At 71.5% G+C, this 56,689-nt stretch carries 51 protein-coding genes (1 of these 51 cut by a window edge); 26 read left to right on the forward strand and 25 right to left on the reverse strand.

Annotated features, from left to right (window positions below; translation table 11 throughout):
- Nucleotides 1-2,607 (forward strand): ATP-binding protein (locus tag FVS66_RS35260; RefSeq protein WP_187645725.1); only part of this gene is annotated, 2,607 nt, incomplete at its 5' end.
- A 78-nt stretch (nt 2,608-2,685) separates the two neighbouring features.
- On the opposite strand, the gene nucS is transcribed toward FVS66_RS35260, so the two are convergent.
- Nucleotides 2,686-3,357: an endonuclease NucS gene (gene nucS / locus FVS66_RS28015; protein ID WP_187645726.1), complete on the reverse strand. Its 672-nt coding sequence runs from the start codon at nt 3,355-3,357 to the stop codon at nt 2,686-2,688.
- Between the two features lie 219 nt (nt 3,358-3,576).
- Here nucS and FVS66_RS28020 point away from each other — a divergent pair, with 219 nt between their 5' ends.
- Complete coding sequence (locus tag FVS66_RS28020) at nt 3,577-3,969, forward strand: SCO5389 family protein (protein ID WP_149184025.1); 393 nt, start codon at nt 3,577-3,579, stop codon at nt 3,967-3,969.
- Nucleotides 3,970-4,056: 87 nt separating this feature from the next.
- Here FVS66_RS28020 and FVS66_RS28025 read toward each other — a convergent pair whose 3' ends face one another.
- Nucleotides 4,057-5,091 carry an LLM class flavin-dependent oxidoreductase gene (locus FVS66_RS28025; RefSeq protein WP_149184026.1) on the reverse strand — a complete coding sequence of 345 codons (1,035 nt, stop codon included), beginning with the start codon at nt 5,089-5,091 and terminating at the stop codon, nt 4,057-4,059.
- A 261-nt stretch (nt 5,092-5,352) separates the two neighbouring features.
- Between FVS66_RS28025 and FVS66_RS28030 the strand changes: the two genes are divergently transcribed.
- Nucleotides 5,353-5,691: an ATP/GTP-binding protein gene (locus FVS66_RS28030; RefSeq protein WP_149184027.1), complete on the forward strand. Its 339-nt coding sequence runs from the start codon at nt 5,353-5,355 to the stop codon at nt 5,689-5,691.
- Between the two features lie 10 nt (nt 5,692-5,701).
- On the opposite strand, the gene FVS66_RS28035 is transcribed toward FVS66_RS28030, so the two are convergent.
- The 7 genes from FVS66_RS28035 to mce form a co-directional block, all read right to left on the reverse strand.
- Entirely contained in the window at nt 5,702-6,514 is an 813-nt protein-coding gene (locus tag FVS66_RS28035) for an ABC transporter permease (protein ID WP_149184028.1), read from the reverse strand.
- Nucleotides 6,511-7,575, reverse strand: a complete 1,065-nt coding sequence (locus FVS66_RS28040; RefSeq protein WP_149184029.1) for an ABC transporter ATP-binding protein — start codon at nt 7,573-7,575, stop codon at nt 6,511-6,513. The genes FVS66_RS28035 and FVS66_RS28040 overlap by 4 nt, the downstream gene beginning before the upstream one ends.
- Before the next feature lie 212 nt (nt 7,576-7,787).
- Complete coding sequence (locus tag FVS66_RS28045; RefSeq protein WP_149184030.1) at nt 7,788-8,567, reverse strand: ABC transporter permease; 780 nt, start codon at nt 8,565-8,567, stop codon at nt 7,788-7,790.
- A gap of 3 nt (nt 8,568-8,570) precedes the next feature.
- Complete coding sequence (locus tag FVS66_RS28050; protein WP_149184031.1) at nt 8,571-9,515, reverse strand: ABC transporter ATP-binding protein; 945 nt, start codon at nt 9,513-9,515, stop codon at nt 8,571-8,573.
- A gap of 118 nt (nt 9,516-9,633) precedes the next feature.
- Complete coding sequence (locus tag FVS66_RS28055; protein ID WP_149184032.1) at nt 9,634-10,572, reverse strand: cellulose-binding protein; 939 nt, start codon at nt 10,570-10,572, stop codon at nt 9,634-9,636.
- A gap of 116 nt (nt 10,573-10,688) precedes the next feature.
- A complete protein-coding gene (gene scy / locus FVS66_RS28060) occupies nt 10,689-14,675 on the reverse strand; it encodes a polarized growth protein Scy (RefSeq protein ID WP_149184033.1) in 3,987 nt (1,328 codons plus the stop codon).
- Between the two features lie 175 nt (nt 14,676-14,850).
- Entirely contained in the window at nt 14,851-15,291 is a 441-nt protein-coding gene (gene mce, locus FVS66_RS28065; RefSeq protein ID WP_149184034.1) for a methylmalonyl-CoA epimerase, read from the reverse strand.
- Nucleotides 15,292-15,439: 148 nt separating this feature from the next.
- Between mce and FVS66_RS28070 the strand changes: the two genes are divergently transcribed.
- Both FVS66_RS28070 and meaB read left to right on the forward strand, forming a co-directional pair.
- On the forward strand, nt 15,440-16,651 hold the full coding sequence (locus FVS66_RS28070) for an acetyl-CoA C-acetyltransferase (RefSeq protein WP_149184035.1): 1,212 nt from the start codon (nt 15,440-15,442) through the stop codon (nt 16,649-16,651).
- A gap of 15 nt (nt 16,652-16,666) precedes the next feature.
- Nucleotides 16,667-17,623 carry a methylmalonyl Co-A mutase-associated GTPase MeaB gene (meaB, locus tag FVS66_RS28075; RefSeq protein WP_149184164.1) on the forward strand — a complete coding sequence of 319 codons (957 nt, stop codon included), beginning with the start codon at nt 16,667-16,669 and terminating at the stop codon, nt 17,621-17,623.
- A gap of 294 nt (nt 17,624-17,917) precedes the next feature.
- Here meaB and FVS66_RS28080 read toward each other — a convergent pair whose 3' ends face one another.
- Nucleotides 17,918-18,532: a 2'-5' RNA ligase family protein gene (locus FVS66_RS28080; RefSeq protein WP_262387258.1), complete on the reverse strand. Its 615-nt coding sequence runs from the start codon at nt 18,530-18,532 to the stop codon at nt 17,918-17,920.
- Nucleotides 18,533-18,551: 19 nt separating this feature from the next.
- Entirely contained in the window at nt 18,552-19,901 is a 1,350-nt protein-coding gene (locus FVS66_RS28085; RefSeq protein ID WP_262387259.1) for a helix-turn-helix transcriptional regulator, read from the reverse strand.
- A 387-nt stretch (nt 19,902-20,288) separates the two neighbouring features.
- On the opposite strand from FVS66_RS28085, the gene FVS66_RS28090 reads away from it, so the two are divergent.
- From FVS66_RS28090 to FVS66_RS28105, 3 genes are all read left to right on the forward strand, one after another.
- Nucleotides 20,289-20,639, forward strand: coding sequence for a hypothetical protein (locus FVS66_RS28090; protein ID WP_149184036.1), 351 nt, complete (start codon nt 20,289-20,291; stop codon nt 20,637-20,639).
- 410 nt (nt 20,640-21,049) lie between these two features.
- Nucleotides 21,050-23,089: a lactate/malate family dehydrogenase gene (locus tag FVS66_RS36290; RefSeq protein ID WP_262387260.1), complete on the forward strand. Its 2,040-nt coding sequence runs from the start codon at nt 21,050-21,052 to the stop codon at nt 23,087-23,089.
- Complete coding sequence (locus FVS66_RS28105; protein ID WP_149184037.1) at nt 23,086-24,204, forward strand: hypothetical protein; 1,119 nt, start codon at nt 23,086-23,088, stop codon at nt 24,202-24,204. Before FVS66_RS36290 ends, FVS66_RS28105 begins: the two co-directional genes overlap by 4 nt.
- 152 nt (nt 24,205-24,356) lie before the next feature.
- On the opposite strand, the gene FVS66_RS28110 is transcribed toward FVS66_RS28105, so the two are convergent.
- The 4 genes from FVS66_RS28110 to FVS66_RS28125 form a co-directional block, all read right to left on the reverse strand.
- Complete coding sequence (locus FVS66_RS28110) at nt 24,357-24,833, reverse strand: MarR family transcriptional regulator (RefSeq protein WP_149184038.1); 477 nt, start codon at nt 24,831-24,833, stop codon at nt 24,357-24,359.
- Nucleotides 24,834-24,965: 132 nt separating this feature from the next.
- Nucleotides 24,966-25,760, reverse strand: coding sequence for an AIM24 family protein (locus FVS66_RS28115; protein WP_149184039.1), 795 nt, complete (start codon nt 25,758-25,760; stop codon nt 24,966-24,968).
- Nucleotides 25,757-26,407 carry an AIM24 family protein gene (locus FVS66_RS28120; RefSeq protein WP_149184040.1) on the reverse strand — a complete coding sequence of 217 codons (651 nt, stop codon included), beginning with the start codon at nt 26,405-26,407 and terminating at the stop codon, nt 25,757-25,759. Before FVS66_RS28120 ends, FVS66_RS28115 begins: the two co-directional genes overlap by 4 nt.
- The gene (locus FVS66_RS28125; RefSeq protein WP_149184041.1) at nt 26,407-27,045 is read right to left on the reverse strand and encodes an AIM24 family protein; all 639 of its coding nucleotides are present in this window, start codon (nt 27,043-27,045) and stop codon (nt 26,407-26,409) included. Before FVS66_RS28125 ends, FVS66_RS28120 begins: the two co-directional genes overlap by 1 nt.
- A gap of 184 nt (nt 27,046-27,229) precedes the next feature.
- Between FVS66_RS28125 and FVS66_RS28130 the strand changes: the two genes are divergently transcribed.
- Nucleotides 27,230-27,574: a DUF3817 domain-containing protein gene (locus FVS66_RS28130; RefSeq protein ID WP_149184042.1), complete on the forward strand. Its 345-nt coding sequence runs from the start codon at nt 27,230-27,232 to the stop codon at nt 27,572-27,574.
- Entirely contained in the window at nt 27,571-27,861 is a 291-nt protein-coding gene (locus tag FVS66_RS28135; protein ID WP_149184043.1) for an MTH1187 family thiamine-binding protein, read from the forward strand. The genes FVS66_RS28130 and FVS66_RS28135 overlap by 4 nt, the downstream gene beginning before the upstream one ends.
- Before the next feature lie 75 nt (nt 27,862-27,936).
- Here the strand turns inward: FVS66_RS28135 and FVS66_RS28140 are convergent, their stop codons facing one another.
- Nucleotides 27,937-28,200 (reverse strand): hypothetical protein, encoded by a 264-nt coding sequence (locus tag FVS66_RS28140; RefSeq protein ID WP_149184044.1) that lies wholly within the window; start codon nt 28,198-28,200, stop codon nt 27,937-27,939.
- A complete protein-coding gene (locus FVS66_RS28145) occupies nt 28,197-28,940 on the reverse strand; it encodes an HNH endonuclease family protein (RefSeq protein ID WP_262387261.1) in 744 nt (247 codons plus the stop codon). The genes FVS66_RS28140 and FVS66_RS28145 overlap by 4 nt, the downstream gene beginning before the upstream one ends.
- Before the next feature lie 205 nt (nt 28,941-29,145).
- Here FVS66_RS28145 and FVS66_RS28150 point away from each other — a divergent pair, with 205 nt between their 5' ends.
- Both FVS66_RS28150 and FVS66_RS28155 read left to right on the forward strand, forming a co-directional pair.
- Nucleotides 29,146-30,903, forward strand: a complete 1,758-nt coding sequence (locus tag FVS66_RS28150) for a glycosyltransferase family 2 protein (RefSeq protein WP_149184170.1) — start codon at nt 29,146-29,148, stop codon at nt 30,901-30,903.
- Nucleotides 30,904-30,906: 3 nt separating this feature from the next.
- On the forward strand, nt 30,907-32,877 hold the full coding sequence (locus tag FVS66_RS28155) for a kelch motif-containing protein (protein WP_149184045.1): 1,971 nt from the start codon (nt 30,907-30,909) through the stop codon (nt 32,875-32,877).
- Between the two features lie 3 nt (nt 32,878-32,880).
- Here FVS66_RS28155 and FVS66_RS28160 read toward each other — a convergent pair whose 3' ends face one another.
- Complete coding sequence (locus FVS66_RS28160; protein WP_149184046.1) at nt 32,881-33,933, reverse strand: glycoside hydrolase family 6 protein; 1,053 nt, start codon at nt 33,931-33,933, stop codon at nt 32,881-32,883.
- A gap of 206 nt (nt 33,934-34,139) precedes the next feature.
- Between FVS66_RS28160 and FVS66_RS28165 the strand changes: the two genes are divergently transcribed.
- From FVS66_RS28165 to FVS66_RS28180, 4 genes are all read left to right on the forward strand, one after another.
- Nucleotides 34,140-34,649: a MarR family transcriptional regulator gene (locus tag FVS66_RS28165; protein ID WP_149184047.1), complete on the forward strand. Its 510-nt coding sequence runs from the start codon at nt 34,140-34,142 to the stop codon at nt 34,647-34,649.
- 66 nt (nt 34,650-34,715) lie between these two features.
- A complete protein-coding gene (locus FVS66_RS28170) occupies nt 34,716-35,048 on the forward strand; it encodes a DUF3817 domain-containing protein (RefSeq protein WP_149184048.1) in 333 nt (110 codons plus the stop codon).
- An 83-nt stretch (nt 35,049-35,131) separates the two neighbouring features.
- Nucleotides 35,132-36,832: a methylmalonyl-CoA mutase family protein gene (locus tag FVS66_RS28175; RefSeq protein ID WP_149184049.1), complete on the forward strand. Its 1,701-nt coding sequence runs from the start codon at nt 35,132-35,134 to the stop codon at nt 36,830-36,832.
- Nucleotides 36,833-36,964: 132 nt separating this feature from the next.
- On the forward strand, nt 36,965-37,453 hold the full coding sequence (locus FVS66_RS28180) for a GNAT family N-acetyltransferase (RefSeq protein WP_149184171.1): 489 nt from the start codon (nt 36,965-36,967) through the stop codon (nt 37,451-37,453).
- A 30-nt stretch (nt 37,454-37,483) separates the two neighbouring features.
- On the opposite strand, the gene FVS66_RS28185 is transcribed toward FVS66_RS28180, so the two are convergent.
- Entirely contained in the window at nt 37,484-38,173 is a 690-nt protein-coding gene (locus FVS66_RS28185; protein ID WP_149184050.1) for a TetR/AcrR family transcriptional regulator, read from the reverse strand.
- Nucleotides 38,174-38,401: 228 nt separating this feature from the next.
- Here FVS66_RS28185 and FVS66_RS28190 point away from each other — a divergent pair, with 228 nt between their 5' ends.
- The 7 genes from FVS66_RS28190 to FVS66_RS28225 all read left to right on the forward strand — a co-directional run bounded on the left by FVS66_RS28190 (nt 38,402) and on the right by FVS66_RS28225 (nt 44,863).
- Entirely contained in the window at nt 38,402-39,388 is a 987-nt protein-coding gene (locus FVS66_RS28190) for a tetratricopeptide repeat protein (RefSeq protein ID WP_149184051.1), read from the forward strand.
- Between the two features lie 605 nt (nt 39,389-39,993).
- Nucleotides 39,994-40,659 carry a DUF6230 family protein gene (locus FVS66_RS28200; RefSeq protein WP_149184052.1) on the forward strand — a complete coding sequence of 222 codons (666 nt, stop codon included), beginning with the start codon at nt 39,994-39,996 and terminating at the stop codon, nt 40,657-40,659.
- A 94-nt stretch (nt 40,660-40,753) separates the two neighbouring features.
- Complete coding sequence (locus tag FVS66_RS28205; protein WP_149184053.1) at nt 40,754-41,302, forward strand: DUF6114 domain-containing protein; 549 nt, start codon at nt 40,754-40,756, stop codon at nt 41,300-41,302.
- Nucleotides 41,292-42,602, forward strand: coding sequence for a hypothetical protein (locus tag FVS66_RS28210; protein ID WP_149184054.1), 1,311 nt, complete (start codon nt 41,292-41,294; stop codon nt 42,600-42,602). Before FVS66_RS28205 ends, FVS66_RS28210 begins: the two co-directional genes overlap by 11 nt.
- 161 nt (nt 42,603-42,763) lie before the next feature.
- Nucleotides 42,764-43,624, forward strand: a complete 861-nt coding sequence (locus FVS66_RS28215; RefSeq protein WP_149184055.1) for a helix-turn-helix transcriptional regulator — start codon at nt 42,764-42,766, stop codon at nt 43,622-43,624.
- The gene (locus FVS66_RS28220; RefSeq protein ID WP_149184056.1) at nt 43,605-43,919 is read left to right on the forward strand and encodes a DUF397 domain-containing protein; all 315 of its coding nucleotides are present in this window, start codon (nt 43,605-43,607) and stop codon (nt 43,917-43,919) included. The genes FVS66_RS28215 and FVS66_RS28220 overlap by 20 nt, the downstream gene beginning before the upstream one ends.
- 299 nt (nt 43,920-44,218) lie before the next feature.
- Nucleotides 44,219-44,863, forward strand: coding sequence for a hypothetical protein (locus FVS66_RS28225; RefSeq protein ID WP_262387262.1), 645 nt, complete (start codon nt 44,219-44,221; stop codon nt 44,861-44,863).
- Nucleotides 44,864-44,948: 85 nt separating this feature from the next.
- On the opposite strand, the gene pyk is transcribed toward FVS66_RS28225, so the two are convergent.
- The 3 genes from pyk to pta form a co-directional block, all read right to left on the reverse strand.
- Nucleotides 44,949-46,379 (reverse strand): pyruvate kinase, encoded by a 1,431-nt coding sequence (pyk, locus tag FVS66_RS28230; protein ID WP_149184058.1) that lies wholly within the window; start codon nt 46,377-46,379, stop codon nt 44,949-44,951.
- A gap of 113 nt (nt 46,380-46,492) precedes the next feature.
- Nucleotides 46,493-47,701 carry an acetate kinase gene (locus FVS66_RS28235; protein ID WP_149184059.1) on the reverse strand — a complete coding sequence of 403 codons (1,209 nt, stop codon included), beginning with the start codon at nt 47,699-47,701 and terminating at the stop codon, nt 46,493-46,495.
- A gap of 67 nt (nt 47,702-47,768) precedes the next feature.
- Nucleotides 47,769-49,853 (reverse strand): phosphate acetyltransferase, encoded by a 2,085-nt coding sequence (pta, locus tag FVS66_RS28240; protein ID WP_149184060.1) that lies wholly within the window; start codon nt 49,851-49,853, stop codon nt 47,769-47,771.
- A gap of 251 nt (nt 49,854-50,104) precedes the next feature.
- On the opposite strand from pta, the gene FVS66_RS28245 reads away from it, so the two are divergent.
- Both FVS66_RS28245 and FVS66_RS28250 read left to right on the forward strand, forming a co-directional pair.
- Nucleotides 50,105-51,130 carry an ATP-dependent 6-phosphofructokinase gene (locus tag FVS66_RS28245; protein WP_149184061.1) on the forward strand — a complete coding sequence of 342 codons (1,026 nt, stop codon included), beginning with the start codon at nt 50,105-50,107 and terminating at the stop codon, nt 51,128-51,130.
- Between the two features lie 198 nt (nt 51,131-51,328).
- Nucleotides 51,329-52,696 carry a helix-turn-helix domain-containing protein gene (locus FVS66_RS28250; RefSeq protein WP_149184062.1) on the forward strand — a complete coding sequence of 456 codons (1,368 nt, stop codon included), beginning with the start codon at nt 51,329-51,331 and terminating at the stop codon, nt 52,694-52,696.
- A gap of 14 nt (nt 52,697-52,710) precedes the next feature.
- Here FVS66_RS28250 and FVS66_RS28255 read toward each other — a convergent pair whose 3' ends face one another.
- The 3 genes from FVS66_RS28255 to FVS66_RS28265 form a co-directional block, all read right to left on the reverse strand.
- The gene (locus FVS66_RS28255) at nt 52,711-53,322 is read right to left on the reverse strand and encodes a helix-turn-helix transcriptional regulator (protein WP_149184172.1); all 612 of its coding nucleotides are present in this window, start codon (nt 53,320-53,322) and stop codon (nt 52,711-52,713) included.
- Between the two features lie 198 nt (nt 53,323-53,520).
- Nucleotides 53,521-54,219 (reverse strand): response regulator, encoded by a 699-nt coding sequence (locus FVS66_RS28260; protein WP_149184063.1) that lies wholly within the window; start codon nt 54,217-54,219, stop codon nt 53,521-53,523.
- The gene (locus FVS66_RS28265) at nt 54,216-55,949 is read right to left on the reverse strand and encodes a sensor histidine kinase (RefSeq protein ID WP_149184064.1); all 1,734 of its coding nucleotides are present in this window, start codon (nt 55,947-55,949) and stop codon (nt 54,216-54,218) included. The genes FVS66_RS28260 and FVS66_RS28265 overlap by 4 nt, the downstream gene beginning before the upstream one ends.
- 125 nt (nt 55,950-56,074) lie before the next feature.
- On the opposite strand from FVS66_RS28265, the gene FVS66_RS28270 reads away from it, so the two are divergent.
- Nucleotides 56,075-56,689, forward strand: the 5' portion of a protein-coding gene (locus tag FVS66_RS28270; RefSeq protein ID WP_149184065.1) for a cation:dicarboxylate symporter family transporter. 774 nt of this gene lie beyond the right edge of the window; the window shows 615 of its 1,389 coding nt (coding positions 1-615); the start codon lies at nt 56,075-56,077; its stop codon lies beyond the right edge, outside the window.

Consider the following 56,689-nt stretch of genomic DNA (forward strand, 5'->3'; position numbering starts at 1 on the left):
GGCCCCGCCGCCGCGCCCCTGCCCCTCCTGGAGCGCGGCGAACAGCGCGAACGGCTCGTACAGCTCCTCTCCCGCGGCCGCTCCGTACGCCTCACCGGGCCGGCGGGCTCCGGCCGCACCCGCCTCCTCGACGCCGTCGCCGCCGACTGCGCCGAGCTCGCGCCCGACGGCGTGATACGACTCTCCGGCCACCGCCGCACCCCCACCGAGGTCCTGTACGCCCTCGTCGGCGCCGTCCACAACGCCCCCGACCGCCGCCCCGACCGGGCGGGGCTGCTCGCCCTCGTCCGCGAGATCGGTGCCGTCGTCCTCCTCGACGACCTGGAGTTCGGCGGCGCGGCCCTCGACGAGGTCCTCGACGCCGCACCCGAGTGCGCCTTCCTCCTCGCGGCCACCCCGGACACGCCCGCGCCCTCGTCCGACGCGGCCGTCGACGAGGTCTCCCTCACCGGACTCGACCGCAGCACCACCCTCGAACTCCTCGAACACGCCGTCGACCGGCCCCTCACCGACGACGAGGCCAACTGGGCCGGCGACCTCTGGTTCGAGTCCGAGGGCCTGCCCCTCCGCTTCGTCCAGGCCGCCGCCCTGCTCCGCCAGCGCGACGCACTGCGCTCCCCGGCCGCCGACGCCGCCGACGACAACGCCGACGCCGACGCCGCCGACGACGACGAGGAAGCCGGCGACAATGTCTTCACCGAGATCCGCGAACAGCCCCTGCCGAGCCTCGGCGAGGCCGCCGCGCCGGCCGCGCTGCTCGCCTCCCGGCTCTCCGGGGCAGCCCGTGACACCCTCCGCTTCGCCATCGCCCTCGCCGGGGAGGTCCCGCACCAGGCGCACCTGCCCGCACTCGTCGGCGACACCCACGCCGACGCCGCGCTCGGCGAACTCGTCGGCTGCGGGCTGCTCACCCCCGTCGGGTCACGCCACCGGCTGGCCACCGGTATCACCGAACAGCTCATCGAACACGGCTACGACGAGGACGCCCTGACGCGTGCTCACACCGCCGCCCAGCACTACACCTGGTGGGCAGGCCACCCCTCGGTCGCGCCCGAGCGGGTCGCCGCCGAGGCCGACGCCGTGCTGGCCGCGCTCACCGCGCTCGCGTCCAGCCAGGAGGCCGGACACGCCAGTGCGGCCGTGCTCCTCGCCCGCAGCGCGACGCCCGCCTTCGCGGCCGGGCTGCACTGGGGCGCCTGGGAGCGGGCCCTGCGCTCCGGCCAGGCGGCCGCCCGCCTCGCCGGCGAGGTCGCCGAGGAGGCGTACTTCCACCACGAGCTGGGCGTCCTCGCCCTCTGCAACGGCAACCTCGACCGGGCCCGCGCCGAGCTCGAGGCGTCCATCGCCATGCGCGGCGTCCTCGCCGACAAGCGCGGCACGGTCGCCGGCCGCCGCGCCCTCGCCCTCGTGGCCGACCGCGAACGCGGCCCCCTCAGCGACGGTCGCACAGCGGCGGGCGAGGATTTCCCCGCGGCCCGCTATGAGGAGTCCACCTCGCCGCTGTTTGGCGGCTCCGGGTACGCCAAGGGCGGCGCGGCCTCCGGGCCGGGCGCGGGCGCCGCCCACGGTGAGGGCCCGGGCGCCGGTTCGGGTCCGGTCGGCTCCGGTGGCGCGGGTGGCTCCGCGTACGGTTCCGGCGGCGCGGGCCCGGGCCTCGGCGCGGTGGGCGGCCACGGCGCGGGGGCCGGTCCCGGCCGGGCGGCCGGGTCGGGTGCGGGCGGGTACGGCTCCGGGTCGGGCTTCGACTCGGGCGCGGGCTACGGCAAGGGCTCGGGCGGCTCCGCGTACGACGACGCGGGGGCCGACGCCGACACCGCCGTCGGATCCGGCACGTACATGTACCCCCATGAGGTCCGTTCGGGCCGGAAGGGGCTGAGGGCCACGCTGCTGAGCGGGGCCCGGAAGAACTTCGTCGCGGCCGGTGCGGGCGCGCTCCTCGCGGCGGTCCTGGGCACCGTCGTCACGCTCGGCGCGACCTCGGGCGACGGGGCCGACGACGGCCGGTCCAACGACAGGGTCACCACCGACCACTCGGCCGGCGTGGACGGCACCGACGACGGCGGCTTCGACGCGGAAGCGCCCGGCGACGGCGGCGACGGCGGCTCCTCCGGCGGTTCCGGCGGCGGCTCCACCGGGGGCTCCACCACCGACCCGACCGGCGATCTGCCGAGTTCCTCCGCCCAGCCCGGCACCGGCGGCTCCACCGGCGACACCGCCTCCCCGGGCACCACCCCGTCGACGCCCGGCGGCGGGACCACCTCCAGCGGCAGCGGCAAGCCCACGGCCACGGGCGGCACCACCACCTCGCCCGGCACGACCACCAGCCCCGGCCCCACGGGCTCGACCACCACCGGCCCCGGCCCCACGGGCTCCACGACCACCAGCCCCACCCCGACGGGCACGGCCACCGAGCCCACCCCGACGGAGAGCACCACCGAGCCCACCACCTCGGGCGGCGCCGCGGGCGGCACGACCGGCGGCGACAGCGGCGGCGAGAGCGGCGGCGGCGACAGCGGCGGCGACACGGCGCCCACGGCCGGGAGCCAGGTCACGCCCTCCGGCGACTCGGCCGGCGGCGGCACGGGCAGCGGCGGTACGACGGCCTGACCCGTACTCGTACCGGTACAACACCTACGGCCCCGGACGGCAGTCGCCGTCCGGGGCCGTACGTCTCCCGACGATTCGTCAGAAAAGCCGCAGCTTGTCGTCCTCGATGCCGCGCAGCGCGTCGTAGTCCAGCACCACGCAGCCGATGCCCCGGTCAGTCGCCAGGACACGCGCCTGCGGCTTGATCTCCTGCGCCGCGAACACGCCCTTCACCGGCGCCAGGTGCGGGTCCCGGTTCAGCAGCTCCAGGTAGCGGGTCAGCTGCTCCACGCCGTCGATCTCACCGCGCCGCTTGATCTCCACGGCCACCGTCCCGCCGTCCGCGTCCCGGCAGAGGATGTCCACCGGGCCGATGGCCGTCGGGTACTCGCGGCGGATGAGCGTGTACCCGTCGCCAAGTGTCTCGATACGGTCGGCGAGAAGCTCTTGGAGGTGTGCTTCCACGCCGTCCTTGATCAGGCCGGGATCGACCCCCAGTTCGTGGGACGAGTCATGGAGGACCTCCTCCATGGTGATGATCAATTTCTCGCCCGCCTTGTTCACGACCGTCCAGACGCCGTTCGACTCCCCGTCGCCCTGCTTGAGGGTGCACGGCGGCGACATCCAGTTGAGGGGCTTGTAGGCCCGGTCGTCGGCGTGGATCGAGACGCTGCCGTCCGCCTTGACCAGGATCAGACGGGGGGCGGAGGGCAGGTGGGCGGTGAGCCGGCCCGCGTAGTCCACGGAGCAGCGGGCGATGACGAGACGCATGGTCGGCAACGCTACTCGACGCATGCGCTTCCGCGCGATTCGGCGCCAAACGGCCCTGATTCCGTGGCCTGTTGTGTCCCAATCTCCTGGTGCGGTCCGGACAGCACGCATACCGTGGAAGCGGGAGGTCGTCGCTCGTGCACGCTGCGTGTTGTGCGGGGGCTCCTCCTTCCCTGCCCGTAAGACCCCGCTCCCCGCGGGGTCGCGAGAGGAGAACCCATGTCGCTCGACGTCTCACCGGCGCTGTTGGAACAGGCCGAGCGAGGCGAGGTCGACGAAGCCGCTTTCGTCGACTGCGTCCGGACCTCCCTGCCCTTCGCATGGGAGATGATCAGTTCTCTGGTGGCACAGCTGAAGGTGGACGGGGGTGCGTTCGCCGACAACCAGACGCCTCCGCCGGACGAGCAGGCACGTGGGCAGCTGCTGCGTGCGCTTGCGAGTGACGCGATCCGGGGGGCACTGGAGCGCCACTTCGGTGTCCGTCTGGCCTTCCAGAACTGCCACCGTGTCGCGGTGTTCCCGCTTGACCCCTCGGTCGACGAGCGGCTGGTCCGCTTCACATCGGTCCGGGCCCAGCTGCTGAACCAGTCCCCCGAGCTGCGCGACTGCTGACGCCGCGTGCGTGTTGCCGCTCCGCATCGCGGGAGGTGCGACCGGGTGCAGGGCGGCAGCAAGCCGGTCGTGGTGTCTCCCCACCGCTCAGACCAGCAGCGGCAACACCTCCGAGCCGAGCCGGCGTACGTTCTCCTCCACGCCCGCGACCTGTCCCGAGCCCTCCACCATCAGCGCGAACCGCCGGATCCCGGTCCTCTCCGCCGTAGCGGCCAGCCGGTCGGCCGCCACCCGGGGCGTCCCCACCGGATGGATCCGGCACAGCAGTTCCGTGTACGCGAACGGGTCGCGCATCGCCCGTTGCCGGCCGTCCACCGTCACATGGGCGTCGAGCCCATGCTTCAGCCAGCCCGGCACCGACTTCAGGAGCGTCTCGGACGCGTCCGCCGTGTGATCGGCGATCTGGGCCACGCCCGCCGACACATGGCCCGCCGCGATCCGCGCGACCTCGTCCGGTGTGTGCCCGGCCGCGAGGGCCTCCCTGCGCCACAGGGAGACCATCTCCGCCTTGTCCTCGTCCCCGCAGTGCATCCCCAGCAGCATCGGCAGACCGCGCGCCGCGGCGAGCCGCACACTCTTCGGCGAGGTGCACGCGAGGACGGTCTCGGGTGCCGCCGTGCCGTCGATCAGCTCGTCGGGCCGGGGTACGACCGGGACCTCCCGGAACCGGTGCCGCTCGCCGTGCGCCGCCACGCTCGCGCCGCGCAGCCAGCGCAGCAGTACGTCCAGCGACTCGGGGAAGTCCCGCTCGTACGCCTCCAGGCCCGTGCCGAAGACCTCGAGGTCGACCCACGGGCCGCCGCGGCCCACCCCTAGGGTGAATCTGCCGCCGGAGGTGATGTGCAGCAGTGCGGTCTGCTCGCCCAGCGCCACCGGATGGGCCGTGGACAGCACGCTGACCGCCGTACCGACCCTGATACGGCTGGTCCGGCCGAGCAGCAGCGCGGCCAGGGTGATGGCCGAGGGACACACGCCGTACGGTACGAAGTGGTGCTCGGCCAGCCACACGGAGTCCAGCCCGGACTCCTCGGCGACCTCGGCCGACCGCACCGCGCGGTGCAGTGCCTCGCTGTGTCCTTGGCCGGGAAACTGGGCCGCCAGTAAAAAAGTTCCCACGCGCATCGCCTTATGCCTCCTTGACGGCCGACGCGGCTCCCCTCACGGGCAACAACGCCTGACACGTGCCAAAGGCAACGGCCGGTCGAAGAGTTCTTGCGATTTTCCGCTAACCACCCCTGAGTGGGGGGCTGATCGCACACACGTCGGATGCCCGGCCGCGTGTCGCGGCCTGCACGCCGCCGCTCGGTCCCGCCCGTGCGGACGGGTCTCGCGCGGCCCTTACGCTGGATGGGAACTGTCCACGCCCGCTCTGTGAGGTGTCCTGTGTCCCCGCGCCGCAACCGGCCCCGGAAGAGGGGCGGAGACGAGTCCACCGAGGCCGGCGGCGGGGGCACCGGCGACCGGTACGGCGGCTTCCAGCGCACCGAGAGCTGGCAGGGCGAGGACTGGTCCGTCCGGCACGTGGCCGGCGCGAGTGCGGCCGGGAAACGGTACCGCTGCCCGGGGTGCGACCAGGAGATCCCCTCCGGCGTCGCCCATGTGGTGGCCTGGCCCGAGTACGGCGGCGTGGACGACCGGCGGCACTGGCACAAGGCGTGCTGGAACGCGAAGGACCGCCGCACCACGCGGGTGCAGCGGTCCCGTAACGCCCCTCGTTACTAGTGGGCGGCGTCTAGACGTCCCGGCGGTCCAGCGAGATGTACGCCCCGCCGAGGGCCGCGGCGGTCACGCCCAGCATGATCCACAGCGGTGTCCAGCCGGCCGGCGCCGCCCCCTCGAATTCGCCGCTGGTGTAGATGGCGGCCAGCAGGCTGGGGATGGAGTACTCGACGAGCTTGTCGCGCAGCCCGTTCAGCGACTCGGAGTAGAGGCCGATCGCCAGCACGAACGGGAGCAGCACCACGCCGATCATCGTGGTGATGGCCCCGGCCGAGTGCCGCAGCAGGGTGCCCACGGCGAGCGACAGCAGCCCGAGGGACGCCATGAACAGGCCCACGCCCACGGTCGCGCGCATCCACTGGTCCGCGGTCGCGCCGCCGATCGTGCCGAGGATGACGGACTGCGCGGCCGCGGTGAACGCGGAGACCAGCGTGGTGATCACGAAGACCAGCGCGAAGAAGACGATGGACTTGGCGATGAGGACCCGGCCCCGGCTGGGGCACGCCGTCAGCGTCGTACGGATCATGCCCGTGCCGAACTCGGAGGTGATCGTCAACACGCCCAGCGTGATCACGCAGACGGTGCCGAGGAGCATGCCGACGAGGCCGAGTTCGAGCACGGAGGCGTCGTCACCGAGCTCCTCCTCCGCGATCGGGCCGATCGCGAGCGCCAGGAGCAGCCCGAGACCGGCGACCACCGCGATCATCGCCCCCAGCGTCCAGACCGTGGACCGCAGCGACCGTATCTTGGTCCACTCGGAGGCGATCGCGTCCCCGAGGTGGGCGCGCCGGACGGGGATCGGCGAGGTGTACGGGGTGGTGGTCATCGGGCATCCTCGGTGCTGCTGTCGTGCGTACGGCTCTTGTCGGGCGTCCGGGCGGGCGGCGGAGGCGCGTACCAGCCCTCCGTCGGCACGTCGGGCATCACGACGGGCTGCTCCGGTACGGGGCCGAGCTCGGCCAGCCGGTCGTCGGTGGAGCGGTAGTCCACGGCCGGCTGCGTCAGCCGCATGTACGCCTCCTCCAGCGACGCCTGGTGCGGGGACAGCTCCCACAGCCGGACGTCGGCGTCGTGCGCCAGGTCGCTGATGCGGGGGAGGGGCAGCCCGGTCACGCGCAGGGCGCCGTCGGGCTCGGACAGGACGAAGCCGCCCGCCTCGGTCAGCACGGTCGTCAGCTTCTCCCGCTGCTCCGGCTCCGCGTGCGGGGTCCGCACGCGCGCGAAGCCGGCGGAGTTGGCGGCGATGAACTCCCTGACGCTCATATCGGCGAGCAGCCGGCCGCGGCCGATGACGATGAGGTGCTCGGCGGTGAGGGCCATCTCGCTCATGAGGTGCGAGGAGACGAAGACCGTACGGCCCTCGGCGGCCAGCGCCTTCATCAGATTCCGCACCCAGAGGATGCCCTCCGGGTCCAGGCCGTTGACCGGCTCGTCGAAGAGCAGCACCTCCGGGTCGCCGAGGAGCGCGGCGGCGATGCCGAGTCGCTGGCCCATGCCGAGCGAGAAGCCGTTGGACCGCTTGCGTGCCACGTCCTGGAGGCCGACGACCCCGAGGACCTCGTCCACCCGGCGCGCGGGTATCCCGGCGAGCTGGGCGAGGGCGAGGAGGTGGTTCCGGGCGGTGCGGCCGCCGTGCACCGCCCGCGCGTCCAGAAGGGCACCGACCTGTCGGGGGGCGTTCGGCAGTTCCCGGAAGGGGTGGCCGCCGATCGTGACATGCCCGGAGGTGGGCTGGTCCAGCCCGAGGATCATGCGCATGGTGGTCGACTTCCCGGAGCCGTTGGGCCCCAGGAACCCGGTGACGACACCGGGCCGCACCTGGAAGGACAGGTCGTCCACGGCGGTCTTCGCGCCGTAGCGCTTGGTCAGGCGGACTGCCTCGATCATTCTCCAGTCCCTACGACAGGTCGGTTCGACAGCGGGCGGCGCCGACGACGAAGAACGACGAAGAACGGCGAAGAACCACCCGTAGGAGGTAAGAGGGAGATAAGAGTGTGACGGTTCCATCCCCCGCCGAAAACCTACGCGTACCGCCGCCGTGCCCCCGACCCGGGGCCGCCTTCATCGCCCCGGGGCCGCCGTCGCCACCGCCCCGGAGGCTACGCGTCGCGGCGCTTCATCACCATGTACCCGCCGGTCAGCGCCGCCGCCACCCACAGCAGCATGATGCCCAGACCGCCCCACGGCCCGTACGGGGTGGCCTCGGAGGCCATGGAGCCGGGGACCACCTGCATGATCTTGGCGCCCGCCTGGTCGGGGAAGTACACCGCCACCTCCTTGGCCTTCGGTACCGCCGCCAGGATCTGCGAGACCAGGAAGAAGAAGGGCACCAGGATGCCGAGCGACAGCATCGACGAGCGCAGCATCGCCGCCACGCCCATCGAGAACATCGCGATAAGCCCCATGTAGAGGCCGCCGCCGATCACCGCGCGCAGCACGTTCTCCGCGCCGATCGTCGTGCTGTGCTCGCCCAGCAGGGACTGGCCCACGAAGAAGGAGACGAAGCTCGTCGCCAGGCCCACGGCCAGCGCCAGCAGGCCCGCCACCGCGATCTTGCTGTACAGGAACGTCGCCCGTTGCGGCACCGCCGCCAGCGACGTACGGATCATCCCCGAGCTGTACTCCGTGCCCACCACGAGCACGCCGAACACCACCATCGCCAGCTGCCCCAGCACCATCCCGGAGAAGCTGATCACGGTCGGATCGAAGGTGATCCGCTCGGCGGCGGGCAGATCGTCGAACGCCGACCTCATCAGGGCGCTGATCCCGGCGCCCATCGCCACCGTCACGACGAGGGCGCTCGTGAGCGTCCAGACCGTCGAGGAGACCGTACGGATCTTCGTCCACTCCGACTGGAGGACCGCCGGTACCGAAGTCATCGTTCAGGCCCCCTTCACGCCCGCGCCCCACCGGGGCCGGGTGTCGGCGTGCGCGTGGTACTCGACCGCCCCGGCCGTCATCCGCATGAACGCCTCCTCCAGGGAGGCGCGCTGGGCGCTCAGCTCGTGCAGCACGATCCCGTGCTCCGCGGCCAGCTCACCGACCCGCTCGGTCGACGCCCCGTCGATCTCCAGTGCCCCGTCGTCGGTCTGTACGGGGGGCAGGCCGGCACCGGCCAGGACATCCCGGACGAGCTCCTGCTGCGGGGTGCGGAGCCGCACATAGCTGCGCGAGTTCCGCTGGATGAAATCCGCCATAGAGGTGTCCGCCAGCAGCTTGCCCTGCCCGATGACGATCAAGTGATCCGCCGTCAGGGCCATTTCACTCATCAGATGGCTGGAAACGAACACCGTACGGCCCTCCGCCGCGAGCTGCTTCATCACATTGCGGATCCAGTGAATTCCCTCGGGGTCCAGACCATTGACCGGCTCATCGAACATGAGAATCCGTGGATCACCCAGCAGCGCTGCGGCGATTCCAAGCCGCTGACCCATACCCATCGAAAAGTTCTTCGACTTCTTCCGTGCGACCGCCGTCAGTCCGACCGTGTCCAGGACCTCCCCGACCCGCTGCTCCGGGATCCGGTTCGACTGCGCCAGACACAGCAGGTTGTTGTACGCGCTGCGGCCGCTGTGCATCGCCTTCGCGTCCAGCAGGGCGCCGATGTACTTCAGCGGCTCGTCGAGGTCGCGGTAGTGCCTGCCGTCGATCCGGACCGTGCCGCTCGTGGGGGCGTCCAGATCGAGCATCATGCGCATGGTCGTCGACTTGCCGGCGCCGTTCGGGCCGAGGAAACCGGTCACCATCCCGGGGCGCACGGTGAACGAGAGACCGTCGACGGCCGTCTTCGCGCCGAAACGTTTTGTGAGGCCCTCCAACTCGATCATGGGCCCACGCTACGGGCGCAGATGGCCCCCCGCCACCGGAATGACAGGGGGGCCATATGGAGCACGCCGTTCCGGTCCTCACGGGGGAACAGGACCGAACATGAGCGACTCGGTGTGATCAGCGGGTCTGCTGCGCCGGGACGCCGCGGGTCACCGGCTCGTCGTCGCCCGGCACGTTGGCCGCGGCGACCGCCGCACCGGTCAGCGTCGCCAGCATCTCGCGGACGTTGGTCAGCTGCGCGTTGATGGAGTCGCGACGGTTCGTCAGCGCTGCCAGCTCGCGCTCCGATTCGCTGCGGATCCGGTCCGCCTTGGCGTTCGCGTCGGCCACGATGTCCTCGGCCTGGCGCTGCGCGGTCTCCACCGTCTGGCGGGCCCGGCGCTCCGCGTCCGTACGCAGCTTCTCCGCCTCCAGGCGCAGCTGCTCCGCGCGGTGCTCGATCTCCGCGAGCCGCTTCTCCGCCTTCGCCTGACGCGAGGCCAGGTCACGCTCGGACTGCTCACGCCGCTTGGCGAGGTTCGTCTCGAAGTCGGCGGCCGCCTGGGCGGCCTTCGCGCGCGTCTCCTCGAAGAGCGCGTCCGCCTCCTCGCGCTTGGACTGCGCGTCCTTCTGCGCCTCGGTGCGCAGCTGGTTCGCCTCGCCCTGGGCCTTCTCGACGATGCGGACGCCCTCGTCCTCGGCCTTCGCCTTGCGCTCGGCGGCGAACGCCTCGGCGTCGTTGCGCACCTGCTGGGCCGCCGACTCGGCCAGCTCGCGGTGCTGCTCGGCGCCGCGGCGGGCCTCCTCACGCAGGTCCTTGGCCTCCTCCTCGGCGAGGCGGAGGATCTTCTCGACGCGTGCGCCGAGGCCGGCGTACGACGGCTCGGCGTCGGTCACCTGGGCCTGGGCGTTCTGCGTCTCGAGGTGGAGTTCCTCGATGCGCTTTTCCAGAGCAGTGATTCGGGCCAGAGCACTGTCACGGTCGGCGACGAGCTTGGTAATGCGGTCATCCACCTGACCGCGGTCGTAACCACGCCGCACGAGCTCGAAGCCGAAGGGGGAGGAAGTGTCGCTCATGGGGTTCCTGTCGAATGAGACCGGCTGAGGTGTTAGGGGGAATCCTAGGGGCCAAAGCGGCGTGTCATCGAGCGGATGACCGTTTGATTGGGAGAATGTCCAGCCTTTTGAGTGGCCTAGTCGGCGTTTGACTTGCCACTCGAACGGGTACCGCCGACTGCCGCCCCCGCCTTGACACCGTCCTTGCCGCCCCCGGAAGGCGCTTCGAAAGATTCCAACGCTTCGAGCACGGCCTGGACGCGGGAGATCTCGGCCTGGATGTCCTCCTGCCGACGCACCAGCACGTCCAGCTCCCGGCGGCCGTCCGCGACCAGCCGGTCGGCCTCGGCCTCCGCGTCCTCCTTGATCTGCTGCGCCTCGCGGTCGGCGTCGGCCTTCTTCTGGTTGGCCTCCTTGAGCAGGCCCTCCGCCTTCTTCACCGCGGCGATCCGGACCTTGCTCGCCTCCGAGTTCGCGTCCGACAGCAGCTCCTTGGCCTTCGCCTCCGCCTCGGACACCTGCTGCTCGGCCGTCTTCACCAGCTTGTCGGCACGCTCCCCGGCGACCTTCACCTGCTCCGCGCTCTCCCGGCGGGCCCGCTCGTGCAGCTCCTCGATCTCCGCCTCGGTCCGGGTGCGCAGCTCCTCCATCCGCTCCCTTATGGCGTTGGCGTCGCTCCGCGCACCCACCAGCAGTTCGTCCGCGTCCGTGCGGGCCTTCTCCACCAGGGCGTTGCCCTCGATGGTCGCCTCGGACTCGATCCGCTCGGCCTCCTTGCGGGCCGCGCCGACCATCGTGTCCGCCTGCGACTCGGCGTCGGTCGTGGCGCGCAGCGCCTCCTCCTGCGCCTTCGCCATCAGCTGGTCGGCCTGCTCGGCGGCGTCCGCACGGCGCTTCGCCGCGGCCTCCCGCGCCTCGTCGAGCAGCCTGTCCGCCTCCGTGCGGGCCTCCGTGCGGAGCTGCTCGGCCACCTCCTCGGTCTCCTTGAGGTGCTGCTCGGACTCCTTGCGGATCCGCTCCGCGGCCTGCTGCGCCGAACTCACCGTCTCGGCCGCCTCGGCCCGCAGCCGCTCCGCCTCGCCGGTGGCCTCCTCGATGAGCTGGTCGGCCTGCTCGGCGGCGTCGGCGCGCCGCTTGTCGGCGGCCTTCCGCGCCTCGTCCCGTACCTGCTCGCCGTCGGCCCGGGCGTCCGCGCGCATCCGCTCCGCCTCGGCCTCGCCGTCGGCCCTGACCCGTTCGGCCTCCGTACGGAGCCGGACGGCTTCTTCGCGGGCCTCGTCCAGCACCTCGGACGCCTCGGTCGCGAGCCGGTCCGCCTCGGCCGTCGCCTCGGACGTGATGCGCTCGGCCTCGGCCGACGCCTCCGTGACGAGCCGGTCCGCCTGGGTGGCCGCCTCCGAGCGGATGCGGTTGGCGTCGCCCCGTGCCTCGGCCCGCGTACGCGACGCGTCCTGCTCGGCCGCGGCGAGCGAGTCCGACGCCTCCGTCCGTACCCGCTGGGCGTACTCGGCGCTGTCCGTCCTGAGCCGCTCCGCCTCCGTGATCGCGTCCTTGACGGTCCGCTCGGCGAGGGCCTTCGCCGCCTCCGTCTCCTCCTGTGCGCGCTCCCGGACCCGCGTGGCGTCCTCGGCGGCCCGCTCCCGCTCCTGGTAGGCGTCGGCGCGGACGCGGTCCGCCTCCTCCTGCGCCTCCGACCTCGTGCGCTCCGCGGCGTGTTCCGCGGCCGACCGCAGCCCGGCGATCTCCTCCTCGGCCGCCTCCTGGAGGCCGGTGACCGAGTCGCGTACCTGCTGCGCGGTCTGCTCGGCGGCCGTGACCAGCTCCGTGGCCCGCTGGTCCGCCTCCTCGACCAGGCGCTGTGCCTCCGCCTGCGCCTCCTCGACCCGCTTACGGGCCGACGCCAGCAGCTCCTCGCTCTGCTCCCGGGCGCGGTCGCGCTCCTGGTCCGCCTCGGTACGGGCGGCGTCCAGTGTCTCCTCGGCCTCCCGGTGGCGCCGGTTGGCCTCTTCCTGCGCGGCCGCGAGCTCCTCGGCGGCCTCCGTCTCGAGCCGCTCCGCCGCGGCCTGCGCCTCGGCCCGGACCCGGTCGGCCGTCTCCTGCGCGTCCGTCTTGAGCCGTTCGGCCTCCGAGGCCGCCTCTGCCCGGAGCCGTACGGCGGCGTTCTCCGCCTCGGCGCGGGCCGCCGACGCGTCCGCTGCCGCCTCCGTGCGGAGCCGCTCGGCCTCCTGCTCGGCCTGCTCCTGGAGGGAGCGCCGCCGCTCGGCGGCCTCGGTACGCAGCCGCTCCGTCTCCTCGGCGGCCTCCCGGCGCAGCCGCTCGCCCTCCGCGCGGGCGTCGGCGAGCGTCTGCTCGGCCGCCACCAGCCGCGCCTCGGCGTCCGACTGGAGCCGCGTCAGCTCCTCGGCGGCCTCCGCCTCCCGGGCCGCGATGCCACGCTCGGCCTCCTCACGCAGCGCCGCCGCGGCCGCCTCGGCCGCCGCCTTCACCGACTCGGCCTGCTCCTCGGCCTCCGCGCGCAGCTCGTCGGCCTCGCCGCGGGTGCGGTCCAGGGTCTGCTGGGCCTGCGTGCGCAGCGCCGTCGCGCGCTCGATGGCCTCCGTGCGGACCCGCTCGCTCTCGGCGGTCGCCGCCGCGCGCAGCTCGTCCGCGTCCGTCTTCGCCTTGGTCAGCAGCTCCTCGGCGGTCTTGGCCGCCTCCTCGATCTGCTGGACGGCCTCGCGCCGTGCCTCGGTGCGGATCCGCTCGCCCTCGGCGATGGCCTCGGCCCGCAGCTGCTCGGCCTCGCCGCGCAGCCGGCGCGCCTCCTCCTGCAGCTCGACCGTCTTGGCCCGGTACTCCTTGGTGTCGTCCTTCGCCGCGCCGCGCAGCTGCTCGGCGGAGTCGGCGGCCTCCCCGACGAGCCGGTCGGCCTCGGCCTCGGCCTCGCGGCGGATGCGCTCGGCCTCCTCGCTCGCCTTACGGGTGGTGGCCTGGGCGTCCTCGGACGCCTTGCCGAGCATCTCCTCGGCGGTGCGGGCGGCCTTGGCCAGCTGGGCCGCGGAGTCCTCGGCCGCCTTCGTACGGGCCTTCTCGCTGGCCTCGGCCCGCAGCTTCTCGGCCTCGCCGCGGGCGTCCGCGAGCGCCTGCTCCGCCTCCGCCTTGAGGGCCTCGGCCTCCTTGGTGGCCTCACCGACCAGCCGGGCGATCTCCGTCCTGGCCGTACGGGTGCGCTGCTCGTTCGCGGATTCGGCGGCCGCGAGCCGCTTGGCCGCGTCCTCGGTGGCCGCGGCGACGACCTTGTCGGCCTCCGCGCGGGCCTCGCGGAGCCGCTCCTCGGCCTCCTGCATGCGCTGCTCGGCGCCCCGGCTGAGCTCCGTGGCCCGCTGACGGGCCTGCTCGGTCTCGGTGGCGGTGGTGGTACGCAGCTGCTCGGCGTGGCTGGTGGCCTCGTGGGCCTGCGTCGACGCGGCGTTGAGCAGCCGCTCGGCGTCCTTGCGGGCGCGCAGCAGGATGCCCTCGGCCTCGGTGCGGGCCGCCTCCGACTCGGCCGCGAGCCGCTGCCGGGCCTCCTCGGCGACCCGGGCGGCCTCGGCACGGGCGGCGGCCAGGGACTTCTCCGCCTCGGCGCGGGACTCCTCCATCAGGCGGCGGGCCTGCGCCTCGGTGCGCGCCCGCAGCTGCTCGGTCCACGCCACGTTCTCGTTGACGTGCGCCTCGACGGTCCGGCGGCGCTCGGCCAGCTCCTGGTCGAGCTGCTGCCGCCGCTGCACCGCCTCGTTGTGCAACTCGGCCTGGAGGCGGGCCTGGTGCTCGGCGTGCTCCTGGAGGATCCGCTGGGTCTGCGCGCGGGCGTCCCGCAGCTCCCGCTCGGCGTCCGACCGCATCTGGTCGGCCTGTATCTGGGCGTTACGCAGCAGCTGCTCGGCCTGGTACCCGGCCTCGGCGCCGTCGTAGGCAGGACGGGACGCGATGGCGCGCCGCGCCTCGTGGAGCTTGGCGCGCAACACCTCGACCTGGTAACCGAGGTCCTCGGCGTGCTGGACGGCCTTCTCCCGCTCGGTCTTCAGCCGGTCCATCTCGGCTTCGAACCGCGAAAGGTGGTCGTCGTCAGCCCGGTGGCTCTCCTGGCGTTCGTAGCCCCGCACTGCGCGGTCCCATCCGTCCCCTGGTCGCGAACTCTCTCTGTACGGGTACCGTTCGCCGGCGAACGGCCCCCCGGGAATGGTGTCAGATCGACGCTTCCGACGACGACGCCGCGGCGCGGCCCCGATCCGGCCCCGGCCCGGAGCCGCCCACTCTACCGGGCCGGGAACGCTCGGGTCAGTGCTCCGCTGAGGAGGGCTCAGCCGACGTGACGAGTTCGGTCAGGACGCCATGGCAGTCCTTGGGGTGCAGAAACGTGATCCGCGACCCCATGGAGCCGCGCCGGGGCTCGTCGTACAGCACCCGGACGCCCTTGCCGCGGATGGCGTCGGAGTCGCCGTCCACGTCCGCCGTCCCGAAGGCGATGTGGTGGACACCCTCGCCGTTCTTGGCCAGCCACTTGCCCACGGCGGAGTCCTCCCGGGTGGGCTCCAGGAGCTGGAGGTACGAGGCGCCGCCGTCGGACGTCTCGTTGATCTTGAGCATGGCCTCGCGGACGCCCTGCTCCTCGTTGACCTCGGAGTGGAACACCTCGAAGCCGTAGGTCGCGCGGTAGAACTCCACCGTCTTGTCGAGGTCGAAGCAGGCGATCCCGATGTGGTCGATTCTTGTGAGCATGCGACCAGTGCAGCGCTCCGCGGGTGGTTACGCAACGTGCGCGCCGTCACACCGATCGCCCGGTGACCGGGGCCCGTACCGCTCAGTACATTGGCGGTAAACCCTCGTTCACTCCGCAGCCCTCCCAGGCTGGAAGGGGATCGTCCTCATGTCTGGAACGACAGGTACCACCTCCGTCATCGTCGCCGGTGCGCGTACACCCATGGGCCGCCTGCTCGGCTCTCTCAAGTCCTTCTCCGGCGCCGACCTCGGCGGCTTCGCGATCAAGGCCGCGCTCGACCGGGCCGGCATCGGCGGCGACCAGGTGCAGTACGTGATCATGGGCCAGGTGCTTCAGGCGGGCGCCGGCCAGATCCCCGCCCGGCAGGCCGCCGTCAAGGCCGGCATCCCGATGAACGTCCCGGCGCTCACCGTCAACAAGGTGTGTCTCTCCGGCCTCGACGCCATCGCCCTCGCCGACCAGCTGATCCGCGCCGGCGAGTTCGACGTGGTCGTCGCGGGCGGCCAGGAGTCCATGACCAACGCCCCGCACCTGCTCCCGAAGTCCCGCGAGGGTTACAAGTACGGCGCGATCGAGATGCTCGACGCGATGGCGCACGACGGCCTCACGGACCCGTTCGAGAGCATCGCCATGGGCGCCTCCACCGAGAAGCACAACACCCGCCTGGGCCTCGGCCGCGCCGAGCAGGACGAGATCTCCGCCCTGTCCCACCAGCGCGCCGCCGCCGCCCAGAAGAACGGCCTGTTCGAGGCCGAGATCACCCCGGTGGAGATCCCGCAGCGCAAGGGCGAGCCGGTGATCTTCTCGAAGGACGAGGGCATCCGCCCCGAGACGACCGCCGAGTCGCTCGGCAAGCTGCGCCCCGCCTTCGCGAAGGACGGCACGATCACGGCCGGCTCCGCCTCGCAGATCTCCGACGGCGCCGCGGCGGTCGTCGTGATGAGCAAGGCGAAGGCCGAGGAGCTCGGCCTGGAGTGGATCGCCGAGATCGGCGCGCACGGCAATGTCGCGGGCCCGGACAACTCGCTGCAGTCCCAGCCGTCCAACGCGATCCGGCACGCCCTGAAGAAGGAGGGCCTGGGCGTCGAGGACCTCGACCTCGTCGAGATCAACGAGGCGTTCGCCGCCGTGTCCGTGCAGTCGATGAAGGATCTTGGGGTATCCCCTGAAAAGGTGAACGTCAACGGTGGCGCGATCGCCCTGGGCCACCCGATCGGCATGTCCGGCGCCCGTATCGCGCTGCACCTGGCGCTGGAGCTCAGGCGGCGCGGCGGCGGGGTCGGCGCGGCGGCGCTGTGCGGTGGCGGTGGCCAGGGCGACGCGCTGATCCTCCGTGTCCCGAGCGCTTCGGCGAAGTAAGGAGCTCTGTACGTGATGGTGGACGTCCCCGCACTGGTGGCCCAGGCACGGGAGGGCAGGCCGCGTGCCGTGGCCCGGCTGATCTCGCTCGTGGAGGGGGCGTCCCCGCAGCTCCGTGAGGTGATGGCGGCGCTGGCTCCGCTGACGGGCGGCGCCTATGTGGTGGGCCTGACGGGCTCGCCCGGCGTCGGCAAGTCCACTTCGACGTCGGCACTGGTGACCGCGTACCGCAAGGCGGGCAAGCGGGTCGGCGTCCTGGCCGTGGACCCCTCGTCGCCGTTCTCCGGCGGTGCGCTGCTGGGCGACCGGGTGCGGATGTCGGAGCACGCCTCGGACCCGGGCGTCTACATCCGCTCCATGGCCACCCGGGGCCACCTGGGCGGTCTGGCGTGGGCGGCGCCGCAGGCCATTCGCGTCCTGGACGCGGCGGGCTGCGACGTGATCCTCGTCGAGACGGTCGGCGTGGGCCAGTCCGAGGTGGAGATCGCCTCGGAGGCGGACACCTCCGTCGTACTGCTGGCGCCCGGCATGGGCGACGGCATTCAGGCCGCGAAGGCGGGCATCCTGGAGATCGGCGACGTGTACGTGGTGAACAAGGCCGACCGGGACGGCGCGGACGCCACTGCCCGCGAGCTCAACCACATGCTGGGCCTCGGCGAATCGAGGGCGCCGGGCGACTGGCGGCCGCCGATCGTGAAGACGGTCGCCGCGCGCGGCGAGGGCGTCGACGAGGTCGTGGAGGCCCTGGAGAAGCACCGCGCGTGGATGGAGGAGCACGGCGTCCTCACGGAGCGCCGCCGGGCCCGCGCCGCCCACGAGGTGGAGACCATCGCGGTCACCGCCCTCCGCGAGCGGATCGGCGACCTGCACGGCGACCGGCGCCTCGGCGCGCTGGCCGAGCGGATCGTGGCGGGCGAGCTCGACCCGTACGCGGCGGCCGACGAACTGGTGGCGGGCCTGACGGGCGGCTGACGCCGCCGTACACGGCCCCGCTCCCCACGAGGGGCGGGGCCGTACCCGCCGCGCCCCCACCGGCCTGGTGGCCGCCGTGGTGGGCGCCCCCCGGCTGACTGCGGCACCCCTGTCGGCCTCCATGCCGCTCGGACGCGCCCCTGGTGGGCCCCGCCCGACCCATCCGCCCGCACCCGGCAGGTGCCCGCCGTCGCGGACGCTCGGCGTAGCGGTCCGGACCGATGTGCGTAACACCCTCGACAGGCCCGCCCGGCCGGGGGCGCTGTTCGGCGGGGACACAGAGGCGGCTGAGGTTCAGTCGAGTGGGACGCGGGCGAGGGTTTCCCACTGGTACATCCGCTTGTCGCGATTGAGAACGATGAGCTCGACGGCACGGACACGCGCGAGAACGGGCGCGGCGTCAACCGAGTCCAGAGCCTTCCGAGCGGGTCCGTCGGGCCCGTCGCTGTTGCTGTAGGCGATGGTCACATGCGGAGCGAACCCGTCGGGCTTCTCGGGCACCTGGCTCCACACGTCACCGATCGCGGCACGTACCGCGTCCCGTACGGCGGAGACGGGTTCGGCGGGCTGGGCTTCCCAACGGATGGCCTCAGGAGTGATCTCGGGCCGGTGGAGCGCGAGCTCGAAGGCGCCGCTGCTGCGGAGCCGGGCAGTGGCGGCGTCGACAACGGCGTCCCGATCCTTGTCAGCGACCTCGTCGGTGAAGCCGAGGCCCTGCAAGGTGAGGTGAAGCCACTGGTCAGGGACGAGGTCGAGCCCGGGTACGTCGCCAAGGGCGTGGCGGTAGCTGTCGGCGAGGTGGTGGACGGCGGGGGCGTCGCGGAAGGTGAGGTGCCAGGTGTAGAAGCTGCGGCCCTCACGCCACCCCGGCCGCCACCACCAGTGGTTCGCCATCGAATTCGTCGTCATGGTGACGATCCAAGCACCGTCAGCAGTCGCCTGGGGAGAGCGCGTGAGTACGCGGCAGGGACTCCAGACACCACTGCTCGATGTGCTCCTGGAGTTCGGCGGCGGCTCGGGTGCCGGCGGCAGGGGAGTGGGCGAGGGCGGCCGCCAGCTCCCGCAGGCGGTTGGTCACGGGTGCCAGCCGCTGGTCCGGCGGCAAAGCGAGTACAGGCCGCAGCGCCTCGGCGGCACCGTCCACGCTGTGCAGGGCGAGGCGGGCGGACGCCTGTGCGATGTTCATCTGTGCCGCCGTGCCGTAGGAGTAGGAGGGCTGGGCGGTGAGCGCCTCGTCGACCTCACGCAGCGCTGTGACAGCGTCCCCGAGGCGGAGATGCACTGCTGCGGTGTAGTTGACCTGTCGGACCCTGGGGCAGGAGAACAGACCGGCGACGTCGTCCGCGTCGGTGATGGCGGCGCGGGCTTCGGCAGCGCGGCCAAGGGCGGCTTCGGCTTCGCGGCGGCTGCCGAGCTGGGACCAGGCATCCGCTTCCTGGCAGGCGAGCAGTACGGCTGCGGTGCCTCCTGGTTGGTATTCGGCCCCGCGCCGGGCATGTGTGATGGCGTCGCGCAGCCGGCCGTCCCAAAACGCGACCTTTGAACGGGTGGAGAGCACCCATGCCCGCAGGTCTGACTGTCCGGACAGCTCCGCGCACAGCCATGCGGTGCGGCCCTGGGTCTCGGCGTGGGCGAGCCGGCCGAGGTCAGAGGACATCCAAGCCAGGAGCCCGCACAGGTAACCGGCGGTGGTGTACAGCTCGGCGGACTGCCGCGGGTACTGGCGGCCTTCCAGGAGATGGAAGACGCGGTCGCGGTGGCGCACGGTCCGCCGGAACACCGTCTGGGGGTCGTCGGTGAGATAGTCGCGGGACAGCTCCCGCACGTCGGCCATCATCTGCTCCAGGGCCAGATCACCCACGTTCGACGTCTCTGCCCACTGTGCCCAAGCTGCGGATTCCTCGGCCACTTGGCGCACCAGCTCGGGCCCCTGGGGCTCCGGCGCCGGGAGCGGCGAGGGGTGAGGGGCCTGCGGCGTTTCGGGCTCGGGCTGGTGCACGGCAGTGAGCATCCGGAGATCGCCGGACCGTAAGACGCGTCGGTCCTCCACGTCAATCAGCTCCGCCGTGGTACAGCCGTAGACCTTGGCCAGCAGCGCGAACGCGGCGACCGAGGGTCGGCGGCCGGACCGGCTCGGCCACTTCTCCCATTTGCCGACCAGGGACGCGTCTGCGGCCACGGACTCCTCGGGTCGGGTGGCCTCGACGTCGTTGACGCGGTCGGCGACCTGCTGGAGCGACCAACCATGCGCCTGACGCCACGCCTCCCGTGGTCGCATCCGATACCGCGCACGCAACTCGGTGCGGCGGTCATCTCAGACCTCAGTCGTTCCAGCTCGTGTTTGAACCCCATCGGCGTGCTCCTTGCGCGCGGACCTTTCGCCGCCACCGTATCCACGTACGGTTCCCGGCCAAGCGGTCCTGGAAGCGGCGTAGGCCGGGTCAGTGTCCAGGAACGGCGGGCTGATCCTCTGGCACCGCAGCTCGGCGGCTGCGAGAGGTGTCCATGGAAGTTGGGCTGAGCTGCCCGTGACGCTCCATGCCGGTCACTGGAACCGTGGGTGCACACAGAACAGCGCCTACTTCGTCGTCCTCCGACGGCTGCTGCGTCAGACGTCTCGCCCGGCAGCTAGTTCCGCGTCCCCCTTCTTGGTCCAGGAGTCCTGATGCATCTGGCCTTACCGGCACTGGCCGACGTCTTCGGCCATCTCTCCCGGCACATCGAACAAGCCGGGCTCACCCCGTGGCCTGGCGCCTGCACCAGCACGTCGGCAGGGCTGCTGGAGCGGGAGAGCATCGAGTGCGGCATGAGGCACATTGCTCGGCTTGCGCACAGTCGACTCACCCACACACCGGTTCCGGCCTTTGAACCTGAGCGCGTTGAGCGGTGCGGCACCAGTCCGGTGTTGCGTCACTCGCGAGAAATCGCACGGGAAGCGGGCGACGCGGTGGTCACGGAGAAGTGCGACCGGCAGATCGAACGCCACACCGGGCATGGCCGGGGTGGCGCAGCGTGACCGGTGGAAGCCGTTCCGGGAAGGGACGCGAGCCGATCACCTATCAGGAGAACCCCGTAGAGCTCCCGCTGGATCTCGTCCGGGAGCGGAGCCCGGTGCAGGGGTGCAAGATCTGCGCTGGTCTGGAGTACGACCGGAGGAACGCCAGGAGCCGGGGGGATTGGTCCGCCGTATCGGACTGCAATGTTCGGATACGGAACCACGAGCACCGAGAGATGTTCCAGTGAGCGCCCGAACGGTCGCCGCCTGTAGCCAGGCGGAGTCCGGCATCCCTGAGCGGGCGGCGGCACTGGCCCCGCCCCTGACTGACTTCAGAGGCGCATCCTCCCCCCGGGTCACTGGCCCGGCCTACCACTTGGCCCAGGTCGGCGAGCAAACGCCCTGTCCACCTTCTGAGACCAGGAGTATTGATGTATCGGGCCTTACCGTCAACGGGCGACGTCTTCGACTACCTTGCCGGGCACATTGAGCAGGCCGCTCTCAGCCTGTGGCCCGATGCTGGGATCAACCTCGGGTCGCACATCCCCTCTGTGACGGCGTACGTACGCCGTATCGAGGTCGATGGCCGGCCGCTCGTCGCGAAGGTGTCCTTCCTCGGCATGTCGCTGGCCTCGGTGCTGCGGGGAGCGGGCGGCGACTGGGCGCAGGCCAGGGCCTGCCAAGCCGCCTACACCAGCACCCCGGGAGGACTGCTGGAGCGGGAGACCATCCAGTACGGCATCCTGCACACCGCCCGGCTACGGGCGCCGAGGATCGCCGGGTACACGAGCGGAACCTTGTTCACTGAACCGGTGGCCGGTCCCAACTTGGGCGACCTACTCCTCAACGAGCCGTTCCGTACGGCCGAGCTGCTGGATCAGGTCGTCGGTGAGCTGGTCCTCCTGGAACACGCGCAAGCGACCGTGCTGGTGGTGGCGGCGGCTATTCCGGAGCGGTCGGTGCCGGCGACGTTCTCGCGCAAGTTCAACAGCATTGGTGCCCCGTCCTTTGCGGCCCTCACCGGTCCGTCCGAGCCGGTGCTCTCGATCGTGGTGTCCCGGCTGCTGCGCGCGCGGTCGAGCCTGAAGCCGGGCAGCAACGTCATCTTCGGGGATCTGAAGCCCGAGCACGTCATCTTCCCTGATGGCGGTGACGGCCGCCCGGTGTTCCTGGACCCGGGTATGTCGCTGGGCCACCCGTGTGCCGACTACGGCAAGCTCCTCTCTCGCCTGGTGCTTGGCCTGCTCGCCAAGCCGTGCGAGATCATGGTGCTTCGCACGGTTCTCAAGGGTGTGGATCGGTTCGTCGACATGCTCACCGACGTCATGCCACACGTCGAGCGGGACCGCTGGCTGCGGCAGCAGCATCCTGACCACCTACCTGACTGCACCGCCCGGCCTGCCCCTCCCGGATATGGCCCACGGCGTCACCGAGCGGGCCGAGGCAGCGTGCACGCTGCTGGACTGCCTCACCTTCGTGCTCCATTCGGGCGCGGACGGCGCCACGGTGTGGCGGCTCGCCCTGGACCACGCTGCGACGGCGGTCCTGCGATGACCGGGCCCAGGAAGTCGGTGGGCATCATCGGTGCGGGCGCTGTCGGGCATACCGTCGCCACCCTCCTCACAGCCGCCGCCCCGTGGTGCGAGCGGCTCCTGGTCGCCTCCGGCACCACCGCCTCCGCCGAGGCGCTGGTCGCCGATGTGGAGGACATGGCCGAGGTCATCGGTTCCCCCGTCCGGGCGGAGACTGCCGATGTCACGGCCATGGCCGGGTGCGAGGCCGTCGTGATCTGCCCTCGTGCGAGGTTTACCAACACCCGCTCGCAAGAAGTGCGCATGGCGGGCTTGGCCGCGAGCGCACCGCTCATCGCTGCCCTCGGCCGTCAGCTCGCCGGATACACCGGCACGGCGATCATGGTTACCAACCCGGTGGACGTGCTCACCCGTGTGTTCACCGAGACCTCTGGCGCAGACCGCGTCTACGGCGTCGGTTCGGCCACCGACTCCGCCCGCTACCGGCTGGTCCTCGCCCGGCTACTCGACGTCCCCGCAGGCGTCGTCAGAGGGCGGGTCATCGGCGAGCACGGTGACGGCGCGGTCGTCTGCGTCTCCAGCACCCGCGTCGCCGGACTCGCAGCTCCCGTCCCGCTCGCCGCCGTACACGCCGAACTCAAGGCACGACCCCAACAGATCAGCAAGGGGCTGGGTCGGGCCCGATCCGGCCCGGCCGCCGCGGTCCTGGCCGCGCTGACCGCCGCCCTCGGCATGACAGACACGGTGGTGGAGCTGGCCGTCGTCAATCCCGACGGTTCCTGTCTCGGAATCCCGTTGCGGTTCACCGGTGGCGTCCCCACCGTGGCCATGCCCCACCTCACCCGGGCCGAGCAACATCTGCTCCAGGCTGCCGACCGCAAGATCCGCGCCGCGTATGAACGCATCACTCACCACGATGAGGGAGCCCACCAGCCATGACTCTCCATGCCAGCCGCGTCGCCACCGCGGACCGACACGTCACCGTCATCAGCCATACTCCTGCCATCACCGTCTGGTCCCAGCGCTACTTCGGAGCCTGGTGGAACGCGACTCGCGTCACGGCCCCGTACACCGGGCCGGTCGTGTACGCAGACGTCGCCCCTGGCGAGGCCCGCCACGCCGTCCGGTGCGTCCGGGACAGCCCCCACGACACCTGCACCTACGCGGGCTCCGAGATGCTCTACCGTCGCGATCACCAGGGCGTCATCGCTGTTCAGCCCGACCACGGCCTGGCCTACCGGTACGACCCGGACACGAGGCGCCTGCGCATCACCGGCTCCGACGACACCCGCGTCGCCATGGCCGCCGCCCGCCTGGCCCGCGAACTGGTCCGTGCGAGCCTCCTCGCCGACGGTTGGGTCATCCTGCATGCCTCGGCTGCCGTGAAGACGGGCGGCGCTGTGCTCACACTCGGCGATAAGGGCGCAGGCAAGACCACCACGGCGCTGCTGCTGGCCCGCGCTGGTTACCGACTGCTGGCCAACGACCGCGTCTTCGCTCGCGTCGAGGACGGTGAGGTCCGCGTCCTGCCCTGGCCCGCAGCTGCGGCCATCGGCCTGGGTCTTCTGGACGCGCTCGGTCTCTATGACGACGTTCGGGCCCGCGTCCTGGCCGGGGAGGGACTGCACCCAACGCAGCACCCACGCGTCACTCAGGCCCTCCTCGGAGGGCACCGTCGGCCACTGCGGCAGGACAACGGCAAAGAGTTGAAGCCGCAGTTCTTCCCCGATCAGCTCACCGCGTGGCTGGGCATGCGCCTGGCAACCGAGGCGCATGCCGCGATGGTGCTCTTCCCCCGCATCGACCCGGACGGCACCCCCAGCAGCGACGGCCCCGGCCGCGGCCTGGCCGGCTCTGACCTCTTCACCGCCGCCACCGAGGACCGGTACCCCGACGTCTTCGGCCTGACCACGGCAGCCTCTCGTACGAGCCGTCAGGGCCTCGCCGCGGCGCTGGCCGCCCTGCCCAGCCGCAGCATCACGCTCGGCCACGACACCAAGGCCGGCACCGAGTTCCTCGCCGAGGCCGCCGACCCCCACGTAGAGGATGCGTAGGCGCAGGGCCGGGGGGCGGACACCGGGACGGCCCCGCCCCCTGGTTGTGGGGTGGGGCCGTCCGTTCGGCGTGTGGTCCCTGTGGGGGCGTGTCGGCGTGGCCCTCACCGGGGAGGCGCCCCGCGGGGCAGCGCGGGGTGTGGGGGCCGTGGTTACGGCTTGCCGCGCAGGCCGCGCAGGTGTTCGGCGATCGGCCGCATGGAGGTGTGGAGGCCGGTCAGGGCCTCGGGGGACAGCTGGTCGATGAAGTGCCTGCGTACCGAGTCGACGTGGTGCGGCGCCACCTTCTGCATGGTCTCCATGCCGTGGTCCGTGAGCACCGCGTACAGCCCGCGCCGGTCCGACTCACAGTTCTCGCGGCGGACCAGTCCGGCGTTCTCCATCCGCGTGATCTGGTGGGAGAGCCGGCTCTTGGACTGCAGGGTCGCCGCGGCGAGGTCGCTCATCCGCATCCGCCGCTCGGCGGACTCCGAGAGGTTCACCAGGATCTCGTAGTCGTTGTTGGTCAGGCCGAACGGCTGGAGGTCCTTCTCCAACTGGTACGTCAGCAGCCGCTGGACGTCCAGATAGGTGCGCCAGGCGCACTGTTCGGCATCGCTCAGCCACGGGATGGCCGTCTCGGTCTCCATATATGGATTCTACCTAAGATGTTGAAAATTGGACGAAGTAGGAGTGACGCCGCTTCGCTCCCCGTCCCCCGTCCTCGTACGTCCACGCAAGGGTGCAGACGTTCGAGCGCGTCACACTCCGCAGACTACCGCTCACAGCCCGAAGCGACGCTGGAGGTCCCCGAGCTGGCCGGGAAGGCGTGGTGTCGACCCGTGCGACCCATGGCCGGAACCATGCCCCGCATGCGGCGCCCCGCCCCCGGGGACGCCCGGCTCGTGCGGAACGGTTCCCGTGACCTGCTCCGGCATCAGCGCCTCCGACGACTGCAGCAGCACCGTGCCCGCCCCGACGAACTCGAACTGGTGCTCCTCGCCCGACGCGCCGCCGATCCCGGTCAGCGCCCGCAGGCCGCCCATCACGCCGCTCATATAGCCGTGGTCGTAGTGGTGGCACGGCGACGGGCAGTCCGCCCAGCCCACCAGCGCCTGCGGGTCGACCCGGATCGGCGGCTCCATGAACACGACCTCGCCGTTGGACGCCGCCACGAACTTCCCCGTGCCGATCAGCGTCAGGAAGCCCGGCACGATCGACTGCTTCAGCGCCAGCGTCGGCTGGAAGGCCAGCAGGTTCCCGGCGCGGATCGTCAGGTTGCCGTCCTCCAGGTCGTACGAGTTCACGTCGAACGCCCGGTCGGCGAGCAGCATCTTGCCGCTGCCCTCGGCCACCACCCAGTCGCTCGCGTGCAGCGGCGAGTGGAAGCTGGTCCGCACGAGCCGGTCCAGCGCTCCGTGGCCGATGCCGTTGAAGTCGATACGCCCGTAGTAGGCGATCATCTTGCCCTTCTGCAGGAACCACCGGGAGCCCTTGAGCTCCACACAGAAGGTGTAGGCGTTGACGTTGTCGTCGCTCGGCAGATTCGACGGGTCGAACACCACAGACGCGCTCACAGCTTCTCCTCCGAGGCCTGTACGTACACCGCACCACTGCCGCTCAGCTCCAGCTGGAACGCCTCGCCCGAGCCGCGCCCCACCATGTCCCGCCAGCCCAGCGCGGTGGAGAGCTTGTTCCGTACGTCGCCGTGGTGCGCGACGTACGCCTGCGGGTCCACGTGGACCGGCCGGCCGGGCGCGATGGGCAGCTCGACCACGCCGCCGTGCGCCATGACGGCCACCGCGCCGTGCCCCTTCAGGGTCGTCGTGAAGAGCCCCTGCCCGGTCACCTGGCCGCGCACCATGCCCATGACGCCGCCCTGCGAGCCCATGAACATGGTCCCCTGCTCCAGCGTCCCGTCGAACGCCAGCAGCCGGTCGGCCTCGACGCAGAGCGTGTCCCCGGAGAGCCGGATCACCTGCACATGGTGACCGCCGTGCCCGAACATCACGGTGCCGTTGCCCTCGACGGTCATCAGCGGGGTGGACTCCCCGGCCACCCTGCGCCCGATCATCGCCATGACGCCGCCCTGGCCACCGGTCAGGTTCGGCGTGAAAGTGACGTCCCCCTTGTACGCCAGCATCGCCCCGCGCTGGCTGAACATCCGCTGCCCAGGCACGACGGTGGCCTCCACCATCTTGGAGTTGATCTCCCGGAACGGCATCAGACGTCACCTCCCACGGTGTTGCGCTCGCTCGGCTGTACGTACACGAGACCGTCGCCCTCGAAGCGGATCTGGAACGCCTCGCCGCCCCCCTCGCCGATGAACGTGCGGAACGTCACACCGGACTGGAAGGTCTGCTGGAGGTTGCCCTGATGGGCGATGTACGCGCCGGGGTCGACGGACAGCGGGTACTGCGGCGAGACGCGCAGCACGACGGCGGGCCCGTCGGACATGATCGCCACCTGCCCGGAGCCCTCGACGGTCGTGGTGAACAGCCCGTTGCCGCTCGCGCCGCCGCGGAGCCCGGTGAAGGTGGTGCCGGTCCTGAGTGCGGCGTCGGCGCACAGCAGATTGCTGGCCTCCACCCACAGCTTGTCGCCCTGGAGGCCCAGCACGGTGATGTCGGAGGCCCGGTCGGCGAAGAAGCAGGTGCCCTGCCCCTTCACCTCCATGACCTCCATCTGCTCACCGGTGAGCCGACGGGTGACCATGCCGCGGATGCCCTCGCCGCCGCCGCTCATCTTCTTGAAGGCCATCTGGCCCTCGTACGCGACCATCGAGCCGTTCTTCGCCTTGACGGCGTCGCCGGTCATGTCGACGGCCAGCACTTTGCTGCCTTGGAGTCGGAAGATTGCCACGGGCAGACGTTAGCCGCCGGGGCCGGGGCGGGGACAGGCCCGCGAGGAGGATCCGGACCCTGATACGGCCCGGGTGCGGTCGCCTGACAGAATGAGCCGAGGCTTGTGCATCCGTTCACAAGATTCACCGACCGATCCGACCGATCCGATCCGCCCGGCCCGCGACCCAGAAGGTGCCTGTCCCGTGGACATCAAGACCGCATCCGCCCTCCACCGCCTCCGGCTCGTCTCGGGCCCCGAGGCGATCTCCTTCCTCGTGCTGCTCGTCTGCTCGGTGCTCAAGCGCACGACGGAGTTCAACGCAGTCCCGCTGATGGGCGCCGTCCACGGCTTCCTGTTCCTGCTGTACGTGGTGTTCTGGCTGGACGCCTGGAAGAACGCGAAGTGGGACGTGAAGACGGGCGTGCTGTTCTTCGTCCTGTCGGTCGTGCCCTTCGGCGGCTTCTTCGCGGACCGCAAGCTGAAGCGCGCCGCCGACGACGCGGTCGTCGCGTCCCGCGCCCGCAGCGAGGGCAAGGTCGACGCGTGATCGTCGCGTTCTCCGTCACGCCGCTGGGTGTGGGCGAGGAGGTCGGCGAGTACGTCGCGGACGCGGTGCGCGTCGTACGCGAGTCCGGCCTCCCGAACCGCACCGACGCGATGTTCACCTCCGTCGAGGGGGAGTGGGACGAGGTCCTGGACGTCGTCAAGCGCGCGGTGGCCGCGGTCGAGGCGCGCGCGCCGCGCGTCTCCCTCGTCCTGAAGGCCGACATCCGCCCGGGCGTGTCGGACGGCCTGACGGCCAAGGTGGCCACGGTGGAGCGCCACCTGTCCTGAGGCCCTGAGGCCCGCCGGTGCGGTGCCCCGCCCGGTGGGCAGGGCGCCATCCGGGCAACCCGACCGCGCGGAGGGTCAGCGAGGCACCTCCGCGCCGCCCCCCTCCTGGACGCGCCCGAGGACCTCGGCGTGCAGCGCGGACAGCCCGCCCGGCGGCACGGGCGCCGGGCTGCCGGTCACCGTGTACCACTCGTCCGCGTCGGCGTACCGCACCAGGACGGCCGCCCGCCCGTCCGGCTCCGAAGCGGTCACGACGTCCAGCTCGCCCGTGACGACGCCGACCTCGTCGGTCATCACGCCACCGGGCCCCGCCTTCACACGGTCCTCATGTCGGGTCATGAGGTACAGGTGTCCAGCATCTCGCCGAGCATGTCCTTCTCCGCCCGGGTCACCGACAGCTCGTACGTGGCCTTCACCGAGGTCCAGGCCCGCCCGTAGGCGCACCAGTACGTCTTGGACGGCGGCTGCCACTCGTCCGGTCCCTGGTCGCCCTTGGACCGGTTGGAGGACGCGGTCACCGCGATCAGCTGCGGATGCGTCAGATCGTTCGCGAACGCCTTCCGCTTCTCCTGGTCCCACTTGTTCGCCCCCGACCGCCAGGCGTTCGCCAGCGGCACCATGTGGTCGATGTCGATGTCCGACGCGTCGGTGATCTCGACGTCGTCGTACACACTGACCCAGGAGCCGGACACGGCGCGGCACTGGCTGTCCCGCTTCACGCCGGTGCCGTCGCGCTCCAGCACCGTCTCGCGGGTGTTGCACCTGTCGCCCTGCTCGGCCCAGTGGGGGAACTTCGACCGGCTGTAGCCGCTCATCCCTCCGTGGGGCGCCACCTTCAGACCGCCCAGCTGGATACGGGCCCGGTCGGCGGTCGGCATGCCCGGCAGTGTGCCCTCACCGCTCGCCCCGCCGCCGCTCCCCGCCCCGCCGCCGCTCCCCGCCCCGGTGCTCGCCGGCCTCGATGGATCGCCTCCCCCGGGGTCGGTCGACAGCCCGTCGCCGACCGCCGAGCAGCCCGCCACCGCCAGGACCGCGACCATCGCCAAACTCCGCCCCCACCAACGCTGCTGATGCCGCATGGCCCGACGACCCCTCTCAACCCGATGACCGTACAAGCACCCTATTCCCGGCCATGCGCCCAAGCTGCCGACGTGTCGTCAGACCCGGGCCTCAAACCCTCCGCCCCGCAAACCCCCCACTCGGACGCCTTCAGATCGACGCACCCCCAACCGTCCCCTTTTGTGGGGATTAGCGACCTCGCTCGACAGGCTGGAGGCACCCGTGCTGCGGTCGGAGGGCAACGACTACGACTACGACACCCACAGCCGCCTCGCCGGGCCCCTGACCGAGCCGGACCCGGTGGCATACACGGTCCGGTACCGCAGTCTGCTCGCCGAGGAGCCGCACCGAATACGCGCCGTGCTTCTCATGACCCTCGCCCCGGTGCTCTCCGCGGTCCTCCTCGCCTACCTCGTATGGCCCACCCACTGGACCCGCCGTGAGGGCGGCGACCGGTGGCTGGTCGCGTTCGACACCGTCATGCTCGGCTCGATCGGGCTCATATGCCTCTTCATGCTGATCAACGTCCTCTCCATCGCCCACGCCACGCTCGTCGCCCGCGACCCCGTACCCGTCCACCCCGAGCAGGGCACCCGCGTCGCCTTCCTCACCACCTACGTCCCCGGCAAAGAGCCGCTCTCCATGCTCCGGACCACCCTGGAGGGCGCCGTGAGGGTCCGCCACCGGGGCCTCCTGCACGTCTGGCTGCTCGACGAGGGGGACGACGAGCGGGCCAGGGCCCTCTGCGCCGAGCTCGGGGTGCGCCACTTCAGCCGCAGGGGCGTGCCCCGGTGGAACCGCGCCGAAGGAGCGCACAGAGCCAGGACCAAGCACGGGAACTACAACGCGTGGCTGGAGGCGCACGGCCACGCCTACGACTTCTTCGCGTCCGTCGACACCGACCACGTCCCCCTTCCCGGCTTCCTGGAGCGGATGCTCGGCTACTTCCGCGACCCTGACGTCGCGTTCGTCGTCGGACCGCAGGTGTACGGCAACTACACCTCGGCCGTCACCAAGGCCGCCGAGTCACAGCAGTTCCTCTTCCACGCCCTCATCCAGCGCGCCGGCAACCGCTACCGCGCCCCCATGTTCGTCGGCACCAACAACGTCGTACGGATCGCCGCGGTGCTCCAGGCCGGCGGGCTGTACGACTCCGTCACCGAGGACATGGCCACCGGATTCGAGCTGCACCGCCGCAAGAACCCCCGGACCGGGCACCACTGGCGGTCCGTGTACACACCCGACGTGCTCGCCGTCGGCGAGGGGCCCACTTCCTGGACCGACTTCTTCACCCAGCAGCTCCGCTGGTCCCGGGGCACCTACGAGACGATCCTCAGGCAGTACTGGAAAGCGCCCTTCCGCACGCCGCCAGGGCGGCTCCTCAACTACACCCTGATGTTGGTCTACTACCCGATGACCGCCGTCAACTGGTTCCTCGGCATCCTCAGCTGCACCCTCTACCTCTGGCTCGGCGCCTCCGGCACCCAGGTCTCCGCCTCCGTCTGGCTCATGCTCTACAGCGACGCCGCCGCCCTCCAGATCGGCCTGTACCTGTGGAACCGGCGCCACAACGTCTCCCCGCACGAGCCCGAGGGCTCCGGCGGCCTCGCCGGCATGGCGATGTCCGCGCTCTCCGCGCCCGTCTACCTCACGTCGCTGACCGCCGCGGTACTCCGCACCGGCGGCCGGTTCGTCGTCACCCCCAAGGGCGGCGAGGCGAGCCCCGACCGGCTGCACACCTTCCGTATCCACCTGTTCTGGGCCGCCGTGCTCGCCGCCGCGCTCGTCGCCTCCGTCCACTTCGGCCACACCCACGCGGCCATGCGCACCTGGGCCCTCCTGGCCATGCTCATCTCCCTCCTCCCCGTCGCGGTCTGGTCCTGGACCACGTTCCAGGAGCGCCGCGCCGCCACCGCCATCCGCACGACCCGGCGCGCGAAGGAACCCGAGGCGGCGCTCGCCACCACGAGAGGGGGGAACTGAGCCATGGCCTACCGGCCGTCCAAGAAGTTCAAGAGGACCCTGCTGGGCGGGGGCGCCCTCGTCGTGCTCGCCGGCCTCAACGCCCCGGCCGCGCTCTCCTTCGCCGAGGAGAAGTACCACGCATACAAGATCGCCCAGCCGGGCTACAAGGCCAGGTACGGCTCCTGGCAGCTCGTGCACGTCCCCGGCGACCACCGGCTCAACGCCGTCCACGCCGCACTCCTCCGCACCGGCAAGGTCCTCCTCGTCGCGGGGTCGGGCAACAACCAGAAGGACTTCGACGCCGGGTCCTTCGAGACGATCCTCTGGGATCCGGCCGCCAACAGCTTCGAAGCCGTCGCCACACCCGAGGACTTCTTCTGCGCCGGCCACAGCCAACTCCCCGACGGACGCCTCCTCGTGGCCGGCGGCACGGCCCGCTACGAGGTCCTGGACGGCGACGTCAAGCGCGCCGGCGGCACCATGCGCGTCAGGAACGAGAGCATCGAGAAGCCGGTCACCCTCGAGAAGGGCACCGTCTTCCGCTCCCCGACCGGTGTCGAGTACGTCTCCCGGTCCGATGTCACCGTGCCCAGGGCCAGACGCGAGTTCAAGGTCCCGTACGACAGGAGCGGCCGGACGGAGCCCTGGGAGACCAAGGTGACCGCCGCCGAGGCCCGGGTCTTCGTCGAGGCCAGGGAGGAGGGCCCGGAGGGACTCACCACGCAGGCCGCCCAGTACCGGATCGTCGGACTCACCGGGAAGGACGCCCTGAACGTCTACGGGATCGCGCAGAAGCTCACCACCGAGAAGCAGGACTTCCAGGGCATCAGGTCCGCCTACGAGTTCGACCCGGTCGCGGAGCGGTATGTGCCCGTCGCCCCCATGAAGGACGCCCGCTGGTACCCGACGCTCGTCACCCTCCAGGACGGCAGGGTCCTCGCCGTGTCCGGACTCGACGACGTCGGCGACATCGTCCCCGGCGACAACGAGATCTACGACCCGGAGACCAGGAAGTGGACCAAGGGCCCCTTCCGCTACTTCCCCACCTACCCGGCCCTCTTCCTCACCAAGGGCGGCAAGCTCTTCTACACCGGCTCCAACGCCGGCTACGGCCCCGCCGACAAGGGCCGCGTCCCCGGACTGTGGGACCTGAGGAGGAACGTCTTCCAGGAGATCCGCGGCATCGACGACCCCGACCGGCTGGAGACGTCCGCCTCCCTCATCCTGCCGCCCGTCCAGGAGCAGAAGCTGATGGTCCTCGGCGGCGGCGGGGTCGGCGAGTCACCCCTGTCGACGCCCCGCACCGCGGTCGTCGACCTCAAGGAGGAGAGCCCCGTCTTCCGGCCGGGCCCCGCCCTCCCGCAGGGCACCCGCTACCTCAGCGGCGTCCTCCTGCCCGACGACACGGTCTTCACGACCGGTGGCTCCCGCGACTACCGCGGCCGCGGCGCCAGCGACATCCTCAAGGCCCAGTTCTACGAGCCGGGCTCCAACCGCTTCCGCCCGGCCGCCGATCCGACCGTCGGCCGCAACTACCACTCCGAGGCCCTGCTGCTGCCCGACGGCCGCGTCGCCACCTTCGGCTCCGACCCGCTGTTCGGCGACAAGGACAACACCAGGCTCGGTACGTTCGAGCAGCGCGTCGAGGTCTACACCCCGCCCTACCTCCAGGGCGACGCCCCGAGGAAACGCCCGGTCCTCGGCGACGGGCCGCAGGAGCTGGACCGGAACGGGCGCGCGACCTTCCGGACGGAGGACGCCGCCCGTGTCACCGAGGCCCGGCTGATGCGCCCCAGCGCCGTCACCCACACCACCGACGTCGAGCAGCGGTCCATCGAGCTCGGTCTCACCCGTACCGAGGACTCCATCACCGTCGAGGCGCCCCTCGACCCGAGCCTCGTGCCGCCCGGCTGGTACATGCTGTTCGCGCTCGACGCCGAGGGCCGCCCGTCCGTGGCCAAGTGGATCCGGGCGGATGTCCGGAAGGGCTGACCGTCACCTGCCGCCGGCGCGGCGTGCGAGGTCCAGGGCGTACTCCGGCCACCACGTACCGGCGGACGGACCGCCCCGGCAGGTGCCGTCCGACTCGCCCGGCCGCTTGATCCACAGGTACGCGTCCACCAGCCGGTCGCCCGTCCGCAGCGTCGGCGGCGTGCCCAGCGCCCGCCCCGGCGGGTTGCACCACGCCTCCTCGCCGCCGCCGGGCAGCGGGCCCCGGCCGTTGCGGCTGGTGTCGACGGTGAAGTGCGCGCCGCCCAGCAGCCCCGACAGCTCCGTCCCGAACGCCTCCACCACGTCGTTGGTCTGGAAGTTCGACACATTCAGCGAGAACCCGTCCGCCCGGTCGACCCCGGCCCGCCGCAGCGGCTCCACCAGCTTGGCCGGGTCCTTGATCCACGCCGGGTGGCCCGCGTCCAGGTACACCTTGGTGTTCGGCTGCCGCTTCAGCCGGTCCACCGCCTCCGACAGCAGCCGGTAGCGCTCCCGCGCGTACGCCCCGGCCGTGCACCCGTCCACCAGGTGCGCCAGGGCGTCCGGCTCCAGGACGACGATCGCCGACGCGTCCCCGACGGCCTCCGCGAACGAGGCGATCCACCCCCGGTACGCCTCCGCGTCCGGCGCACCGCCCGCCGAGTACTGGCCGCAGTCGCGGTGCGGGATGTTGTACGCGACCAGGACGACCGTGCGCCGGTCACCTGCCGCGGCGCCGCCCACCGCCTTGGCGATGTCCGGTACGGGGTCGTCTCCGGCCGGCCAGACCGCGGCGGGCCGGTCGGCGATGCGCCGCAGGACCTTCGCGTCCTCGGTGCGGCCGGCCGCCTCGTACGCCTTGACCTGCCGGGCGGCGTCACTGTGCGGGTCGACCCAGAACGGCGACCCGGTCGAGGGCGCGGCGGCCTGGGCCCGTCCGGCGGACGCCGTGGCCGGCCGCTCCGGGGCCGTGCCGCCCGCCCTGCCCGGGCCGGACGAGCAGCCGGACGCCAGGAGGATTCCGGTGAGCGTCAGGGGCAGCAGAACAGCGCGGGGCGACGATCGGTAGCCGGACATCCAGATCCCATCCCTTGGACGGTTACGGACAGTCCCGGCAATCGTGGCACAGCGGTCACATGGTGTGGCGGTACGACACCTTCGGTCGCTCCCCGTGCGTACCGCGGTGGACGCGCGGCGGACGGCGGCGGACGGCGACGGACGGGGGTGGACCAAAGCGTGAGACCGGGCTGACCGCCATATGACCACTCGGTAAGGTCGTCGCTGTGCCGAAGCCGCTCAGTCTCCCGTTCGACCCCATCGCCCGCGCCGACGAGCTCTGGCGGCAGCGCTGGGGCCCGGTGCCCTCGATGGCCGCGATCACCTCGATCATGCGCGCGCACCAGATCCTCCTGGCCGAGGTCGACGCCGTCGTCAAGCCCTACGGGCTGACGTTCGCCCGGTACGAGGCGCTGGTGCTGCTCACCTTCTCCAAGGCGGGCGAGCTGCCCATGTCGAAGATCGGCGAGCGGCTCATGGTCCACCCCACGTCCGTGACGAACACCGTCGACCGGCTGGTCCGCTCCGGCCTGGTCGACAAGCGCCCCAACCCCAACGACGGGCGCGGCACCCTCGCCTCCATCACCGACAAGGGCCGCGAGGTCGTCGAGGCGGCGACGGCCGACCTGATGGCCATGGGCTTCGGCCTCGGCGCGTACGACGACGAGGAGTGCGCGGAGATCTTCGCGATGCTGCGGCCGCTGCGGGTGGCGGCGGGGGACTTCGAGGAGAAGTAGAAGGGCGTACGGCGGGGCGAGGGGGCGCGCGAAGATCGCCCGGATCGGGTCGTTACGCTCGACGCCATGAAATCCAGCGTGCTGACCCGTTACCGGGTGATGGCCTACGTCACGGCCGTCATGCTCCTCGTGCTCTGTGCGTGCATGGTCGCCAAGTACGGCTTCGGCGTGGGCGAGGACGTCACCTTCATGGTCTCCCAGACCCATGGCGTGCTCTACATCATCTACCTGATCTTCGCGTTCGACCTCGGCTCCAAGGCCCGCTGGCCGTTCGGCAAGTTGCTGTGGATCCTGCTGAGCGGCACGATCCCGACCGCCGCGTTCTTCGTCGAGCGCACGGTCGTCCGCGAGGTCAAGCCGCTGATCGCCGACGCCGCGCCGGCCCCCGCCAAGGCGTAGTCACCCCTTCGCCGCCGGGTGTGACGCCGCGCCCGGCGGTTGGCCATCGACATTTACTAGGACGTCCTAGTAAATTCGAGGGTATGGACGCTGACGCCATCGAGGAAGGCCGCCGACGCTGGCAGGCCCGTTACGACGCCGCCCGCAAGCGCGACGCCGACTTCACCACGCTCTCCGGCGACCCCGTGGAGCCCGTCTACGGGCCGAGGCCCGGTGACACCTACGACGGCTTCGAGCGGATCGGCTGGCCCGGTGAGTACCCCTTCACCCGCGGCCTGTACCCGACCGGCTACCGGGGCCGCACCTGGACCATCCGCCAGTTCGCCGGCTTCGGCAACGCCGAGCAGACGAACGAGCGCTACAAGATGATCCTGGACAACGGCGGCGGCGGGCTCTCCGTCGCCTTCGACATGCCGACGCTCATGGGCCGCGACTCCGACGACCCCCGCTCGCTCGGCGAGGTCGGCCACTGCGGCGTCGCCATCGACTCCGCCGCCGACATGGAGGTCCTCTTCCAGGGCATCCCGCTCGGCGACGTCACCACGTCGATGACCATCAGCGGCCCGGCCGTCCCGGTCTTCTGCATGTACGTCGTCGCCGCCGAGCGCCAGGGCGTCGACCCGTCCGTGCTGAACGGCACACTCCAGACGGACATCTTCAAGGAGTACATCGCCCAGAAGGAGTGGCTGTTCCAGCCCGAGCCGCATCTGCGGCTGATCGGCGATCTGATGGAGCACTGCGCGTCGGGCATCCCCGCGTACAAGCCGCTCTCCGTCTCCGGCTACCACATCCGCGAGGCCGGCGCGACGGCCGCGCAGGAGCTGGCGTACACGCTCGCCGACGGCTTCGGCTATGTGGAGCTGGGCCTCTCGCGCGGCCTGGACGTGGACGTCTTCGCCCCCGGCCTGTCCTTCTTCTTCGACGCGCACCTCGACTTCTTCGAGGAGATCGCCAAGTTCCGCGCGGCCCGCCGCATCTGGGCCCGCTGGATGAAGGAGGTCTACGGCGCGAAGACCGACAAGGCGCAGTGGCTCCGCTTCCACACCCAGACCGCCGGTGTCTCCCTCACCGCCCAGCAGCCGTACAACAACGTCGTACGGACGGCGGTCGAGGCGCTCGCCGCGGTCCTCGGCGGCACCAACTCGCTGCACACCAACGCCCTCGACGAGACCCTCGCCCTCCCCTCGGAGCAGGCCGCCGAGATCGCCCTGCGCACGCAGCAGGTACTGATGGAGGAGACCGGCGTCGGGAACGTCGCCGACCCGCTGGGCGGCTCCTGGTACATCGAGCAGCTCACCGACCGGATCGAGGCCGACGCCGAGAAGATCTTCGACCGGATAAAGGAGCGCGGGCTGCGCGCCCACCCCGACGGGCGGCATCCCATCGGGCCGGTCACGTCCGGCATCCTGCGCGGTATCGAGGACGGCTGGTTCACCGGCGAGATCGCCGAGTCCGCCTTCCGCTACCAGCAGGCCCTGGAAAAGGGTGACAAGAAGGTCGTCGGCGTCAACTGCCACACCGGCTCGGTCACCGGCGACCTGGAGATCCTGCGGGTCAGCCACGAGGTGGAGCGCGAGCAGGTCCGTATCCTCGCCGACCGCAAGTCCCACCGCGACGACGCCCGCGTGCGCGCCGCGCTCGACGCGATGCTGGCGGCCGCGCGGGACGGCTCCAACATGATCGGGCCCATGCTGGACGCCGTACGGGCGGAGGCCACACTCGGCGAGATCTGCGACGCCCTGCGGGACGAATGGGGCACGTACACGGAGCCGGCCGGCTTCTAGGTCCCGCCGGTGGTGCGCGCGGTGACGTCACGTCACGGCGCGCACCACGCCACCCCGGAAAGACGTTCGAGCCCGCCTCGTCGAAACCATCTCGCACCGACGGGCCGCGTTGGCCATCCTGGGCCCATGCGCATCGAGATCAGGGACGCCGTCCCCGACGACTGGCCCGCCATCTGGCCGTTCTTCCACCGGATCGTCGCCGCGGGCGAGACGTTCACCTTCCCGACCGACCTCGGGCCCGAGGACGGCCGCGACTGGTGGCTCCTGAAGGCGCCGAACCGTACGGTCGTCGCCGTCGACGAGGCCGGTACGGTCCTGGGCTCCGCCAAGATGAACAGCAACCAGGCGGGCAACGGCGCGCACATCGCGAGCGCCGGTTACATGGTCGACCCGGCGCGCGGCGGCCGCGGCGTCGGCCGGGCGCTCGTCGAGCACACCCTGGAGTGGGCGCGGGCGGCGGGCTTCCGGGCTATGCAGTTCAACGCGGTCGCGGAGACCAACAGGCACGCGGTACGGCTCTACGAGGACCTCGGCTTCCGGATCGTCGGCACCGTGCCGGGGGCGTTCCACCACCCCACGCGGGGCTACACGGGCCTGCACATCATGTACAAGGCCCTCTGAGGGCTCCGGCCCCGCGACCTCCCGGGTGCCTCAGCCGCGGGAAGCCGCGCCGAGGCCGCCCAGGAGCAGGGCGGTGAAACGCTGGATCCAGTCGGCGTCGACGGGCCTGCCGCTGACCAGGGCGCGGTGGACCACCGCGCCCGCGATGACGTCGAAGATCAGGTCATCGGTGCCGCCCGCCGGGCCGCCGTCGTCCGGGGTGTCCGGGGTGTCCGGGTCGTCCGGGTCGAGGGCGGCCGGTGCGTCCGTGAAGGGCAGCTCGCCGCGGGCCTGCGCCCGGGCCCGTCCCTCCAGGACGAGGCGCTTCTGCCGGTCCACGATCGAGGTGCGGATGCGTTCCCGCAACGGTTCGTCCCGGGTCGACTCGGCGACGACGGCCATCAGCGCCGTCTTGGCCTCGGGCCGTTCGAGGAGCGTGGCGAACTGGTGCACCACGCCCTCGATGTCGGCCGCGAGACTGCCGCGGTCGGGGAGTTCGAGTTCGTCGAAGAGGACGGCGACGGCATCCACGACCAGCTCGTTCTTGCCGGCCCAGCGCCGGTACAGGGTGGTCTTGGCGACGCCCGCGCGGGCGGCCACGTCGCTCATCGACAGCTTCGACCAGCCGAGCTCCACCAGGGCGGCACGGGTCGCCTCCAGGATGGCGGTGTCCGCGGCGGCGTTGCGCGGACGCCCGGGACGGGTGGGGGCGGTGGGGGGAGGGGTAGGGCGGCTGCACATGACGGCGACCATACCGGCGAGTAGCCGCAGGGCCCCGGAGCCGCGGGTGTGAGCCAGTTCACCTCGCTGATCCGGTCCGCGCCCCTTGTGATCCAGTTACGCTACGACCCGTAGCGGAAGGCTGGGAGAGCCTGCGGCGACGACCACAGGCACCGGGTGGGGACCGGGTGCCGACCGGCTTGGGGCATGACTTACCGGTTACGCGCGCGGAAGGGGGAGGATGTACCCATGCAGCCTAGGAACATGTCCATGAGCGGCGTCGTCGACCTCGCCGCGGTGAAGGCGGCCGGAGAGGCCAAGACGAAGGCGGAGCAGGCCCGTGCGGAGGCGGCCCGGCAGGGTGGCGGCGGAGCCGTACCCCCGTCCGCCCTGGTGATCGACGTCGACGAGTCGGGATTCGAGCGCGACGTCCTCCAGCAGTCCGCCGAAGTGCCGGTCGTCATCGACTTCTGGGCCGAGTGGTGCCAGCCGTGCAAGCAGCTCAGCCCCCTGCTGGAGCGGCTTGCCGCCGAGTACAACGGCCGTTTCGTACTGGCGAAGATCGACGTCGACGCCAATCAGATGCTGATGCAGCAGTTCGGGATCCAGGGGATTCCCGCCGTCTTCGCGGTGGTGGCCGGTCAGGCCCTGCCGCTCTTCCAGGGCGCGGCGCCGGAGGCGCAGATCCGCGAGACCCTGGACCAGCTCATCCAGGTGGCCGAGCAGCGCTTCGGCCTCACGGGCCTGGCCGTCGACGCGGGCGCGGACGGGGAGGCCCCCGAGGCCGGCGCCGCTCCGGCCCAGGCGGTGCCGGCCGGACCGTATGACGCGCTGCTGGAGGCGGCGGTTCACGCGCTGGACTCCAACGACATCCCGGGCGCGATCCAGGCGTACAAGAACGTGCTGGTCGACGACCCGAACAACACCGAGGCCAAGCTGGGCCTCGCCCAGGCCGAGCTGCTCGGCCGGGTGCAGGGGGTGGACCCGCAGCAGGTCCGCAAGAACGCAGCCGACGACCCGGCGGACGTCACGGCGCAGCTGGCCGCCGCCGACCTCGACCTGGTGGGCGGCCATGTGGAGGACGCCTTCGGGCGGCTCGTCGACACCGTGCGGCGTTCGGCGGGCGACGACCGCAACGCGGCCCGGGTGCGGCTTCTGGAGCTGTTCGAGGTGATCGGCCCGGACGACCCCCGGGTGACCAAGGCGAGGGGCGATCTGGCGCGCGTGCTCTTCTGAGCCGCGAACCGGTGTGACGCGGGTCGCCGATTTGGCGACAGAGCGACAGGGCGACAGACGGCGGCCGCGCTTTGCCAAAACTTGGTAATCGCGGCCGCTGTTACTTCCAGTAAGTCGGCGCCAGTTCAATATCCGACTATCGCCGCTGAAATCGCCTTCTGTCGAACCGGCGAGTAGCACCGTGAGTACCCGTGCGGCGGCGCGCCGTCGCAGCCGGATTATCGAGGCGTTACCAGCGGGTAACGACCCCCCTTGTGCCTCGGCCGCGAATGCACCACGATCGGCGACGCTCGGTCCAATCCCGTACCAGCTCGGCAACCAGCCGCGCCGGCCGGTGATCGGATCCCCACCGAGTCGGCCGGCGGCACAAGCGCCGGCCGTGGACAGGGGGGTTCCTGCCGATTGGCAGGGCCTGTCCGAACAGGTCGCGCGGACCTCTGCGCCGCGTGGCCGGTGGTTGTCGCTCGGGGGTGATCGCCGGTGATACGGACGCGGCTCGCGCCCGATCCGCGGGCGTTCCCCTTCCCGAGGACGTAGCACTTCTCCCATCCCAGGGCGGGCCTCCGGGTCCATCCCGGAGATGTACGTCCGAGAAGGAGGAATCTATGAAGTCCCAGGTTCGCGGTGGGACCAGGTGGAAGCGGTTCGCCGTCGTCATGGTGCCCAGCGTGGCCGCGACGGCCGCGATAGGCGTCGGCCTCGCGCAGGGCGCGCTCGCCGCGTCGTTCGCCGTGTCGGGCCAGGAGTTCAAGGTCACGACCGATCGCCTCGTGGGCACCGGCTTCGCCCAATACGGCGGCGCCGACATGGGCTACAAGGAGATCAAGGGCGGTGACAAGGTCGTCGTCCGGCCGGTCGCCATCTCGTCTTTCGAGAATGCCACGATCACCAACATGTGCCAGTCGGTGGTCACCCCGGACGTGCCCTTCGTCGGTAAGGTCACGCTCCGCCTGGAGGCCGGCAAGGAGGATCCCGTCGAGGCGTCGAACCTGTACCTCGACGTCACCGAACTCGACGCCGACGCCACGTTCGAGGACATCGACATCGGCATCGCGGCCAAGCACACCGCCAAGGGTGACGCCAAGGGCTGGGGCAAGGGACCGGCCATCAAGGACCAGATCAACCAGAACGGCTTCGCACAGCAGGCCAAGAGGGCCGTGCTGACCGGTGTGGAGCAGAAGGCGTGGGCGACCACCGCCGGCACGTTCAAGCTGAGCGGTCTGAGCATGCGTCTGCATGTCGGCGACGGCCCCAAGGTCGAGTGCTTCTGACCGGCGGTCCGTACGGGCGGGCGTGAGGCCCCGGGCTACCGCGCCCGCCCGTCTCCCTCTCCACACAGCACAACCAGTTCCAGGGAGCATTCTCATGAGCGCCGAGTCCGCCGCGTCCGCGCCCACGTCCGTCGAGCAGAACGAGCACTACCTTCGCGTCCTGAAGCGGCGGTTCCGCGCCTGGCGGGGTAACCGGCCGTTCTGGGCGGGGCTGCTGACCCTGCTGGGTGGCATCCCGATCGCGTACCTGCCGTACGCGAGCCTTCACCTCGGGCAGATGACCGTCACGATGGCCACGACCGGCGGCGCCGGGTCGCTGATCATAGGGGTGCTGCTGGTCACCCTGGGCCTGACGATGTGGTTCCAGCCGCTCGTACGGACCTTCGCGGGCGTCGCCGCGATCCTGCTGGCCCTGGTGTCCATCCCCGTGTCCAACTTCGGTGGCTTCGTCATCGGGTTCCTGCTGGCCATGGTCGGCGGCGCCATGTCCATCTCCTGGGCCCCGGGCGAGCCGGAGCCCGAGGAATCCGAAGCGCCGGGGAGGCCCGAGGCGTCGGCCCCGGACGAGCAGCGCGACGCCACTTCCACGTACGACACCGAGACGACTCTCGACGCCAACGACGGGAGGAACAGTGCGGGGTGACGAAACGCAGCCGACAGCGGCCGACGGCGAGGTCGCGCGCGCGAGAAGGGGGCCGCGCCACGCGGCTCCGCGCAAGTCGCTGCTGACCAAGCTTCAGGCGCCGGCGGGCAAGGCGCTGGCCCTCGCCGCGATGCCCACGGCCGTCCTCGTCGGCATTGGCCTCACACCGCGGCCCGCCCTGGCCGACGAGAAGGACATCCCCTTCGCCCCCGGCCCGTGTGTGACCCAGCCCGACGAACCGGCCGAGTCACAGGAGCCGGCGCCCACGAAGTCGGCGTCCGCGTCACCGTCCGCGTCGCCGTCCGGGACACCGTCCTCGAAGCCGTCGCCGAGCGCGTCCGGGTCCGAGAAGCCGACAGCGACGCCGACGGCGACCCCGTCGGCGAGCGACACGACGAAGCCGACGACGGACCCGCAGACGGGTACGACGCCAACCCCGGAACCCACGCCCACAGAGTCCCGGAACCCGTTGGACCCGCTGGGAGTCGGCGACGCCATCAAGGACTTCTTCGGCGGTCTGACGGGCCGGCAGCCCACGCCGACGGAAACCCCCTCGGCGGCTACCGCCCAGTCGGAGCCCACGGAGGCACCCGCCCCCGCCCCGACGGCCACGGCGGACAGCAAGCCCCCGACGACCGCCCCCGAGCCGGCCGCCGAACCGTCCACGAAGCCGGTGGGCGACCTGCTGGACAAGACCAAGGACGCCATCAAGGACGCCGCCGACAAGGTGGGCGCCGAGGTCGAGGAACTGCCAGAGGACGTCAAGGGCTTGGACCCGAAGCAGGACGAGGACGTCCCGGACGGCGCGAAGCCCCGCTTCCCGTGCCCGACCCCCGACCCCCAGGCCCTCGCGGACGCCGAGGTGGAACCGGGCATCCCGCACGTCGCGGACCAGCCGTGGAAGCTGGAGAGCTCACTGCTCACCCTGCGCGGCCTCAAGTACCACGGCATCGTCGAGGTCAAGACCGGCAGCGGCCGGACGAAGAAGGCCCTGAAGTTCACGGCGTCCGAGGTGGACATCAAGGACCTGCACCAGGTCACGGTCCACAGCGAGGGCCGCACGGGCCATGTCGCCTCCCGCCCGGGCTCGACGTCGACGATGCGCAACGGCACGGTGACTATGTACACCGAGGAGCTGAAGGGCAACCTCTTCGGCATCATCCCGATCACCTTCAGCCCGGAGACCCCGCCCCCGCTGGACGTCCCCTTCGCGTTCTTCACCAACGCCAAGGTCATCCAGGCCGGCCAGTTCGGCGGCACCCTCACCGTCCCGGGCCTGCGTAACTTCATCAAGGGCTGACACCCATGGCACCAGACCGAGGGCCGCGCCCCCGCCCAGCGGGAGCGCGGCCCTCACTCTTCTGTGCGTGCCGTGACGAACCCGTCATGCAGCGGTGGTGAATGGCCCTAGCGTGAAAGGGGCTTGGGCACCAGGACCCGAGGTGTGAAGGGCGGTCACCCATGGGGCAGGGGAAGCGGACGGACATCGACGGTTCGCAGAGCGTTTCGTGCTTCTACGGCAAGGAGTTGAGGTACCAGCGGGAGAAGGCGGGCCTGACCATGGCCGAACTCGTGGAGGGCAGCTTCTACGGGGTGACACTCCTGAGTGAGATCGAGCGCGGCCAGCGCAGCATGCCGGTGGAGCTGGCGCGCCACGCGGACCGGATCCTCAAGACGGACGGCTACTTCGAGCGCGGCTGCGATGACGTACGAAAGGCTCGGCGGCAGGGCCACGCCAAGTACTTCGAGCGCGTCCTCGAAGCGGAGAGGCACGCGCTGACCATCGAGGAGTGGTGCCCCACCGTCGTGCCGGGCCTCTTGCAGACCAAGGCGTACGCACGAGCAGTGGTGCGGGCGACGCATCCGCTGGAGGCGGACGAGGAGACCGACGCCAAGGTCAACGGGCGGCTGGCGCGGTCGAGCCTCTTCGAGGACGACCACAACAGGCCGCAGTACTGGGTGGTTCTGCACGAGTCGGTGCTTCGGCAGCCCATCCTGACGCCTGCCCGGATGGCTGAACAGCTGGACCGGATCGCCGCGCTGGTGCGGCGGCGGAGGATCTTTTCGCAGATGCTGCCGTGGAACGCCGGGGCTCACCCCTTCCTGCTCGGCACTGCCATGATCATGACGTTCGCGGATGCGCCGCCGCTGGTGTACACAGAGTCTCTGCACACCGGCCATACCGTGGACGATCCGGCCCTCGTGGCGGCGTATCGAACGTCGTACGATCTGCTCAGGGCCGCCGCGCTGCCGCCAGAGGCGTCCCTGGCCATGATCGAATCAGCGGCTGAGGACTATCGAAATGGCAAGCAACCGGATTGACTTGAGCGCCGCCGTCTGGCGCAAGAGCAGCTACAGCAATGGGTCGGGCGGCAACTGCGTCGAAGTGGCCGAAGGCTTCGTGGGTGCCGCGCGCTGGCGCAAGAGCAGCTACAGCAACGGGTCGGGCGGCGACTGCGTCGAGGTCGTCGACGACCACCCCGGCATCGTCCCCGTCCGGGACTCCAAGGTCCCCGACGGGCCCGTCGTCGCCCTCTCCGCCCGAGCCTGGGTGCCGTTCATCGCGGCTGTCAAGGCGGGCGCCCGGGAGCGCCAGGGCGCCCGTCCGTCGGCGTAAGGCAGTTACAGCAGGGGCCGACGGGTGCCCGATGGCCGCACCTGCTTCGCGATGGCGTGGAATCCTCTTGATCCAAGGCTCTGCCCTCTGCCTATGGTGATCACCGTGTGCGTGCGCCGGAGCCTGACCAGCTCCGTCATGGCACACGTCTCAGTCGGCGGACGGGGGAACAGCGCCGCTACGGGGAGGGGTAGATCAAGCACCGTCGCATGCCCTGACAGGGGCGTAGCCGCGCCTTCACTTCTCTTCGATGGGAGTGCACCCCAAAGGCAAGAGGCCGTGAGTGAGGAGAGATGACGGTGCGACGGGAGGATGTCTGGGTCGACTTCGGGCTCAGCGGGCTCACCAAGTGGTTCGCCGGTCCGTGGGTCGCGCAGGCCACGCCGGAGGAGATCGTCGCGGGCGCGGCAGACTGGGGCGACGGGGTCTACGCGGCCACGCTCCTGGAGGATGCCCAGCGCCTGCTGGAGTCGGCGGTGCCGACCCGGGTGATCGAGCGCCTGTGGCGTGCGGCGACCGGGCTCCCGTACGACCCGGACGACGTGTGGCTCGACGGGCGCGCGTGGCTGCGCGAGATCGTCCGGATCTCCGTTGAGCGGGTACGCCGCGACTACCCGTCCTTCACTCCCGTACCGCCGGAGCCGCCCGCGGACGGGGCGCTGAGGGAGGCGGTCCTTGCCGAGATCCGCGCGGCCGCGCCGGCCGTGCAGGGCGCTGTCCGGGCCGACGGAGCCGACGTGGTGGCCGCGCTGGAGCAAGTGGTCGTGGAGGTCGACCCCGACCTCGGGTTCCGGCTCTTCCTGCGGGTCCTGAAGGCGTACCTGGTCCCGGTCGCGGAGTCGCGGTACCAGCGGTACCACGTGCTGGGTGAGCGTTTCGGCTACCACGGACTCGTCGTCGACGACGGGACGCTGCAGTCCGTTCCCGATACCGACGTGGACTGACCTCCCGTCACACGCAACCGCCGAGGGCGGCACCCCTGTCCCTGCCCGGGACCGGGGTGCCGCCCTCGTTCCGCTCTGGGTCGTGTCAGTCGAGTTCGCCGCCGCCCAGGTGGTGGACGCGGACCATGTTCGTGGTGCCGGGGACGCCGGGCGGGGAGCCGGCGGTGATGACCATGGTGTCGCCGGCGTTGTAGCGCTGGAGCTTCAGGAGTTCGGCGTCGACCAGGTCGACCATCGCGTCGGTGTTGTCGACGTGCGGGACCACGAAGGACTCGACGCCCCAGCTCAGGGTGAGCTGGTTGCGGGTGGAGACGTCCGTCGTGAAGGCGAGGATCTGCTGGGTCGCGCGGTAGCGGGACAGGCGGCGGGCCGTGTCGCCGGACTTGGTGAAGGCGATGAGGGCCTTGCCGGAGAGGAAGTCCGCGATCTCGGCGGCCGCGCGGGCGACCGAACCGCCCTGGGTGCGGGGCTTCTTGCCGGGGACCAGGGGCTGGAGGCCCTTGGACAGCAGTTCCTCCTCCGCCGCGGTGACGATCTTCGACATCGTCTTGACCGTCTCGATCGGGTACGCGCCGACCGAGGACTCCGCGGACAGCATGACCGCGTCCGCGCCGTCCAGGATCGCGTTGGCGACATCCGAGGCCTCCGCGCGCGTCGGGCGCGAGTTGGTGATCATCGACTCCATCATCTGGGTCGCGACGATCACCGGCTTGGCGTTGCGGCGGCACATCTCGATGAGCCGCTTCTGCACCATCGGGACCTTTTCGAGCGGGTACTCGACGGCCAGGTCGCCGCGCGCCACCATCACACCGTCGAACGCCATCACGACGTCCTGCATGTTGGCGACCGCCTGCGGCTTCTCCACCTTGGCGATGACGGGGACCCGGCGGCCCACCTCGTCCATCACGCGGTGGACGTCCTTGACGTCGTTGGCGTCGCGCACGAAGGACAGGGCGACCATGTCGCAGCCCATGCGCAGCGCGAACCGCAGGTCCTCCATGTCCTTCTCGGACAGCGCGGGGACGTTCACCGCCGCGCCCGGCAGGTTGATGCCCTTGTGGTCGGAGATGACGCCGCCCTCGATGACGATCGTCCTCACCTGGGGGCCCTCCACCTCCAGGACCTTCAGCTCGACGTTGCCGTCGTTGATCAGGATCTGGTCGCCCTTGGCGACGTCACCCGGCAGGCCCTTGTACGTGGTGCCGCAGATGGACTTGTCGCCGGGGACGTCCTCGACGGTGATGGTGAACTCGTCACCGCGGACCAGTTCGACCGGCCCCTCGGCGAAGGTCTCCAGACGGATCTTCGGGCCCTGGAGGTCGGCGAGCACGCCGACGGCGTGCCCCGTGTCCTCGGCCGCCTTGCGGAGGCGGTGGTACCGCTCCTCGTGCTCGGCGTGGGTCCCATGGCTCATGTTGAAGCGGGCCACGTTCATGCCGGCCTCGATGAGCGCTTTCAGCTGCTCGTAGGAGTCGACGGCGGGGCCCAATGTGCAGACGATTTTGGAACGGCGCATAAGGCGGATCCTATCGGTTTGTTTCAGTGCGGAATATTCCGTCTGGCGGAATGTACAAATGGGCGGGGGGCCGCTCAGCCGAGTTCTTCGAAGTGAGCTGTTGTTTACCGATTTCAGTTGTTTACCAGCGAGTACGTCTGCCGTGCGATCTCCAGTTCCTCGTCCGTCGGAACCACCGCGACCGCCACTCGCGCGTCCTCCGGCGAGATCAGGCGTGGCTCCCCGGACCGTACGGCGTTGAGGTCGGCGTCCACCGCCAGGCCCAGCTCCGCCAGGCCCTCGATGGCAGCTTCCCGCACCGGGGCCGCGTTCTCACCGACACCCGCCGTGAACGCCACCGCGTCCACCCGCCCGAGCACCGCGTAGTACCCGCCGATGTACTTCTTCAGTCGGTGGATGTACACATCGAAGGCGAGCCTGGCCCGCTCGTCGCCCTCGTCGATTCGGCGGCGGATCTCCCGCATGTCGTTGTCGCCGCACAGGCCCACCAGACCGCTCTTCTTGTTCAGCAGCGCGTCGATCTCGTCCACCGACATCCCGGCCACCCGCTTGAGGTGGAAGGTGACCGCCGGGTCGATGTCACCCGAGCGCGTACCCATCACCAGGCCCTCCAACGGCGTCAGCCCCATCGACGTGTCCACGCACCGCCCGCCGGCCACCGCGGACGCCGAGGCGCCGTTGCCCAGGTGCAGCACGATGACGTTCACCTCGGACGGGTCCTTGCCCAGCAGCCTCGCCGTCTCGCGCGACACATACGCGTGCGAGGTGCCGTGGAAGCCGTAGCGGCGGATCCGGTACGCGTCCGCGGTCTCCGCGTCGATCGCGTACCGGGCCGCGTACTCCGGCATCGTCGTGTGGAACGCCGTGTCGAAGACCGCCACCTGGGGGAGGTCCGGGCGCAGCGCCTGCGCCGTACGGATGCCGGTGATGTTCGCCGGGTTGTGCAGCGGCGCCACCGGAACCAGGCGCTCGACCTCCGCCAGCACCTCGTCGGTGATCACCGTGGGGGCGGAGAACCTCAGGCCGCCGTGCACCACCCGGTGGCCGATCGCCGCCAGCTCCGGCGAGTCCAGGCCGAGGCCGTCCGCGGCCAGCTCCTCCGCGACCGCCTTCAGCGCGGCCGCGTGGTCCGCGATCGGTGCCGTGCGCTCGCGCCGGGCACCGCCGTCCGTGAGCGGCGTGTGCACCAGGCGCGAGGTCGCCTCGCCGATGCGCTCCACGAGGCCGACCGCGAGCCGGGAGCTGTCTGTCATGTCGAGCAGCTGGTACTTCACCGACGACGAGCCGGAGTTGAGGACGAGGACACGGGTCGCGCTGGTCACGGTTGCGGTGCTTTCTGTCGTCGGGGAGGGGCAGGAGACGTACGGGGCGGGGGCGGGGGCGGCGCGGTCAGGCCGACGGCGACGGGGCCGCCTGGGCCTGGATGGCGGTGATGGCCACCGTGTTCACGATGTCGCTGACGAGCGCGCCGCGCGACAGGTCGTTCACCGGCTTGCGCAGACCCTGGAGGACCGGGCCCACGGCCACCGCGCCCGCCGAGCGCTGCACGGCCTTGTACGTGTTGTTCCCCGTGTTCAGGTCCGGGAAGATCAGCACGCTGGCGCGGCCGGCCACCTCCGAGTCCGGCAGCTTGGTCGCCGCCACGGACGGCTCGACGGCCGCGTCGTACTGGATCGGGCCCTCGATCCTCAGCTCCGGGTGGGACGCGCGCACCAGCTTCGTCGCCTCGCGCACCTTGTCCACGTCCGCGCCCGACCCGGACGTGCCGGTCGAGTACGAGAGCATCGCGATCCGCGGCTCGACGCCGAACCGGGCCGCCGTCGCCGCCGACTGCACCGCGATGTCCGCGAGCTGCTCGGCGTCCGGGTCCGGGTTGACCGCGCAGTCGCCGTACACCAGCACCTCGTCGGCCAGGCACATGAAGAAGACCGACGACACGATCGACGCGTCCGGCTTCGTCTTGATGATCTCGAACGCGGGGCGGATCGTCGCGGCCGTCGAGTGCACCGAGCCGGACACCATGCCGTCCGCGAGCCCCTCCTCGACCATCAGGGTGCCGAAGTAGTTGACGTCCGACACCACGTCGTACGCCAGCTCCACCGTCACGCCCCGGTGGGCGCGCAGCGCCGCGTACCGCTCCGCGAACCGCTGCCGCAGCTCGGACGTCGCCGGGTCGATCAGCTGGGCGCCGGACAGGTCGATGCTGAGGTCCGCGGCCTTCTTGCGGATCGCCTCCGGGTCGCCGAGCAGCGTCAGATCGCAGACGTCACGCCGTACGAGCACGTCGGCGGCGCGCAGCACCCGCTCCTCAGCGCCCTCCGGCAGGACGACCCGGCGACGGTCGGAGCGGGCCTGCTCCAGCAGTTCGTGCTCGAACATCATCGGCGTGACCCGGCCGCTGCGCGCCACGGAGATCCGCTTCAGCAGATCGGCCGTGTCCACGTGCCGCTCGAACAGGCCGAGCGCGGTCTCCGCCTTGCGCGGGGTCGCCGCGGTCATCTTGCCCTCCAGGGCGAACAGCTCCTGGGCGGTGGGGAAGCTGTTGCCGCTGACGGCGACCACCGGGGTGCCGGGGGCGAGCCGGGCGGCCAGGGTGAGGATCTCCTGGCTCGGCTGCTCGTTCAGGGTCAGCAGGACGCCCGCGATCGGCGGTGTACCGGCCGAGTGCGCGGCCAGGGCGCCCACCACCAGGTCGGCCCGGTCGCCGGGGGTGACGACCAGGCAGCCGGGGGTCAGGGCGTTGAGGAAGTTCGGCAGCATGGCGCCGCCGAAGACGAAGTCCAGGGCGTCCCGGGCGAGCCCCGAGTCGTCGCCCAGCACCACCCTCGCGCCCAGCGCGTGGGTGATCTGCGCGACCGTCGGCGCGGAGAGGGCCGGTTCGTCGGGAAGGACGTAGCAGGGCACGGGGAGGCGGGCCGTGAGCCGCTCGGCTATGAGCGCGCGGTCGTCGGCGGCCACCCGGTTCACGGCCATCGCCAGTACGTCGCAGCCGAGCCCGTCGTACGCGCGGAACGCGTTGCGCGCCTCCGCCCGCACCGCGTCGGCGGGCTGCCCCTTGCCGCCGACCACCGGGATGACGGACGCGCCGAACTCGTTCGCCAGGCGCGCGTTGAGCGCCAGCTCGTCCGGGAGCTGCGTGGCGGCGAAGTCCGTACCGAGCACCAGTACGACCTCGTAGTCCCGCGCCACCGCGTGGAACCGTTCGACCAGCCGGGACACCAGCTCGTCGGCGCCCTGCTCGGCCTGGAGCGCGGACGCCTCCGAATAGTCCATGCCGTACACGGTCGCCGGGTCCTGGGAGAGCCGGTACCGGGCCCGCAGCAGTTCGAAGAGGCGGTCGGGCCCGTCGTGCACCAGGGGCCGGAACACCCCCACCCGGTCCACCTGGCGGGTCAGGAGCTCCATGACCCCCAGCTCCACGACCTGGCGGCCGTCCCCGCGGTCGATCCCGGTCACGTACACGCTGCGCGCCACGCCGTGCTCTCCTGTCCGTCAAGCGAGTGTGTGCCTGATACTCCGTACTGGCGAAAAAACACCCCAGGAGGGGCGGCCATACCCTCTTGACAATACCTCTGTGAATGGGTAGTGCGCTTGCCGGGTGTCCGCGTCGACCGGCGTGGGCCCCAGGAGCCGTGGGATAATTCGAAAGGCGTGTCCGTACGACTACCGGCGATCACCGATCGACGGCCACCGACCGACGACTAGCGAGCAGGAGACACAGCACGATGCGCATCGGAGTTCTCACCGCAGGCGGCGACTGCCCCGGCCTGAACGCCGTGATCCGGTCGGTCGTGCATCGCGCGCTCACCGGTCACAGCGATGAAGTCATCGGCTTCGAGGACGGGTTCAAGGGCCTCCTCGACGGCCACTACCGGTCCCTCGACCTCAACGCGGTCAGCGGCATCCTCGCCCGTGGCGGCACGATTCTCGGCTCCGCCCGCCTGGAGCGCGACCGGCTGCGCGAAGCCGCCGAGAACTGCGGCGCGTTGCAGCGGCGGTACGGGATCGACGTCCTCATCCCCATCGGCGGCGAAGGCACCCTGACCGCGGCGCGCATGCTGTCGGACGCAGGCATGCCGGTCGTCGGAGTCCCGAAGACCATCGACAACGACATCTCGGCGACCGACCGGACCTTCGGCTTCGACACGGCCGTGATGGTCGCCACGGAGGCCATAGACCGTCTCAAGACCACCGCCGAGTCGCACCAGCGCGTCATGGTGGTCGAGGTGATGGGACGTCATGCCGGCTGGATCGCGCTGGAGTCCGGCATGGCCGGCGGCGCGCACGGCATCTGCCTGCCCGAGCGGCCCTTCCAGGTGGACGACCTGGTGAAGATGGTCGAGGAGCGGTTCGCGCGCGGCAAGAAGTTCGCGGTGGTCTGCGTCGCCGAGGGCGCGCACCCCGCCGAGGGCTCGATGGACTACCGGAAGGGCGAGATCGACCAGTACGGCCACGAGCGCTTCCAGGGCATCGGCAACCGGCTCGCCAAGGAACTGGAGAAGCGGCTCGGCAAGGAGGCCCGCCCGGTGATCCTCGGTCACGTCCAGCGTGGCGGCACCCCGACGGCGTACGACCGCGTCCTCGCCACCCGGTTCGGCTGGCACGCGGTGGAGGCCGCACACCGCGGCGAGTTCGGCCGGATGACGGCGCTGCGCGGCACGAGTGTCGCGATGGTGCCGCTCGCGGACGCGACCAGTCAGCTGAAGACGGTGCCGGAGAGCCGGATGCTGGAGGCCGAGTCGGTCTACTGACCGCGCGGACCGCTGTCCCCGTCCCGCTGGAGCGGCCTTGATCGTCCCCCCGTGAACGATCAAGGCCGCTCCGTTGTGCGCGGCCGTGTGACGGCCGAATTCCACTCTTGAGCGCGATCGCCGCTTCAACAAGGCTTGGGGCTTGTCCCGGACATGTCCCGACTCTGTCCGAGCGCGAGTGGCGGGAGGGGAAGGCGGATGGCCGACGGGGAGAGAGCTCCCGGCCCTTGGGAGATACGTGACCCCGCCGGGTTCATCGCCCGGTTGCAGGCGCTCAAGGACTGGTCCGGGCTGACCTACCGCGAACTGTCCGCCCGTGCGGAGGTGGTCGGCGACAGCCTGCCGCGCTCGACCGTCGCCAACATGCTGACGCGCGCGACGCTGCCCCGCGAGGAGCTCCTGATCACCTTCGTCCGGGCGTGCGGCGCGGGCCCGGAGGAGACGGAGCGCTGGCTGAGGGCCCGCAAGGAACTGGCGGCCCGCACGCGGGTGACCCCGCGCCCCGCACCACCGCACCCCACGCCTGACGCGGGCGGCGCGACGGGCCTGAGCGGCGCGGGCGGTACGGAGCGGGGTGCCTGGGAGCCGGGCGCCGGTGGCACCGGGCGGGATGGTGAGCCGGCAGGTGACGCGGGTGCCGGGAGCCGACCGGGCGCATACCCGGCTCGGCAGCGGCGGAACGGTGCCGTGCCGGCCGGGGGCGTCGCCCCCGAGGGCCCCGCGGACGGCATGCCCGGCGCGCCCGGCGCGGGTGCGGGAACGGCTGAGGGCGCGGGCGGCGGTGTGTCCGGTTCGGGCCGGGGTGGGTCCGGGGCGGGTGGCGGAGTGGCGACCGGTGCGCGGGGCGGTGAGGCGGACTCGGGCGGCAGGCCGGTGGACGCCGCCGGGGACGGGGACGGGGATGCGGACGCGGCCGGGCGGGATGTGCCGTCCGGGCGTCCCGGCGGTGCCGGTCCGGGCGGCGCGGAGCCCCGGCCGCGGCCGCGGCGGCGGTGGTGGACCGCCCGGGTCGTCGTGCCCGTCGTCGGCGGGCTCACCCTCGTCGTGGCGCTGACCACGCTCGCGTCGATCCTGCGCGGGGACGACAAGGAGCGGCACCGGACGGAGCCCGCGGTCACCGCGCCCGCGCCGGGTCCCGTACGGGTCCGGGCCGTGCACTCCGGGCTGTGCCTCAACGAACGTCCGGGGGAGCAGAGCGGTCAGGTGTACCAGGTGGAGTGCGCGAGCGCGGATGTGCCGAGGTACGAGCTGGCCCGCCGCGGGGGCGGCCTCTGGCGGATCGTGTCCCACCACCCGGACTTCGGGCCCGGCTGCTCCGGCATCCCCGTCGAGGCCGCCGAACAGGACGGCGCCCCGCTCATCGACAACGAGTGCGGCAAGCGCGGCCCGAGCGAGGCGTTCCGGATCGAGCCCGTCGGAGACGAACCCGTGCGGGGCCACCGCATCCGCGCCGCTCACTCCGGGCTGTGCGTCACCGTGCCGGAGGCATCCCGCGAGGCGTGGACGGCCGTGGTCCAGAAGCCCTGCGCGGCGGACGGCGCCGGACAGCTGTTCAGCTTCGACTGACCCGGGGAGACGGGCTACAGCCGGGCCAGCGCCCAGAAGTGGTCGACGATCCGGTCCAGGAACTCCCGCCCCGCCTCGCCGCCGCTCCCCCCGGAGTCGCCCCAGCTGTACGTGGCGACCATCCGTGCCTGGTAGTCGGCGTGCAACTGCTGCAGCACGTCCTCCAGATGGTCGCGCCGCATCGGCAGCAGCTTCGCGGCCGGCCGGACGTACGCCTGCCAGCGGGTCGTCGCCGCGTCCCGCAGCACCTCCGCCAGGTCGGCGTCCTTGCCCGTCGCGTTCAGCAGCTCGCGCGGGCCGAGCCCGAGGACCTGGGCGAGCGCGGCGGTCTGCCGTTCGTTGCCGCGCCAGCGGCCGGACTCCTCCATCTTCAGGTACGCCTTGGCGTCCACGCCGATCCGCCGGGCCAGGTCGTCGGGCGCCATGCCCCGCGCCATGCGGTGCTCGCGCAGGGTCGTGGCCGCGGAGAGCAGTTCGCCGGGCGAGCACCACAGCACGCCCGCGAGCGCGGTGAGCTCGCGCGTATCGGGGCGGGCGTGGCCGCGTTCCCAGGCGACGACGGTGTCGGGGGAGACGTTCAGCCCGTACTGCGCGCGCATTCCGTACGCGACATGACCGGGCGCCATGCCCAGACCCTCGCGGAGGCGGCGCGCGGCCCGGGCGTTGAACGGGGGGACGGAGGAGGGGGGAGACGGGTGCACGCGCCACAAGCTAGGTGCGCTGGGTTACATCTGGCTACGGTGCGTTCAACCAACGCCGAATGTTGGAGGAACGTCCAGATCGCCCGTACTCGTGGGTAATTGAAGAATATGTGAGCGGGATATTCAGCGGGGGCCGGGGCTCGTCTCCGTGAGCCAGCGGTACTGGAGTTCCGGGCGCCCGATCTGCCCGTACTGCGGGCTGCGCTCGGCCCGCCCGGCGGTCACGAGGTGTTCCAGATAGCGGCGCGCGGTGATCCGCGAGATGCCGACGGCGGCGCCCGCCTCGGTGGCGGTGAGCCCTTCGGGGGCGTCGCGGAGGGTGCGGGTGACCGCGGCGAGGGTGGGTCCGCTGAGGCCCTTGGGCAGGGCGGCGGGCTGGGGCGTACGGAGTGCGGCGAGGGCTCGGTCGACCTCGTCCTGGCCCGACGCCTCGCCGACGGCCCCGCGGAACTCGGCGTACCGCGTCAGCCGGTCGCGGAGGGTCGCGAAGGAGAACGGCTTCAGCACGTACTGGACGACGCCCAGCGAGACGCCCTCCCGCACGATCGCCAGGTCGCGCGCCGAGGTCACCGCGATCACGTCGGCCGAGTGCCCGGCGGCCCGCAGGGACCGCAGGAGCTGCAGCCCGTGCCCGTCGGGAAGGTACAGGTCGAGCAGGATGAGGTCGACGGGCGTCCGCTCCAGCAGTCGCACGGCGGCGGCCCGCGAGTGCGCCACCCCGACCACGGTGAAGCCGGCGACCCGCCCGGCATAGAGCGCGTGCGCGTCCGCCGCGACGGGGTCGTCCTCGACGACCAGCACCCGTATCCCGGCCCCGCTCACACCACCACCTCCGACGAGGTCCCGGCGGCCGGGCGGTGTCCGGCGGCCGGGCCCTCCGGTGTCCCGTCCTCCGGTGTCCCGTCCTCAGACGCCGCCTCCCCGGGCGCCCCGTCCTTCGGCGTCGTCTCCTCCATCGGCCTGTCCTTCAACGGCGCGCCCCTCAGCGGCAGTCGTACGGTGAACTCCGCCCCGTCCTCCGGGCCCCGGCCCAACCGCACTTCGCCGCGGACGCGGTGGGTGGCCTGGCGGACGAGGGCGAGGCCGGTGCCGCGGCCGGGGCCGTGGGTGGACCAGCCGCGGCGGAAGACCGACTCGGCGTCGGCGGGCGGTATGCCCGGGCCCGTGTCCGAGACGCGCAGCAGCAGTTCGCCGTCGGCCGTGCTCAGCGTGACCGTGACGCGGGAGCCGGCCGAACCCTGGGCGGCCTCCACCGCGTTGTCGATGAGATTGCCGAGGATCGTCACCAGGTCGCGCGGCGACAGTCCCGGAGTCAGGACGCCGTCGTCGATGCGGCTCTCCTCGGTCAGGACCAGCTCGACGCCCCGCTCGCTCGCCTGGGCCGACTTGCCCAGCAGCAGCGCGGCCAGCACCGGCTCGCCGACCGCGTCCACGACCCGGTCCGTCAGGGCCTGCGCCAGCTCCAGCTCGGCCGTCGCGAAGCCGACCGCCTCCTCGACCCGGCCCAGCTCGATCAGCGACACGACCGTGTGCAGCCGGTTCGCCGCCTCGTGCGCCTGCGCCCGCAGCGCCTGGGTGAAGCCGCGCTCCGAGTCCAGCTCGCCGGACAGGGCCTGCAGTTCGGTGTGGTCCCGCAGGGTCACCACCGTGCCGCGCCGCTCACCGCCGACCACCGGGCGGGTGGACACCACCAGCACGCGGTCGGCCGTCAGGTGCAGCTCGTCCTCGCGCGGCTCGGCGGCCAGCAGGGCGCCGGTCAGGGACGGGGGCAGCCCCAGCTCGGCCACCGGGGTGCCCACGACGTCGTCGGGCAGCCCCAGCAGCTCCCGCGCCCCGTCGTTGACCAGCGCGATCCGCCGCTGCCCGTCCAGCATCAGCAGCCCCTCGCGTACCGCGTGCAGCGCTGCCTGGTGGTAGTCGTGCATCCGGCTCAGCTCGGCGGCGTTCATGCCGTGCGTATGCCGCCGCAGCCGCGCGTTGATCACGTACGTGCCGAGCCCGCCCAGCGCCAGCGCGGCGCCCGCGAACCCGAGCAGCGCGGTGACCTGCCGCCGCACCTGCTCGCTGATCCGGTCGATGGTGATGCCCGCGCTCACCAGGGCGACGATCCGGTCCCGGTCCCACACGGGCGTCACGGTCCGCACGGAGGGCCCGAGCGTCCCCTCGTACGTCTCCGTGAGGGTCTCGCCCCGCTGGGCCGCGTCGATATGGCCGAGATACGTCTTGCCGATCCGGTCCGGCTCTGGGTGCGTCCACCGCTTCCCGTTCGGCGCCATGATCACTACGAAGGTCACCCCACCCTCGCCGGTCAGCGCGTCCGCGTACGGCTGGAGGGTCGCCGTCGGGTTCTCCGAGCGGACCGCCGCGACGACCGAAGGCGACCGGGCCACCGCCGTCGCGGTCGCCGTCACCTGGCGCCGCGCCGTCGTCTCCGCCTCGGCGCGGTCGGTGACGTGGACGAAGACGGCGCACCCGGCCACGACGACCGCCACCAGCACGGCCTGCATCGCGAAGAGCTGGCCGGCGAGGCTGCGGGGGCGGGGTATGCGCATGCGCTCAGTCTGCCTGTCCGAAAAGGTGTGAACGAAAAGTACGCAACGGTGACCGGCGTCACAAGCGTGATGGATAGTCGCGGGGATCCACCGGGACGTGGAGCAACTCTTCTAGGGAGGACCCCGTGGCCGCACGACGGGAACGTACCCACTATCTCTATATCGCCGTCATCGTGGCGGTTGCGCTGGGCATCACCGTGGGCTTCGCGGCCCCGGACGTCGCCAAGGAGCTCAAACCGCTGGGCACCGGTTTTGTGAGCCTCATCAAGATGATGATCTCGCCGGTGATCTTCTGCACGATCGTGTTGGGCGTCGGCTCCGTACGCAAGGCCGCGAAGGTGGGTGCCGTCGGCGGTCTGGCCCTCGGCTACTTCATGGTCATGTCGACCGTCGCCCTGGCCATCGGCCTTGTCGTCGGCAACCTGCTGGAGCCCGGCTCCGGCCTGCACATCACCGACGAGACCCGGGCCGCGGGCGAGAAGCAGGCCGTGGGCGCCAGTGAGGGCACCGTCGACTTCCTGCTCGGGGTCATCCCGAAGACCCTGGTCTCGGCGTTCACGGAGGGCGAGGTCCTTCAGACGCTGCTGGTGGCCCTGCTCGCGGGCTTCGCACTCCAGGCCATGGGCAAGGCGGGCGAGCCGATCCTGCGCGGTATCGGCCACATTCAGCGGCTGGTCTTCCGCATCCTCGCGATGATCATGTGGGTGGCGCCGGTCGGCGCGTTCGGCGCCATCGCCGCG

The organism is Streptomyces sp. TRM49041, assembly GCF_008271805.1.
GTDB lineage: Bacteria > Actinomycetota > Actinomycetes > Streptomycetales > Streptomycetaceae > Streptomyces.

Excerpts from the sequence above, each read along its gene's own strand:
- FVS66_RS28055 (WP_149184032.1), bottom strand. The coding sequence starts at position 10,572 with ATGAGCGACACTTCCTCCCCCTTCGGCTTCGAGCTCGTGCGGCGTGGT.
- FVS66_RS28160 (WP_149184046.1), bottom strand. The coding sequence starts at position 33,933 with ATGTCCGGCTACCGATCGTCGCCCCGCGCTGTTCTGCTGCCCCTGACG.
- FVS66_RS36290 (WP_262387260.1), top strand. The coding sequence starts at position 21,050 with ATGTATCGGGCCTTACCGTCAACGGGCGACGTCTTCGACTACCTTGCC.
- FVS66_RS28250 (WP_149184062.1), top strand. The coding sequence starts at position 51,329 with ATGGCCGACGGGGAGAGAGCTCCCGGCCCTTGGGAGATACGTGACCCC.
- FVS66_RS28040 (WP_149184029.1), bottom strand. The coding sequence starts at position 7,575 with ATGATCGAGGCAGTCCGCCTGACCAAGCGCTACGGCGCGAAGACCGCC.
- FVS66_RS28145 (WP_262387261.1), bottom strand. The coding sequence starts at position 28,940 with ATGCGGCATCAGCAGCGTTGGTGGGGGCGGAGTTTGGCGATGGTCGCG.
- FVS66_RS28255 (WP_149184172.1), bottom strand. The coding sequence starts at position 53,322 with ATGGCGCCCGGTCATGTCGCGTACGGAATGCGCGCGCAGTACGGGCTG.
- FVS66_RS28120 (WP_149184040.1), bottom strand. The coding sequence starts at position 26,407 with ATGCCGTTCCGGGAGATCAACTCCAAGATGGTGGAGGCCACCGTCGTG.
- FVS66_RS28050 (WP_149184031.1), bottom strand. The coding sequence starts at position 9,515 with ATGATCGAGTTGGAGGGCCTCACAAAACGTTTCGGCGCGAAGACGGCC.
- FVS66_RS28215 (WP_149184055.1), top strand. The coding sequence starts at position 42,764 with ATGGGGCAGGGGAAGCGGACGGACATCGACGGTTCGCAGAGCGTTTCG.
- FVS66_RS28045 (WP_149184030.1), bottom strand. The coding sequence starts at position 8,567 with ATGACTTCGGTACCGGCGGTCCTCCAGTCGGAGTGGACGAAGATCCGT.
- FVS66_RS28200 (WP_149184052.1), top strand. The coding sequence starts at position 39,994 with ATGAAGTCCCAGGTTCGCGGTGGGACCAGGTGGAAGCGGTTCGCCGTC.
- FVS66_RS28155 (WP_149184045.1), top strand. The coding sequence starts at position 30,907 with ATGGCCTACCGGCCGTCCAAGAAGTTCAAGAGGACCCTGCTGGGCGGG.
- FVS66_RS28070 (WP_149184035.1), top strand. The coding sequence starts at position 15,440 with ATGTCTGGAACGACAGGTACCACCTCCGTCATCGTCGCCGGTGCGCGT.
- FVS66_RS28035 (WP_149184028.1), bottom strand. The coding sequence starts at position 6,514 with ATGACCACCACCCCGTACACCTCGCCGATCCCCGTCCGGCGCGCCCAC.
- FVS66_RS28080 (WP_262387258.1), bottom strand. The coding sequence starts at position 18,532 with ATGACGACGAATTCGATGGCGAACCACTGGTGGTGGCGGCCGGGGTGG.
- mce (WP_149184034.1), bottom strand. The coding sequence starts at position 15,291 with ATGCTCACAAGAATCGACCACATCGGGATCGCCTGCTTCGACCTCGAC.
- FVS66_RS28140 (WP_149184044.1), bottom strand. The coding sequence starts at position 28,200 with ATGACCCGACATGAGGACCGTGTGAAGGCGGGGCCCGGTGGCGTGATG.
- FVS66_RS28220 (WP_149184056.1), top strand. The coding sequence starts at position 43,605 with ATGGCAAGCAACCGGATTGACTTGAGCGCCGCCGTCTGGCGCAAGAGC.
- FVS66_RS28175 (WP_149184049.1), top strand. The coding sequence starts at position 35,132 with ATGGACGCTGACGCCATCGAGGAAGGCCGCCGACGCTGGCAGGCCCGT.
- FVS66_RS28085 (WP_262387259.1), bottom strand. The coding sequence starts at position 19,901 with ATGCGACCACGGGAGGCGTGGCGTCAGGCGCATGGTTGGTCGCTCCAG.
- FVS66_RS28205 (WP_149184053.1), top strand. The coding sequence starts at position 40,754 with ATGAGCGCCGAGTCCGCCGCGTCCGCGCCCACGTCCGTCGAGCAGAAC.
- FVS66_RS28190 (WP_149184051.1), top strand. The coding sequence starts at position 38,402 with ATGCAGCCTAGGAACATGTCCATGAGCGGCGTCGTCGACCTCGCCGCG.
- FVS66_RS28090 (WP_149184036.1), top strand. The coding sequence starts at position 20,289 with ATGCATCTGGCCTTACCGGCACTGGCCGACGTCTTCGGCCATCTCTCC.
- FVS66_RS28020 (WP_149184025.1), top strand. The coding sequence starts at position 3,577 with ATGTCGCTCGACGTCTCACCGGCGCTGTTGGAACAGGCCGAGCGAGGC.
- FVS66_RS28185 (WP_149184050.1), bottom strand. The coding sequence starts at position 38,173 with ATGTGCAGCCGCCCTACCCCTCCCCCCACCGCCCCCACCCGTCCCGGG.
- FVS66_RS28025 (WP_149184026.1), bottom strand. The coding sequence starts at position 5,091 with ATGCGCGTGGGAACTTTTTTACTGGCGGCCCAGTTTCCCGGCCAAGGA.
- FVS66_RS28105 (WP_149184037.1), top strand. The coding sequence starts at position 23,086 with ATGACTCTCCATGCCAGCCGCGTCGCCACCGCGGACCGACACGTCACC.
- FVS66_RS28245 (WP_149184061.1), top strand. The coding sequence starts at position 50,105 with ATGCGCATCGGAGTTCTCACCGCAGGCGGCGACTGCCCCGGCCTGAAC.
- nucS (WP_187645726.1), bottom strand. The coding sequence starts at position 3,357 with ATGCGTCTCGTCATCGCCCGCTGCTCCGTGGACTACGCGGGCCGGCTC.
- meaB (WP_149184164.1), top strand. The coding sequence starts at position 16,667 with ATGGTGGACGTCCCCGCACTGGTGGCCCAGGCACGGGAGGGCAGGCCG.
- FVS66_RS28265 (WP_149184064.1), bottom strand. The coding sequence starts at position 55,949 with ATGCGCATACCCCGCCCCCGCAGCCTCGCCGGCCAGCTCTTCGCGATG.
- FVS66_RS28170 (WP_149184048.1), top strand. The coding sequence starts at position 34,716 with ATGAAATCCAGCGTGCTGACCCGTTACCGGGTGATGGCCTACGTCACG.
- pyk (WP_149184058.1), bottom strand. The coding sequence starts at position 46,379 with ATGCGCCGTTCCAAAATCGTCTGCACATTGGGCCCCGCCGTCGACTCC.
- FVS66_RS28110 (WP_149184038.1), bottom strand. The coding sequence starts at position 24,833 with ATGGAGACCGAGACGGCCATCCCGTGGCTGAGCGATGCCGAACAGTGC.